Origin of the sequence: Sutcliffiella horikoshii (assembly GCF_008180725.1) — a bacterium.
Taxonomy (GTDB): domain Bacteria; phylum Bacillota; class Bacilli; order Bacillales; family Bacillaceae_I; genus Sutcliffiella_A; species Sutcliffiella_A horikoshii_B.
This window is the reverse complement of sequence record NZ_VTEV01000002.1, coordinates 230,686-288,356: the sequence shown is the minus strand read 5'-3', so window position 1 is coordinate 288,356 and position 57,671 is coordinate 230,686. Positions and strand designations below refer to the sequence as shown.

At 44.1% G+C, this 57,671-nt stretch carries 60 protein-coding genes (2 of these 60 only partly in view); 10 read left to right on the top strand and 50 right to left on the bottom strand.

Annotation, left to right across the window (positions count from 1 at the left end; all coding sequences use genetic code 11):
* The 35 genes from murA to spoIIR form a co-directional block, all read right to left on the bottom strand.
* Positions 1-34 carry the 5' end (the start) of a UDP-N-acetylglucosamine 1-carboxyvinyltransferase gene (gene murA, locus FZC76_RS05385; protein WP_148987232.1) on the bottom strand. Its footprint begins 1,271 nt before the window's first position, so 34 of the gene's 1,305 nt are visible here — the first part of the coding sequence; it begins with the start codon at positions 32-34; its stop codon lies off the left edge, out of view.
* 32 nt (positions 35-66) lie between these two features.
* The gene (locus FZC76_RS05380; RefSeq protein ID WP_148987231.1) at positions 67-903 is read right to left on the bottom strand and encodes a YwmB family TATA-box binding protein; all 837 of its coding nucleotides are present in this window, start codon (positions 901-903) and stop codon (positions 67-69) included.
* Between the two features lie 413 nt (positions 904-1,316).
* Complete coding sequence (locus tag FZC76_RS05375) at positions 1,317-1,547, bottom strand: DUF1146 family protein (RefSeq protein ID WP_148987230.1); 231 nt, start codon at positions 1,545-1,547, stop codon at positions 1,317-1,319.
* A gap of 289 nt (positions 1,548-1,836) precedes the next feature.
* Positions 1,837-3,366, bottom strand: a complete 1,530-nt coding sequence (nuoN, locus tag FZC76_RS05370; RefSeq protein WP_148987229.1) for an NADH-quinone oxidoreductase subunit NuoN — start codon at positions 3,364-3,366, stop codon at positions 1,837-1,839.
* A gap of 7 nt (positions 3,367-3,373) precedes the next feature.
* The gene (locus tag FZC76_RS05365; protein ID WP_148987228.1) at positions 3,374-4,912 is read right to left on the bottom strand and encodes an NADH-quinone oxidoreductase subunit M; all 1,539 of its coding nucleotides are present in this window, start codon (positions 4,910-4,912) and stop codon (positions 3,374-3,376) included.
* Positions 4,909-6,777, bottom strand: a complete 1,869-nt coding sequence (gene nuoL, locus FZC76_RS05360; protein ID WP_148987227.1) for an NADH-quinone oxidoreductase subunit L — start codon at positions 6,775-6,777, stop codon at positions 4,909-4,911. Before nuoL ends, FZC76_RS05365 begins: the two co-directional genes overlap by 4 nt.
* 166 nt (positions 6,778-6,943) lie before the next feature.
* Positions 6,944-7,258, bottom strand: a complete 315-nt coding sequence (nuoK, locus tag FZC76_RS05355; RefSeq protein ID WP_010200357.1) for an NADH-quinone oxidoreductase subunit NuoK — start codon at positions 7,256-7,258, stop codon at positions 6,944-6,946.
* Positions 7,255-7,794 (bottom strand): NADH-quinone oxidoreductase subunit J, encoded by a 540-nt coding sequence (locus FZC76_RS05350; protein ID WP_148987226.1) that lies wholly within the window; start codon positions 7,792-7,794, stop codon positions 7,255-7,257. Before FZC76_RS05350 ends, nuoK begins: the two co-directional genes overlap by 4 nt.
* Positions 7,791-8,210, bottom strand: coding sequence for an NADH-quinone oxidoreductase subunit NuoI (nuoI, locus tag FZC76_RS05345; protein WP_148987225.1), 420 nt, complete (start codon positions 8,208-8,210; stop codon positions 7,791-7,793). The genes FZC76_RS05350 and nuoI overlap by 4 nt, the downstream gene beginning before the upstream one ends.
* 178 nt (positions 8,211-8,388) lie before the next feature.
* The gene (gene nuoH, locus FZC76_RS05340; RefSeq protein ID WP_148987224.1) at positions 8,389-9,399 is read right to left on the bottom strand and encodes an NADH-quinone oxidoreductase subunit NuoH; all 1,011 of its coding nucleotides are present in this window, start codon (positions 9,397-9,399) and stop codon (positions 8,389-8,391) included.
* Positions 9,399-10,499, bottom strand: coding sequence for an NADH-quinone oxidoreductase subunit D (locus tag FZC76_RS05335; RefSeq protein WP_148987223.1), 1,101 nt, complete (start codon positions 10,497-10,499; stop codon positions 9,399-9,401). The genes nuoH and FZC76_RS05335 overlap by 1 nt, the downstream gene beginning before the upstream one ends.
* Positions 10,500-10,502: 3 nt before the next feature.
* Positions 10,503-11,804, bottom strand: coding sequence for an NADH-quinone oxidoreductase subunit C (locus FZC76_RS05330; protein WP_148987222.1), 1,302 nt, complete (start codon positions 11,802-11,804; stop codon positions 10,503-10,505).
* A 2-nt stretch (positions 11,805-11,806) separates the two neighbouring features.
* Positions 11,807-12,319: a NuoB/complex I 20 kDa subunit family protein gene (locus FZC76_RS05325; protein ID WP_010200368.1), complete on the bottom strand. Its 513-nt coding sequence runs from the start codon at positions 12,317-12,319 to the stop codon at positions 11,807-11,809.
* The gene (locus tag FZC76_RS05320; RefSeq protein ID WP_010200369.1) at positions 12,310-12,684 is read right to left on the bottom strand and encodes an NADH-quinone oxidoreductase subunit A; all 375 of its coding nucleotides are present in this window, start codon (positions 12,682-12,684) and stop codon (positions 12,310-12,312) included. The genes FZC76_RS05325 and FZC76_RS05320 overlap by 10 nt, the downstream gene beginning before the upstream one ends.
* Before the next feature lie 666 nt (positions 12,685-13,350).
* On the bottom strand, positions 13,351-13,752 hold the full coding sequence (locus FZC76_RS05315; protein WP_148987221.1) for a F0F1 ATP synthase subunit epsilon: 402 nt from the start codon (positions 13,750-13,752) through the stop codon (positions 13,351-13,353).
* A gap of 25 nt (positions 13,753-13,777) precedes the next feature.
* Positions 13,778-15,196 (bottom strand): F0F1 ATP synthase subunit beta, encoded by a 1,419-nt coding sequence (atpD, locus tag FZC76_RS05310; RefSeq protein WP_060664610.1) that lies wholly within the window; start codon positions 15,194-15,196, stop codon positions 13,778-13,780.
* Positions 15,197-15,370: 174 nt separating this feature from the next.
* Positions 15,371-16,231 carry a F0F1 ATP synthase subunit gamma gene (locus FZC76_RS05305; protein ID WP_060664611.1) on the bottom strand — a complete coding sequence of 287 codons (861 nt, stop codon included), beginning with the start codon at positions 16,229-16,231 and terminating at the stop codon, positions 15,371-15,373.
* Positions 16,232-16,344: 113 nt separating this feature from the next.
* Positions 16,345-17,856: a F0F1 ATP synthase subunit alpha gene (gene atpA, locus FZC76_RS05300; RefSeq protein ID WP_148987220.1), complete on the bottom strand. Its 1,512-nt coding sequence runs from the start codon at positions 17,854-17,856 to the stop codon at positions 16,345-16,347.
* 18 nt (positions 17,857-17,874) lie between these two features.
* Positions 17,875-18,417 carry a F0F1 ATP synthase subunit delta gene (locus FZC76_RS05295; RefSeq protein WP_148987219.1) on the bottom strand — a complete coding sequence of 181 codons (543 nt, stop codon included), beginning with the start codon at positions 18,415-18,417 and terminating at the stop codon, positions 17,875-17,877.
* The gene (atpF, locus tag FZC76_RS05290; RefSeq protein ID WP_187441956.1) at positions 18,414-18,959 is read right to left on the bottom strand and encodes a F0F1 ATP synthase subunit B; all 546 of its coding nucleotides are present in this window, start codon (positions 18,957-18,959) and stop codon (positions 18,414-18,416) included. Before atpF ends, FZC76_RS05295 begins: the two co-directional genes overlap by 4 nt.
* 134 nt (positions 18,960-19,093) lie before the next feature.
* Complete coding sequence (atpE, locus tag FZC76_RS05285; protein ID WP_060664615.1) at positions 19,094-19,306, bottom strand: F0F1 ATP synthase subunit C; 213 nt, start codon at positions 19,304-19,306, stop codon at positions 19,094-19,096.
* A gap of 57 nt (positions 19,307-19,363) precedes the next feature.
* A complete protein-coding gene (atpB, locus tag FZC76_RS05280; RefSeq protein WP_060664616.1) occupies positions 19,364-20,116 on the bottom strand; it encodes a F0F1 ATP synthase subunit A in 753 nt (250 codons plus the stop codon).
* Positions 20,117-20,118: 2 nt separating this feature from the next.
* Positions 20,119-20,505: an ATP synthase subunit I gene (locus FZC76_RS05275; RefSeq protein WP_148987217.1), complete on the bottom strand. Its 387-nt coding sequence runs from the start codon at positions 20,503-20,505 to the stop codon at positions 20,119-20,121.
* Positions 20,506-20,507: 2 nt separating this feature from the next.
* On the bottom strand, positions 20,508-20,729 hold the full coding sequence (locus tag FZC76_RS05270; RefSeq protein ID WP_060664618.1) for an AtpZ/AtpI family protein: 222 nt from the start codon (positions 20,727-20,729) through the stop codon (positions 20,508-20,510).
* Positions 20,730-21,161: 432 nt separating this feature from the next.
* A complete protein-coding gene (locus FZC76_RS05265) occupies positions 21,162-23,486 on the bottom strand; it encodes a S8 family serine peptidase (RefSeq protein WP_148987216.1) in 2,325 nt (774 codons plus the stop codon).
* Positions 23,487-23,765: 279 nt separating this feature from the next.
* Entirely contained in the window at positions 23,766-24,395 is a 630-nt protein-coding gene (gene upp / locus FZC76_RS05260; protein WP_148987215.1) for a uracil phosphoribosyltransferase, read from the bottom strand.
* 159 nt (positions 24,396-24,554) lie between these two features.
* Positions 24,555-25,796 (bottom strand): serine hydroxymethyltransferase, encoded by a 1,242-nt coding sequence (locus FZC76_RS05255; RefSeq protein WP_148987214.1) that lies wholly within the window; start codon positions 25,794-25,796, stop codon positions 24,555-24,557.
* 239 nt (positions 25,797-26,035) lie between these two features.
* On the bottom strand, positions 26,036-26,599 hold the full coding sequence (locus tag FZC76_RS05250; RefSeq protein WP_148987213.1) for a TIGR01440 family protein: 564 nt from the start codon (positions 26,597-26,599) through the stop codon (positions 26,036-26,038).
* Between the two features lies 1 nt (position 26,600).
* Positions 26,601-27,038 carry a ribose 5-phosphate isomerase B gene (gene rpiB / locus FZC76_RS05245; protein WP_148987212.1) on the bottom strand — a complete coding sequence of 146 codons (438 nt, stop codon included), beginning with the start codon at positions 27,036-27,038 and terminating at the stop codon, positions 26,601-26,603.
* Positions 27,039-27,174: 136 nt separating this feature from the next.
* The gene (locus FZC76_RS05240; RefSeq protein WP_148987211.1) at positions 27,175-28,464 is read right to left on the bottom strand and encodes a methyl-accepting chemotaxis protein; all 1,290 of its coding nucleotides are present in this window, start codon (positions 28,462-28,464) and stop codon (positions 27,175-27,177) included.
* A gap of 66 nt (positions 28,465-28,530) precedes the next feature.
* Positions 28,531-28,959, bottom strand: a complete 429-nt coding sequence (locus FZC76_RS05235) for a low molecular weight protein arginine phosphatase (protein ID WP_148987210.1) — start codon at positions 28,957-28,959, stop codon at positions 28,531-28,533.
* Positions 28,960-29,102: 143 nt separating this feature from the next.
* A complete protein-coding gene (locus FZC76_RS05230; protein ID WP_148987209.1) occupies positions 29,103-29,657 on the bottom strand; it encodes a manganese efflux pump MntP in 555 nt (184 codons plus the stop codon).
* 109 nt (positions 29,658-29,766) lie between these two features.
* Positions 29,767-30,819, bottom strand: a complete 1,053-nt coding sequence (locus FZC76_RS05225) for an L-threonylcarbamoyladenylate synthase (protein WP_148987208.1) — start codon at positions 30,817-30,819, stop codon at positions 29,767-29,769.
* Positions 30,820-31,077: 258 nt separating this feature from the next.
* Positions 31,078-31,533, bottom strand: a complete 456-nt coding sequence (locus FZC76_RS05220) for a GNAT family N-acetyltransferase (protein ID WP_148987207.1) — start codon at positions 31,531-31,533, stop codon at positions 31,078-31,080.
* A gap of 64 nt (positions 31,534-31,597) precedes the next feature.
* Positions 31,598-32,308 carry a stage II sporulation protein R gene (spoIIR, locus tag FZC76_RS05215; protein ID WP_148987206.1) on the bottom strand — a complete coding sequence of 237 codons (711 nt, stop codon included), beginning with the start codon at positions 32,306-32,308 and terminating at the stop codon, positions 31,598-31,600.
* A 352-nt stretch (positions 32,309-32,660) separates the two neighbouring features.
* On the opposite strand from spoIIR, the gene FZC76_RS05210 reads away from it, so the two are divergent.
* Positions 32,661-32,972 (top strand): hypothetical protein, encoded by a 312-nt coding sequence (locus tag FZC76_RS05210; RefSeq protein WP_148987205.1) that lies wholly within the window; start codon positions 32,661-32,663, stop codon positions 32,970-32,972.
* 113 nt (positions 32,973-33,085) lie between these two features.
* Here FZC76_RS05210 and prmC read toward each other — a convergent pair whose 3' ends face one another.
* From prmC to FZC76_RS05185, 5 genes are all read right to left on the bottom strand, one after another.
* Entirely contained in the window at positions 33,086-33,955 is an 870-nt protein-coding gene (prmC, locus tag FZC76_RS05205) for a peptide chain release factor N(5)-glutamine methyltransferase (RefSeq protein ID WP_148987502.1), read from the bottom strand.
* 8 nt (positions 33,956-33,963) lie between these two features.
* The gene (prfA, locus tag FZC76_RS05200; protein ID WP_060664631.1) at positions 33,964-35,034 is read right to left on the bottom strand and encodes a peptide chain release factor 1; all 1,071 of its coding nucleotides are present in this window, start codon (positions 35,032-35,034) and stop codon (positions 33,964-33,966) included.
* A gap of 157 nt (positions 35,035-35,191) precedes the next feature.
* Positions 35,192-35,629: a hypothetical protein gene (locus tag FZC76_RS05195; protein WP_148987204.1), complete on the bottom strand. Its 438-nt coding sequence runs from the start codon at positions 35,627-35,629 to the stop codon at positions 35,192-35,194.
* 69 nt (positions 35,630-35,698) lie between these two features.
* Positions 35,699-36,304, bottom strand: coding sequence for a thymidine kinase (locus FZC76_RS05190; RefSeq protein WP_060664633.1), 606 nt, complete (start codon positions 36,302-36,304; stop codon positions 35,699-35,701).
* 141 nt (positions 36,305-36,445) lie between these two features.
* Entirely contained in the window at positions 36,446-36,691 is a 246-nt protein-coding gene (locus FZC76_RS05185; protein WP_010200435.1) for a type B 50S ribosomal protein L31, read from the bottom strand.
* 157 nt (positions 36,692-36,848) lie between these two features.
* Between FZC76_RS05185 and FZC76_RS23395 the strand changes: the two genes are divergently transcribed.
* Positions 36,849-36,980: a hypothetical protein gene (locus FZC76_RS23395; protein ID WP_262372418.1), complete on the top strand. Its 132-nt coding sequence runs from the start codon at positions 36,849-36,851 to the stop codon at positions 36,978-36,980.
* A gap of 182 nt (positions 36,981-37,162) precedes the next feature.
* Here FZC76_RS23395 and rho read toward each other — a convergent pair whose 3' ends face one another.
* From rho to FZC76_RS05170, 3 genes are all read right to left on the bottom strand, one after another.
* Positions 37,163-38,434, bottom strand: coding sequence for a transcription termination factor Rho (rho, locus tag FZC76_RS05180; RefSeq protein WP_060664634.1), 1,272 nt, complete (start codon positions 38,432-38,434; stop codon positions 37,163-37,165).
* A gap of 878 nt (positions 38,435-39,312) precedes the next feature.
* The gene (gene glpX, locus FZC76_RS05175; RefSeq protein ID WP_148987203.1) at positions 39,313-40,281 is read right to left on the bottom strand and encodes a class II fructose-bisphosphatase; all 969 of its coding nucleotides are present in this window, start codon (positions 40,279-40,281) and stop codon (positions 39,313-39,315) included.
* A 190-nt stretch (positions 40,282-40,471) separates the two neighbouring features.
* Positions 40,472-41,764 carry a UDP-N-acetylglucosamine 1-carboxyvinyltransferase gene (locus FZC76_RS05170; protein ID WP_148987202.1) on the bottom strand — a complete coding sequence of 431 codons (1,293 nt, stop codon included), beginning with the start codon at positions 41,762-41,764 and terminating at the stop codon, positions 40,472-40,474.
* A gap of 487 nt (positions 41,765-42,251) precedes the next feature.
* Between FZC76_RS05170 and FZC76_RS05165 the strand changes: the two genes are divergently transcribed.
* The 5 genes from FZC76_RS05165 to FZC76_RS05140 all read left to right on the top strand — a co-directional run bounded on the left by FZC76_RS05165 (position 42,252) and on the right by FZC76_RS05140 (position 46,201).
* Complete coding sequence (locus FZC76_RS05165) at positions 42,252-42,506, top strand: hypothetical protein (RefSeq protein WP_148987201.1); 255 nt, start codon at positions 42,252-42,254, stop codon at positions 42,504-42,506.
* Positions 42,507-44,462, top strand: coding sequence for an insertion element protein (locus FZC76_RS05160; protein ID WP_148987200.1), 1,956 nt, complete (start codon positions 42,507-42,509; stop codon positions 44,460-44,462).
* Between the two features lie 122 nt (positions 44,463-44,584).
* Entirely contained in the window at positions 44,585-45,007 is a 423-nt protein-coding gene (locus tag FZC76_RS05155) for a DUF4275 family protein (protein WP_392396812.1), read from the top strand.
* Positions 45,008-45,191: 184 nt separating this feature from the next.
* Positions 45,192-45,395: a hypothetical protein gene (locus FZC76_RS05150; protein WP_148987199.1), complete on the top strand. Its 204-nt coding sequence runs from the start codon at positions 45,192-45,194 to the stop codon at positions 45,393-45,395.
* 497 nt (positions 45,396-45,892) lie between these two features.
* A complete protein-coding gene (locus tag FZC76_RS05140; protein WP_148987198.1) occupies positions 45,893-46,201 on the top strand; it encodes a hypothetical protein in 309 nt (102 codons plus the stop codon).
* 233 nt (positions 46,202-46,434) lie between these two features.
* Here FZC76_RS05140 and lepB read toward each other — a convergent pair whose 3' ends face one another.
* The 4 genes from lepB to FZC76_RS05120 all read right to left on the bottom strand — a co-directional run bounded on the left by lepB (position 46,435) and on the right by FZC76_RS05120 (position 49,744).
* Positions 46,435-47,046: a signal peptidase I gene (lepB, locus tag FZC76_RS05135; RefSeq protein WP_148987197.1), complete on the bottom strand. Its 612-nt coding sequence runs from the start codon at positions 47,044-47,046 to the stop codon at positions 46,435-46,437.
* Between the two features lie 376 nt (positions 47,047-47,422).
* Entirely contained in the window at positions 47,423-48,067 is a 645-nt protein-coding gene (fsa, locus tag FZC76_RS05130) for a fructose-6-phosphate aldolase (protein WP_148987196.1), read from the bottom strand.
* Between the two features lie 136 nt (positions 48,068-48,203).
* The gene (locus FZC76_RS05125; protein WP_148987195.1) at positions 48,204-49,061 is read right to left on the bottom strand and encodes a class II fructose-bisphosphate aldolase; all 858 of its coding nucleotides are present in this window, start codon (positions 49,059-49,061) and stop codon (positions 48,204-48,206) included.
* Positions 49,062-49,369: 308 nt separating this feature from the next.
* Entirely contained in the window at positions 49,370-49,744 is a 375-nt protein-coding gene (locus FZC76_RS05120; RefSeq protein ID WP_010197444.1) for a response regulator, read from the bottom strand.
* A gap of 347 nt (positions 49,745-50,091) precedes the next feature.
* On the opposite strand from FZC76_RS05120, the gene FZC76_RS05115 reads away from it, so the two are divergent.
* The 3 genes from FZC76_RS05115 (at position 50,092) to FZC76_RS05105 (ending at position 51,744) form a co-directional block, all read left to right on the top strand.
* The gene (locus FZC76_RS05115; protein WP_148987194.1) at positions 50,092-50,643 is read left to right on the top strand and encodes a DUF2529 domain-containing protein; all 552 of its coding nucleotides are present in this window, start codon (positions 50,092-50,094) and stop codon (positions 50,641-50,643) included.
* Positions 50,644-50,923: 280 nt separating this feature from the next.
* Positions 50,924-51,457 (top strand): GNAT family N-acetyltransferase, encoded by a 534-nt coding sequence (locus FZC76_RS05110; RefSeq protein WP_148987193.1) that lies wholly within the window; start codon positions 50,924-50,926, stop codon positions 51,455-51,457.
* Positions 51,458-51,471: 14 nt separating this feature from the next.
* Positions 51,472-51,744 (top strand): toxin-antitoxin system YwqK family antitoxin, encoded by a 273-nt coding sequence (locus FZC76_RS05105; protein ID WP_148987192.1) that lies wholly within the window; start codon positions 51,472-51,474, stop codon positions 51,742-51,744.
* Between the two features lie 54 nt (positions 51,745-51,798).
* Here the strand turns inward: FZC76_RS05105 and FZC76_RS05100 are convergent, their stop codons facing one another.
* The 3 genes from FZC76_RS05100 to icmF form a co-directional block, all read right to left on the bottom strand.
* The gene (locus FZC76_RS05100) at positions 51,799-53,412 is read right to left on the bottom strand and encodes a CTP synthase (protein ID WP_060664640.1); all 1,614 of its coding nucleotides are present in this window, start codon (positions 53,410-53,412) and stop codon (positions 51,799-51,801) included.
* A 641-nt stretch (positions 53,413-54,053) separates the two neighbouring features.
* Positions 54,054-54,629, bottom strand: coding sequence for a DNA-directed RNA polymerase subunit delta (gene rpoE / locus FZC76_RS05095; RefSeq protein ID WP_316246593.1), 576 nt, complete (start codon positions 54,627-54,629; stop codon positions 54,054-54,056).
* 273 nt (positions 54,630-54,902) lie between these two features.
* Positions 54,903-57,671, bottom strand: partial view of a fused isobutyryl-CoA mutase/GTPase IcmF gene (icmF, locus tag FZC76_RS05090; protein ID WP_148987190.1) — the 3' portion only. The gene runs 495 nt beyond the window's last position; the window shows 2,769 of its 3,264 coding nt (coding positions 496-3,264); its start codon lies beyond the right edge, outside the window; it ends in the stop codon at positions 54,903-54,905.

Here is a 57,671-nt window from a genome sequence, read left to right as displayed (position 1 = left end):
ACCTTTGTCCGCCGCGGACGATGATTTTTTCCAAAACGTTCCCCTCCGCGTCTTTTATTCTATATATTAATATTCAACAGTAATAATTGGCGTGCCTACAATCACGGTAGTCTTATCGCCCATTCCTTGTGTTCGTAACCCAATTTGTAAGTTCATCTTTCCCTGATGTGTCGGAAGAACATTATTCCATGCATCAGTATATGCTGAAACTGATACAAAGGTATCTTCCTGAATCTCTTCAACTATCTGTGCTGAAAATGCTTCTAGCAAAATATTTGTCGTATTTTGCAAACCATCTTCAATTTTAGCACTGAAATCGCCGGTCATACAACTAAATATTTCAAAGTCTTCATGAGAAATATTGGTAAGATTAGAATGGAAATTGTTTATTATTTCTGTTGCCACAGGCTTTTCCCAACCATATCCAGTTACCTCATATAATAAATACGATGATTTGGATGAGTTTGTGTGGGTGGTGATAAGCTGAAGAGTCTCTTCTTGCTTAAGTATGTCATTATAATAAGTCCCGACTGCCTTCCATTGATCCTCTTCTTCTATCACGTTCCAACTAAGATGGCCCATATTCTGTTTTAAACGATTTACCTCTTTTTGAAAAGCGACTAAATCCCTAATTTTATAGACGTTCTTCCGCCCATAAAGTTTCCATTCCTGAACATTTATTTTCTCCTTCTGAAAAACTTCTGCGATTTCAAGTATCTCAGTACTGATATCGTTTGGTAATTGAGCTCTGCTTCTTTCATTCCCAAGAATTACCCCCGTAAAACATATTACGAAAATAAAAAATAGTCCTAGCAATCTATTAATATAAAGTTTCCACTTTTTTTCTGTATATTTAGTATTAGTAACGAAGCCCTTATTTGTGTTCCCAATCTCATTAAACATATCCCCCACGCCCCTTTGTTTGTTACTAAACAGTGTCGCCAATGTGGGAGTAAGAGATACATAGAAATGTTCGTCAAAATTTTTGTTGTTTTAAATTTTTTTGTGTTTTGGGGTCAGACCCCGGCAGGAGTTTTAGCACTAACGTAGAAGCGGCAAGTGTGGGTGAGTGTCGGTTATAGGGGAATTTAGTCGGTTGGCATGTATTTGGGGTGTTTTGGACAGTATTTTATGTTGTTTGGACAGTATTCTAGATTTTTTCGCTTGTATTTGGGGTTGTTTGGACAGTATTCGGTGGAGTTTCGCTTGTATTTAAAATATCATGGGTTCTTCTCAAGGGTGTAATACTGATTTATCGCATATTTTCACGAAAGCCAGAGGGATTCCTCCTCTGGCTTGCTGAAATATGCTTATTTTCACCATATCATCGGCAGTCTTTGGGATAGGAACAGGTAGTCCAGGAAAAAGTTGCTGACTGAGGATCCGATGGCGATGGTGATGAGGATTAGTAGCAGTCTGATTTGGACGACTTTGTTTGGTTTCATCCATTTTTCGTATTGGATGGCTTGGAGAGCCCACCAGGTGATGCTGATGAATAGTAGGTGGGAGATGATGCTGACGAGTGCTTGTACTCCGAAATCGATCATTGTGAATGCAGCCTCCTATTTATTTTAAATTAAAGCTCTGGATATACGACGCTATTGATTTCCGCGCCAGGCTTCGCTTTCCGCGGGACGGTGCTTGAGCCTCCTAGGCAAGCCTGCGGGGTCCCAACCTACCGTTTCTCCCCCGCTGGAGTCTCATCCTTTCGCTCCAATCACCAGCTGCAAATACCTTGCTTCATTAGTTTCTTCCTATAGTAATCCACAAAAAAGAAGGAGCATAGGAACTCCTTCTTTCATATTAAATCATATACCCCTTAACGATGACAATCAGTTAGTTGCCTGTTTCAAAGATATCTAATAAAATATCAAAATTGCTTCCGAACATGTCTATGGCAAGGCCTGGGAAGATTCCGAGTGCCAATGTAGCAACCGCGCAAATCACGATGGTAATCCAGATTCCAATAGGAACATGGATTTTTTCCTGACTTGCGGCCGGGCGGAAGAACATTTGTGTCATGATTCCGAAATAGTAAAAGTATGAAACGACGGTGGTCAGAATTAAGACGGATGCCAGGACGTAGGCGTTAGTTGGTTCGGAAATGGCACCGACGAAAATCGATAATTTTCCGATGAATCCGGCTGTTCCCGGGATCCCTGCCAACGATAGCAGGAATACCGACATGAATACCGCAAGTAGCGGTGAGCGCTGATACAAACCGGCGAACCGGCTCAGATCCTCGGAGTCATCCCGTGCGGTGACGACTTGCAGTACCGCAAGTGCCCCGATGTTCATGAACAGGTAGGCGACCAGGTAGAACCACATTGCTTCAAAAATGAAGATAAAGTTAACGGTTGCCAGTGGGACCAACAAGTACCCGGCGTGTGCGACTCCAGAGTAAGCGAACATCCGCTTGACGTTGCGCTGACGCAAGGCAACAAAGTTACCTATAATCATGGATGCTACGGCAAGTACCGCGATGAATTCCCCCATGGAGAACAGCATGGACGACCCTTCTGCTGAGCGCGTTGGGAAGAACAGTGTCACAAACAGGCGCAGGACGATGATGAAGCCTGCTGTTTTGGAAACGACTGCAAGGAATGCCGTTACTGGTGTCGGCGCGCCTTGGTAGACGTCCGGTGCCCACATGTGGAATGGGGCGGTCGCGAGTTTGAAGGACAAGCCGACGAACATCATCATGAAGGCGATGACCAGTAAGTATTGCATGTCACGTGCGTTAATTTGCGATAGTGAAATCCACATTTCCTGCAGGTTGGTTGTGCCTGTCAGTCCGTACACGTAGCTCATTCCGAACAGGGTAATGGCGGTGGCGATTCCGCCATTGATGACGTATTTCATGGCCGCTTCGTTGGACTGCAGGTTCTTTTTGCGAAGGCCTGCCAAAACGTAGGAGGCCAAGGATAATAGTTCAAGTCCGACAAACAATGTAATGAGGTCGCCGCTTGAGGACATAATCATGGCCCCGAGGACGCCTAGGAGCAAGAGGTAGAAGAACTCCCCTCTGTACTCGCGCAAGCCCTCTTTTGGCTCGTAGCTGATGGCCATGAGCATGACGAATGCTGCCCCGGCTAGTATCAAAGTTTTGAAGGCCATTGCAAAGCTGTCAAGTCGGTATGTTTCATATAAAATGGTGGTGACTTCTGTCGGGCCCTTGTCGTACATGCCCACCAAGAATCCGAGGGCTGCCAGGATGCTGGCGAATCCTAGCCATCCGAGCAGTCTCCGGTCTATTTTTTTCGGTAAAAATAAGTCCAGTAGTGAGAGAAGGGTTGCTACACCAAGAATGATGAATTCCGGTGCCATGACACTCCAATCAAAGCTGAGTAAGGTTTCTAAATCCATCTCCTGTTCACCCCCCTATCCCTAAAATGATGGCGTTAATGGTGTCTTGCAGCGGTTGTGCGAGAATGCTAGGGTATACTCCGATCAGGATGATGAAGAATAGCATGGCAAAGACGGGAATGTATTCAAGTCCGCGCAGGTCCACTACATTCTCACCATAGCCTGCCGCTTTCGTGCCAAATGTCATGCCGAGCACTGCTCGCAACAGGTATGCTGCAGTTAAAATGATCCCAAGCGTTCCGACTGCTGCGACCACTGGCATGTCATTGAAAAGTCCCATGAAGGCAAGGAATTCGCTGACAAACCCGGACATGCCAGGCAGACCGAGTGAGGCCATGGCGCCAACAAGGAAGAATCCGGCTGTGAGTGGCATTGCTTTTGCGAGACCTCCAAGCTTGCTGATTTCGGTCGTTCCCGTGCGTTCGTACATCACTCCAATCAAAAAGAACAAGAGTGCCGCGATGAATCCGTGGGAGACCACCTGGAAGATTGCGCCTTGGATACCCGCTTCGTTCAGGGCAGCAAGTCCGATCAGGACAATTCCCATATGCGAGATACTGGAGTAGGCCAGCACCATTTTGAAATCTGTTTGGATTAGTGCGAGGAACGCTCCATATAGGAGATTCACGACTCCCAAGATTGCTAGAATGAAAGCTAGTTGGTCGAATTGTTCCGGGAAGATTCCAACGCCGAAACGGATGAGACCAAATGCCCCTATTTTCAAAAGAACGCCGGCATGCAGCATGACGATCGATGGCGGTGCCTGCACGTGGACCTTCAGCATCCAGCTGTGAAGCGGCACGATTGGCAGCTTAATTCCGAATGCCACAAGCAATGCAATCAGTAGCCCCATGCGCAGGTCGTCAGATACTTCACCTAAGAACATGGCGTCGCTGTTACCTGTGAACATAGCTGTGATTTCAGCAATATTCATTGTTCCTGTTTTGGTAAAAAGGACAACGAAAACAATTAATAGAATGGCAGAACCGAGACCGTTATAGATAAGGAAACGGTATGCCGCACTTTCTTTTTCAAAATAGCCCCATTTTCCGATGAGAAAGAACATTGGGATCAAGGTAAGCTCAAAGAAAAAGAAGAATAATAGCAGGTTTTCCGCTGCAAAAACGCCAAGCATTCCAATTTGTAAAAGAAGAAAGAGGATGAAATAGCCTTTCCATTCTTTTTTTATATGGATGCTTGCAATCGCTGCAAGGGTGGAAAGCACTGCGGTCAATAGAATCATGACGAGCGAGAAGCCGTTGATGCCAAGCTCAAAGGAGATCGGCTGGTAAACTTGAGCTCCGTAAATTTCTTTGGTGAGATCTTTGTTACCAAAAGTGATCCACTCCAGTTTCACCGCGAACTGTTCAAGTCCCGCTCCAGCTTTGTATTGCCAGAACGCGATGAGCGCGAGAATCAAGGACGGCAAGGTTGCTAGGAACCCGACCATTTTGATGGCTTCCACATTTGTTTTTGGTGTAAAAAGAAGAACCAAGATACCTAATAGAGGGGCAAAGATTAAGGCTGTCAGAAATAGGCTGTTCATCCGATGTACCCCCCTGTGAAGACGAAAATAATGATGAGAATGGCGAGTCCGACGAACGCGACTGCTCCGTATGTCTGGGTTTGGCCGTTCTGCACTTTCGCTCCCAGTCTACCGATTTGTTGGGACGCCGCGGCAATTCCCTTCATTGTTCCGTGGACAAGGAACTCGTCGATGTACTTCAGGAACAGGCTGATTACCTTCGTTCCGTAAACGAATGTCATATTATAGATTTCATCGACAAAGTATTTGTTGCGCAAAATGCTGTAAAGATGCGGTGCGCCTTGACTGAATGTTTCGCCCGCAATCGAGCGGCGGAAGTAAATCAGATAGGCAATACCGATTCCGGCAAAAGAAACTAATATGGCAGCTGCCATGATCCATTTTGGTCCCTCAATATGGGACGGGCCATACATAGTAGTCCCTTCTGTCAGCCAGTCTCCGAGAAAATGGCCGAACCAAGGGGTGTTCATGTAACCGGCCACGACGGCAAGGACGCCAAGCACAATCATCGGAATGGTCATGACGGACGAAGATTCATGAACATGGCGCTGGTCCCCGCGTGCTTCGCCGGTGAAAACCAGGAAGAACAGGCGGAACATATAGAATGCCGTGAAAAATGCGGCAATCAGTGCTAGTAAGAAAAGAAAAGGATTTCCATTCACCCAGGCAGCAAGGAGGATTTCCTCTTTACTGAAGAACCCGGAGAACAATGGAACACCTGTGATAGCAAGGGTTCCAATTAAAAATAAGATTCCAGTGGTGCGCATTTTTTTCCAAAGTCCACCCATCTCGTCAATGTTTTGTGTGTGGACGGCATGGATGACGCTTCCTGCTGCAAGGAACAGCAAGGCTTTGAAGAATGCGTGTGTGGTGAGGTGGAAAACCCCTGCCACATAGCCTCCAGAACCGAGTGCAAGCATCATGAAGCCGAGCTGACTGACGGTGGAATAGGCTAGCACTCTTTTAATATCTTTTTGTACAAGGCCAATGGATGCCGCGAAAATGGCGGTGAATGCACCGACGATTGCGACTGTCATAAGCGCGGTTTCGCTGGCATTGAAGAGTGGAAACAGGCTTGCCACTAAGTACACCCCTGCTGCAACCATCGTTGCGGCGTGGATGAGGGCGGAAACCGGTGTTGGACCTTCCATCGCGTCAGGCAACCAGGAATGTAACGGGAATTGACCTGATTTTCCCATTGCTCCGATGAAAATAAGGATGGCAATAAGGGTCAACATTCCAGCCGATATGGTTCCTGCATTGACTGCTTCAAAAATCACATCATATTCGAAGCTGCCGACCTGCCAGAATAATAGGATGATCCCGATGAATAACCCGACATCCCCGATACGCGTCATGATAAACGCTTTTTTGGCAGCAGCTTTTGCTTCATTTTTATAAAAATAGAACCCGATGAGCAAGAATGATCCTACTCCGACAAGCTCCCAGAAAATGTAGAGCTGAAGCAGGTTCGGTGACATGACAAGTGCCAGCATGGCAAAGGTAAACAGGCCTAAGTAGGCGTAAAACACGTGGAAACGGTCGTCTCCGTGCATGTATCCTTTGGAATAAATATGTACGAGTAAGCTGACAAGTGATACTACGACAAGCATCAAGGCGTTTAATTGATTGATTTCATATCCCGCCGTCAGTACGACGTCTCCTATTTGGAGCCAGTCGAATGTGGCTTTGAAGGTTGGTGCTGAAAACCGCTCCCATAGTACTGTGAGGGAAAAGATGAGTGATAGAGCGATGAGTGCGATTCCGAGGAATGCGCTCGATTCTTTCATTCTTTTGCCGACAAGCAGTAACAGGATAAAGGAGATCAGCGGAAAAAGCGGGATGATCCAGGCATTCTCCATCATCGTATCAAGTCCCCTTTTTTTACGCAGGTTTGTGTTGGTGGCTGCGTTTTTGTGCAAGCTGGTTGCGGAGGTACGTTTTGTTATCTGGTAAACTCCCAGGTGATTTCCGTTCCGGGTATTCGCTTTCCATGGGGATACTAGTTTGAAATCTTACTATCTCTCGAACTTAGTTCTTCAACGTATTCATTTCGTCGATGTTAACGGTGCGGCGGTTGCGGTAGAGGGCTATGAGGATAGCCAGGCCTACTGCGGCTTCTGCTGCTGCGACGGTGATGGTGAACAGGGAGAATACTTGCCCTGTGATGGACGGTGCGATGCCGAATTTGCTGAATGCGACAAGGTTGATGTTGACGGCGTTCAGCATGAGTTCGATACAGATCAGGACGATGACGGTGTTGCGTTTTGTCAGCGCCCCGTAAAGTCCGATACAGAATAAAATAAGTGCTAGTACCAGGTAGGCTGATAATGGAACTCCGCTCATTCCTTGGTCGCCTCCTCTTTTACAACGTCCGCGTCTTCGTCATCTCGTCTTGCCAAAATGATTGCTCCGACAAGTGCTACGAGCAGGATCACGGAGGTCAATTCGAATGGAATGACGTATTTGGAATAGATGGCTACACCAATCTGTTCGGTGTTGTTCACATGCAGGTCGGCTGATTCTTGGGAACCAAGGTCAAGGCTGTACAGTCCGAAGTACATGACTGCAGCAAAACCGAGAACTCCTGCGCCGACGAGTATTTTCCGGCCAAGCCCGGATGTTTCGGACTCGTCATTGTGGCGAGTCAGCATGATTCCGAACAGCATGATGATGGTGATGGCCCCAGAATAGATGAGTATTTGTACGGCCGCTACGAATTCAGCCGAGAGCATGACATAGATGCCGGCGATGCTGATGAAGGTGAACACTAGGGCAATGACCATGTGCACGACCTTTGTGAGGTTCAGCATAAGCACTCCACCGGCGATCGCAGCGATTGCTAGGAAAAGAAAAGCGATGAATTCACCGGTTATCGTCATGCTTTATTCTCCCTTCTGATGTTCGTATCGTTTTCATCGAGCCATTGCAGGTCTTTGAAAAGTCGATCACGGCTGTATTCGGCAAGCTCAAAGTTGTTGGTCATGATGATGGCCTCTGTCGGACAGACTTCTGTGCAGAGGTCGCAGAGGATGCAGATTTCAAAGTTGATATCGTATGTGTCGATGATTTTCCCTTTTTTCGTTGGATCCGGATGTTTTTTCCCGGTAAGTTGGATGCAGTCTGTCGGGCAGATGTTGGAGCACTGATTGCAGACGATGCACTTTTCCGGGTAAAATTTCTGGATGCCGCGGAACCGGTCCGGTAGTGGAAGCGGTTCGTTTGGGTAATCATAGGTTACTTTTTTCTTCGTTAAGTTTTGTAGGGTATATTTTAAACCTTTTGCAAGACCGCGCATTTTGCTTCACCCCTATTCTTCCGTTACTTTTATTAAGAGACTTATTGCTATTTGGGAATCGGGCGATAATTAGATTTTACGGGCGATTCCCGGGTGGTTTCGGGCGACTTTTCCGATTTACGGGCGGTTTTCCACTAGTTTCGGGCGATTCGAATTTTTGATGCCCAAAACTCTCTCCCTATTTAAAAAACAGTTCCTTCATAATCGCCGAGAAAAAGATATTCGCTAGTGCTACCGGCAACAATACCTTCCAGCCGAATTCCATGAGCTGGTCTGCGCGCAAACGGGGGAAGGTGACACGAATCCAGATGAGCACGAATACGACGACGCTGAATTTTAGTGCGAACCAGACGGCACCCGGGATGAATCCGAGGATCTCGAATGGTGGCAGCCATCCGCCTAGGAATAGGACGGTGGTCAGGGATGCCATCGCGAACAGGTACACATATTCTGCTAGCATGAAGAATGCCCAGCGGAAGCCGGAGTATTCGACATGGTAACCTGCGACAAGCTCGGATTCTGCTTCTGGCAAGTCAAATGGTGTACGGTTCAACTCTGCTACAGAAGCGATGACGAATATTAGAAATCCAACTGGCTGCAGGATAATGAACCAGAATGTTTCGCCTTGAGCGGCAACGATTTCGTTTAAATTCAAGCTGCCTGCCAAGAGGACAACCCCTATTACCGACATGACAAGCGGCACTTCATAGGAAATCATCTGGGCCGCTGCACGCATTCCTCCAAGTAACGAGTATTTGTTGTTTGATGCCCATCCTGCCGCTACGACTCCGACCGTTGTGATACCGGAAATGGCGATGTAGTAGAGCAAGCCGACCCCGATGTCCGCAAATTGAAAGCGGTCGGTGAACGGGATGGTGGCAAGCACCATGAACGCCGGTGTGAAGGCGATAACTGGTGCAATAATGTATAACGGCCGGTCCGCGAGTTTCGGGATGGTGTCTTCTTTTATAAGAAGCTTTAACACGTCGGCTACTGTTTGGAGCAAGCCCCAAGAGCCCCCGACCTGATTCGGTCCCAAACGCCCTTGCATGAAGCCCATTACTTTACGCTCGGCAAGGATTCCGTAGGTTACGAAGCCAAGGACGGCAAGCAACAGTGCCGTTGCCAATCCGAAAAAGATGAAAAAGTTCGTCCAGGATGGTGAGGAATGCAGTAAGCTTTCCATCATTAGCCATCCACCTCCCCGAGGACAATATCAATTGCCCCTAAAATGGCGATCAGGTTTGCCATGTTTTCGCCTTCTAAAAGTTTCGGTAAGATCTGCAGGTTGTAAAAAGACGGACGGCGGAATTTTAAGCGATACGGTTCTTTTTTTCCGTCACTGGCAATGTAGCAGCCGATCTCACCGCGCGGAGATTCGATGCGTACGTATGCCTCTCCCTTTGGCGCCTTGATGATCCTTGGCACTTTTGCCATGATCTCGCCTTCATTTGGGAATTGTTCGACTGCTTGTTCAATGATCTTCAGTGATTCTTCAATTTCCTCCATGCGACAGTGGTAACGCGCCCATGCATCCCCGCCTTCACGTGTTGGAACGTCAAAGTCAAAGCGATCATAGATGGAGTAAGGCTCATCTTTACGAAGATCCCACTTCACTCCGGTACACCTAAGGTTTGCACCACTCAGGGAGTACGCAAACGCATCCTCCTTCGTGTAACGGCCAACCCCCTTCACACGGCTCATGAAAATCTCATTGCCTGTCACAAGGTCATGGTAGCCCTTCAGCTGCTCCCTCATATATGGAACAAATTCTTCTACTTTTTTGATCCAGCCCTCCGGTGCATCCCACTTCACGCCTCCAACTCGCATGTAGTTGAAAGTCAGTCGGGCTCCTGACAGCTCATTTAATAGATTGATAATCATTTCGCGTTCACGGAACGCATATAGGAACGGACTCACCGCCCCGATATCAAGTAAATATGTACCATACCAAACTAAGTGACTGGCAACACGCCCAAGCTCCATCGCAAGCACGCGAAGGTATTCCGCCCGGTCTGGAATTTCAAGTCCCATCATCGTTTCCACCGCGTGACATAGCACGTAGTTGTTGGTCATGGCGGAAAGATAGTCCATCCGGTCGGTGTACGGAATGATTTGTGTGTACTGAAGATTCTCCGCGAGCTTTTCGGTACCGCGGTGAAGGTATCCTATAACCGGTGTTGCTTCCTTGATGATTTCTCCATCGATTTTTATGACAAGTCGGAACACTCCGTGGGTACTCGGATGCTGTGGTCCGACGTTCAGTAGCATCTCCTCTGTACGAATCATCTGCTACACCTCCACATCGTACGGCTCATAATCTTTGCGCAGCGGATAACCGACCCAATCATCCGGCATCATGATGCGCGTCAGATTCGGATGCCCTGTAAACTGAATGCCAAGCAGGTCATATGTCTCCCGCTCCGGCCAGTTTGCCCCTTCCCAAATTGGCTGAATGGACGGGATGACAGGATTCTCACGATCTATTTTTACTTTTAGGGCGACAGATTGCTTGTTTTTATAAGAATATAAGTGGTTATAAATCTCCATATGCGTTTGGAAGTCCGTACCGTGCATTTCGGATAGGAATTCAAACGTCAGCTGCTCGTTGTAACGCAGGAATGATGCCACTTTAAAATAGTTCTCCGGTTTCGCGACAAGCGTTGGGACATCTTTAGAAAGCGGGTTGATGTATGCATCTTCTAAGGTGTTTTCCCCGAGGTTGTCGTTGATTACTTTTACGTATTTATCGAGGTATTTCTGGTTTGGTGATGGTGGTGCTGGTGTTTCTGATGTTGTTGCGTCGGCGGTTGTGCCGGATGCTGCACCTTTGGCTTTTGCGGCGGCTGCGGCTTTCGCTTTGGCTGCTGCAGCGGCCTTTGCTTTGGCTTTCGCGGCGGCGATGGCTTTGGCTTTTTCGTCTTGAAGGTCGATGGAATCGGAATTTGTATCGCCCTCGGCCCCAGTGGCTCCTCCGTCGCGTTGCTGTTTGGCTAGGGCAGCGGCTTTTGCCTTGGCTGCTGCGGCTGCTTTTGCTTTTGCGGCTGCGATGGCTTTTGCTTTGGCATCGTCGCCATCTGCTGCTGGTGCAGGTGTTTCGCCTGCATCGAGTTTTTGTTTGGCTAGTGCGGCGGCCTTCGCTTTAGCTGCAGCTGCGGCTTTCTCTTTGGCTAGTTCTTTGGCGTCATCTGTGGTATCTGTTGAGGCGGATTCTGTTGTCGTTTGTTCTTTCGCTTTCTGTTTAGCCAGTGCAGCGGCCTTTGCTTTGGCTGCCGCTGCAGCTTTCTTTTTGGCTAAATCCTTGGCGTCATCTGTGGTATCTGTTGTGTCGGACTCGGATGCCGCCTGTTCTTTCGCTTTCTGTTTAGCTAGTGCAGCGGCCTTTGCTTTGGCTGCCGCTGCGGCTTTCTTTTTCGCCAGTTCCTTGGAGTCGTCACCAGCCGGTGTTTCTGCAGGTGGTGCTGGTGTCTCTTCTTTATTTTCAGAAGCCTTTGCTTCCATCTTTTTTTTCGCTTCTAATTTCGTAAGTGCAGCAGCTTTTGCTTTGGCTGCGGCTTCTTTCTTTTTTTCTTCCAGGCTTTTCTCATCGCTCACTGCTAGATCACCTGCTTCCCTGTCTTGGCTTCATAACGGATTTTTTCGCGGAGCTTGTTGATTCCATAAATAAGAGCCGCTGGATTTGGTGGGCATCCCGGTATGTACACGTCTACAGGTACAATTTGGTCCACACCTTTTACAACGGCATAGGATTTAATATATGGACCGCCCGCGGTCGCACAGGACCCCATTGCAATGACCCATTTCGGCTCAGGCATTTGATCATACAAGCGCTTCAACACAGGTGCCATCTTTTTCGTAACGGTACCTGAAACGATCATACAGTCAGATTGACGCGGTGATGTACGAAAAAAGGACCCAAAGCGGTCGAGGTCATAATGGGACGAACCAACACCCATCATTTCGATCGCACAGCAAGCAAGACCGAATGTCATCGGCCACATAGAATTGCTCCGTGCCCATGCTTTCAGCTCCTCCAATGTTGTCAGGAAGACCGTCTGTTTCAGCTCTTCCATTTCCTCTGGTGAGATACTCTCTAGATTTAGATCCATTTCAACACCTTCTTCTTCCATGCGTATATTAATCCGATCAGTAATAAAACGACGAAAATAAGCATTTCAATCAGTGCAAATATCCCTAATTTCTCATATGCCACTGCCCATGGATACAGGAAAACTGTCTCCACATCGAAAATGACAAATAATAGGGCAAATATGTAATAACGAACATTAAACTGAACACGTGAATCATGAAAGGGATCAATTCCACTTTCATAGGTCGTCTGCTTGGCTGCTGATGGCTTATTCGGACGCAAGACACGTCCAATAGCAAGCGCCACGACCGGAAGTAATACCCCTAGAGCTAAGAATACAACCACTATCAAATAGTTATTTTGATATAAATTTAGTAGATTCATGCCCGCCCCCTCCGAAGTCTCTCTTCATTTTCAGACTGCTCACAATATTTAAAATTGTAACCGATAACAATTATATCAAATACCCATATCGGTGTCGACAGGAGATATCCTTATTATGGCTATTGTTTTTAGGGAGGCGAAGGGAATTGTTTTTGTGGAGGGTGGAGTTTTGTGATTTGCGCTGCCAATGCGAGACGTTTTACTTAACGTTGAAGGGATAATTACCTTGTTTTGAAAAGAGCGTGCTTGGTGAGTGGTGTAACCAATGAAGTATGTGGTAACTTGGAGGGGTTTTAGTTGAAAGTAGGTAATTGTTGGTTAGTTTTTGGGGGCGTGGTCCATATAAACGTTTAAAATTGGATAAACAAACGGGCATTTCGGCTGAAATCAATACCTTAAGATCAGATATCCATTGTTAAAGTGGTTTTATCCATTGTAAAAAATTTATATCCATTCTAAATTTGGTTTATCCATTGTAAACAGACATTTATCCATTGTAAAACCAATATATCCATTATAGAGGTTTCACAGCATAGACACTTTAGCACATCACCGCACAGCGGGTCAGACCCCTCTTTAATCCTTTAAATCAAAAAACCCCCTCCCTCCAAAGCACGTCTGCTCTGGAAAGAGGGGGTTTCGACAAAATATGTTTACAGGGTATTGTTACCCTCTTTTGGCTACGTTGATGCGGTTGATTGCGCGTTGAAGGGCAAGTTCTGCGCGGCGGTAGTCGACGTCGTCTTTTTTGGACTGTAGTCGTTGCTCGGCGCGTTTTTTTGCTTCTTCTGCACGTGTAAGATCGATTTGCTCAGCTGCTTCTGCAGTTTGGGCAAGGATCGTTACTTTATCAGGACGCACTTCTAGGAAGCCTCCGTTTACTGCCACTTGTTCAGTTTTGTCGCCTTTTTTCATGCGAACGCCGCCGATTTGAAGTGGAGCAACCATCGGGATATGTCCTGGTAGAACTCCCAGCTCACCGCTTTGAGCACGGGCTACTACCATTTCTACGTCTGATTCATAAACCGGGCCATCGGGAGTAACTACGCTGACTTTTAATGTCTTCATTTCATTCCCTCCTAGGTCCCTTTAATTAAACTTCTACACCCATTTGCTTCGCTTTTTCCACTACTTCTTCGATGCGTCCAACTAGACGGAATGCATCTTCAGGAAGGTGGTCGTATTTGCCGTCAAGGATTTCTCTGAATCCTTTTACTGTTTCCTGAACAGGAACGTAAGAACCTTTTTGTCCAGTGAACTGCTCGGCTACGTGGAAGTTTTGAGATAAGAAGAACTGGATACGACGAGCACGGTGAACGGTTAATTTATCCTCATCCGTTAACTCATCCATACCTAAGATAGCAATGATATCTTGTAGTTCTTTGTAACGTTGTAAAGTGGATTGCACTTCACGCGCTACTGCATAGTGGTCGTCTCCAACTACTTCTGGTGCCAATGCACGGGAAGTGGAAGCTAGAGGGTCAACCGCTGGGTAGATACCCATCTCGGAAAGTTTACGCTCAAGGTTAGTTGTTGCATCCAAGTGAGCGAAAGTTGTTGCTGGAGCCGGATCCGTGTAGTCATCGGCAGGAACGTAGATCGCTTGGATAGACGTTACAGAACCTACAGATGTAGACGTGATACGCTCTTGTAATTGACCCATTTCAGTAGCAAGTGTTGGTTGGTAACCAACGGCAGATGGCATACGGCCTAATAGGGCGGATACCTCAGAACCTGCTTGTGTGAAACGGAAGATGTTGTCCATGAAGAATAGAACGTCTTGTCCTTGGTCATCACGGAAGAACTCAGCCATTGTAAGACCTGTTAGTGCAACACGCATACGTGCTCCAGGCGGCTCGTTCATTTGTCCGAATACCATGGCAGTTTTCTTGATAACGCCAGAATCCGTCATCTCGTGGTAAAGGTCATTTCCTTCACGAGTACGCTCACCAACACCTGCGAATACGGAGATACCACCGTGCTCTTGTGCGATGTTGTTGATTAATTCTTGGATAAGAACCGTTTTACCTACACCGGCACCACCGAATAGACCGATCTTACCACCCTTGATGTAAGGAGCAAGTAAGTCTACTACTTTGATACCAGTTTCAAGGATTTCAACGTCTGTTGAAAGCTGTTCGAATGTAGGAGCTTGTCTGTGAATTGGATCACGACGAGAACCTGCTGGGATTGGAGCATCTAAGTCAATGTTTTCTCCTAGTACGTTGAAAACACGACCAAGTGTTACGTCACCTACTGGTACAGAGATAGGGTGACCAGCATCTTCTACTTCCATGCCGCGAACGACACCGTCTGTAGAAGCCATAGCGATTGTACGCACTGTGTTGTCTCCAAGGTGAAGAGCAACCTCAAGCGTTAAAGTAATGTCTACTTCATTTCCGCTACGAGCTTTATGATTAATATGAAGAGCGTTGTATATTTCAGGAAGATGTCCGCTGTCAAATTTTACGTCGACAACTGGACCCATGATTTGAGTAACGCGACCTTTCATCGTATTCCCTCCTAACTTACTTTTACAAAATTTTAGTTCAAAAACGTTCTGTCTAGCTCCGGCGGCTAGCCCCTCGAGGTCATAAGCCGTCTTTACTGCGGAGGTAAAAACAACCTCCTCCGTAAAACCGTCTTATGCTTGTCGGGGCTGAACGAGCCGCCTCTGCTTTTCGGTCTATTCTAAAGCTGAAGCTCCCGCAGTGATCTCGGTGATCTCTTGAGTGATGGCAGCTTGACGGGCACGGTTGTAAGAAAGTGTAAGGCCTTGGATAAGCTCTTTCGCGTTATCTGTCGCACTTTGCATCGCTGTCATACGAGCAGCGTGCTCACTTGCTTTTGCATCTAGTAATGCACCGTAGATCAGGCTTTCCGCATATTGCGGTAGCAATACTTCAAGGATACCTTCTTGGGAAGGTTCGAACTCATAGGATGTAATCTTGTTGGATGTAGGTGCAATGTCAGTAAGAGGAAGAAGCTTCTTCTCTGTTACTTCTTGGGAGATTGCACTTACAAAGTGGTTGTAATACACGTATAACTCATCAAACGTTCCATCCGCGTACATGCTGACTGCACGATTCGCAATATCCTTGATGTCTGAGAAGGATACTTGGTCGCCTAGACCAGTAATTTCGGAGAATACAGGGACATTACGCTTTCTGAAAAAGTCGCGGCCGATTCGTCCGATGGCAATTACTGCGTATTCATCTTGAGACTTATGACGTTTTTGAACCGTCTGATGAACCGTACGTAAGATGTTACTGTTATAGGCACCTGCAAGACCACGGTCAGAGGAGATTACGATGTAGCCAGTACGTTTTACCGGACGGCTTTCTAGCATTGGATGCGATACATCGGTACTTCCCAGTGCGATACTTGCCACAACCTCTTGGATTTTATCCATATAAGGATTGAAAGCTTTTGCATTTGTTTCAGCACGATTTAGTTTCGATGCGGAAACCATCTGCATGGCTTTTGTGATTTGACTTGTCTTCTTCGTCGAGGTAATTCTCGTTTTTATGTCGCGTAATGATGCCAAAGGATTTCACCACCTTTTTAACCCTATTCAGAGTGGTTAGACACATGGAAAGGAGGAATCGAAGGTTGGTTCGGGTTCCTCCATCGCATGGTGTAACTCACTATGTCGATCTATTACTTTTCAGTAGCTACGAAAGTCTTTTTGAATGCATTAAGTGCTTCAGCCATCGCTTCGTCGCTTGGTAATCCTTTAGTTGTACGGATTTCTTCTAAAAGTTCTTTACGGTTGTGCTCTAACCAAGTAAGCATTTCGTCTTCGAAACGAGTTACATCTTGTACAGGAACATCATCGATGAAACCTTTTGTAAGAGCGTAAAGAATCGCAACTTGCTTTTCTACTTTAAGTGGCTTGTTCAAGCCTTGCTTAAGTACTTCAACCGTACGAGCTCCACGGTTAAGTTTTGCTTGAGTTGCTTTATCTAAGTCAGAACCGAATTGCGCGAACGCTTCTAGCTCACGGTAAGATGCAAGGTCAAGACGCAATGTACCTGATACCTTTTTCATCGCTTTGATTTGAGCGGATCCTCCAACACGAGATACGGAAAGACCAGCGTTGATCGCAGGACGAACACCGGAGAAGAATAGGTCTGATTGTAAGAAAATTTGTCCATCAGTGATGGAGATAACGTTTGTCGGGATGTAGGCAGATACGTCACCAGCTTGCGTTTCAATGAACGGTAAAGCTGTTAAAGATCCAGCGCCTTTTGCATCACTAAGCTTCGCTGCACGCTCTAACAAGCGGGAGTGAAGGTAGAATACGTCACCAGGATATGCTTCACGACCTGGAGGACGTTTTAAAAGTAGGGAAAGTTCACGGTATGCAGCAGCTTGCTTTGTTAAGTCATCATAGATAACTAGAACGTGCTTGCCGTTGTACATGAATTCTTCACCCATTGTTACCCCAGTGTAAGGTGCTAAGAATAGCATTGGAGCTGGTGCAGATGCAGATGCAGTTACAACGATTGTGTAATCAAGTGCACCGTGCTTACGTAGAGTTTCTACAACTCCACGAACTGTTGATTCTTTTTGACCGATGGCAACATAGATACACACCATGTCTTGGTCTTTTTGGTTAAGAATCGTATCGATCGCAACAGATGTTTTACCTGTTTGACGGTCTCCGATAATTAACTCACGTTGTCCACGTCCGATTGGTACAAGCGCGTCGATCGCTTTGATACCAGTTTGAAGTGGCTCATGAACGGATTTACGATCCATAACACCAGGAGCTTGTGCTTCAATTGGACGAGTTCTGTTTGTTTCGATTGGACCTAAACCATCAACTGGTTGTCCTAATGCGTTTACTACACGGCCGATAAGTTGTTCACCTACCGGTACCTCCATGATACGGCCTGTACGACGAACTGCATCGCCTTCGCGGATTTCAGTATAAGGTCCTAAGATTACTATACCGACGTTGTTTTCCTCTAAGTTTTGGGCAAGACCCATAACTCCGTTAGAAAATTCAACTAGCTCTCCAGCCATGACGTTGTCGAGACCATGAGCCCGAGCGATACCATCCCCAACTTGGATAACAGTACCTACATCGCTAACTTCGATTTCAGACTGATAGTTTTCGATTTGCTTTTTTATCAGCGCACTAATTTCTTCAGCTTTGATGCTCATGAATTTCACCCCTATCTACTATCTATTCGTTGTAAGTTGACGTCCAAGACGTTCTAATTTTCCACTGACACTTCCATCAAAAATACGGTTGCCGATGCGAATCTTCAAGCCGCCGATTAAAGATGGATCTACGATATTGCTGATGTTTAAAGAAGATTTCCCAACTTTTGCTGCAAAAACAGCGGAAAGCTGAGCCTGCTCTGCGTCAGATAATGCGCGAACAGAGTACACTTTTGCGTCTGCCACATTAAGGGCTTCGTTAGAAAGTGCTTTGTACTCGTCAATCATATCCACTACGATACCTTGACGGTGACGGTCTATTAAAAGCTGTAACGTGTTTATGATAAATGGTGATGCGGAAGCAAAGGCCTCACGGACGATTTGCTTTTTAGAGTCTTTGCGTACTTTCGGGTTGCTTAGAACAACGTCAAGTTCCTTGTTGTTCAAAAACACCTTTTTCACTTCTGCAAGCTCTGCATCAAACTGGCTGTAAAGATTGTTTTCTTTTGCCAGGTCGAAAAGAGCCAATGCATAACGCTTTGCTACTCCGTTTTTGCTCATCGCACTTCGCCTACCTGTTTCACGTAATCATCGATAAGCTTTTGCTGATCTTTTTCGTTTAGTTCTTTTTCAATCACTTTAGAAGCGATTAATACGGACAAGGAAGCAACCTGTTCACGTAAAGCAACAACTGCTTGTTCTTTTTCCTGAATGATTTCTTTTCTTGCCGCTTCTTTAAGACGTGCAGATTCCTCTTGAGCAGCTCTTACGATATCTGCTTTTTGATCTTCTGCGATCTTTTTCGCACTTTCCACTAAAGCCTGAGCTTCTGTGCGAGCTTCTTTTAAAAGAGCTTTTTGCTCTTCTACAAGACCTTTTGCTTCTACATTGCTTTGTTCTGCTGCTGTAATTTCGTTTGCAATGTGATCTTCACGTTGCTTCATCATTCCAACAAGCTTATCCCAAGCAAATTTTCTAAGGAAATATAGTAAGATTAAAAATGTGATTAACTGGAATAGTGCATCTCCTAAAGTTAGGGATCCTGCACCAAGCACTAAGTGATCTAAGCTATACAATGCTTTCACTCCCTTCGAGGAATACATAAGAAAAGCACAAGCACCTAAAGGGCACCTTGGCTAGATTTTCAAAAAAATAGTTCATACTAAAGGAAAGGCGAAGGTTCTCGTGTGAGACGGACTTCGCCATTATTGATGCTAAGAATTATTCGGGCAGTTAATTAACCACCGATAACCATGAACGCGATAACTACTGCGATGATTGGAACAGCCTCAACTAGTGCTACCCCGATGAACATTGTAGTTTGAAGAGTAGATTTAAGCTCAGGTTGACGAGCGATACCTTCTACTGTACGACTTACGATTAATCCGTTACCAATACCTGCTCCAAGTGCTGCTAAACCAATTGCAATCGCTGCTGCTAAAAGACCCATTGATAATTTCCTCCTTATGATTAAGAAAAGTTTTTTTGGTTAATAAAAATTTATAAATTAATGGTCATGACTCACTTTGTGTGCCATATAAACCATTGTTAACATGGTGAAGATAAATGCTTGGATGGTACCAACGAAAATACTGAAGGCTTGCCAAGCTAACATAGGAATGATTGCAACTACTGTTCCAATGATTCCGGACATGAAGCCCATTTGATAACCGTTAACTGCCAGTCCCGCAAGTAATCCCAGCAAGATTTCCCCTGCAAAGATGTTCCCGTATAAACGCAGACCAAGCGTTAATGTGTTAGCAAATTCTTCAATGATCTTAAGTGGGAATAAGAACGCCATCGGTTTGAAGAAGTCCTTCCCGTATTCCTTAAAGCCTTTCATCTTAATCCCATAATAATGCGTCAATGCTACTACCATTGCCGCGAGACTAAGCGTAATAACAGGATCTGCTGTCGGCGATTTCCACCATAAAGTGTGTTCATCCCCAAGAATAATCGCAAATGGCAACCCTAGCATATTTGCTACGAACACATACATAAGTATGGTCAGAGCTAATGAAAGGAATCTGCCCCCTGTCTGCCAATCCATGGTACTGTTAATGATACCTTTTGCAAAGTCAACCAACCATTCCATAAAGTTCTGGGCTCCGGTAGGTCTCAAAGCAAGTGTTCTTGTGCAAAGTATTGCGATAAGAAACACGATTAAGGCTGTTATAATAGTCATCATAATATTCGACAAGTTGAAATGAAGGTCATAACCAAACAAATCAAGTGTCGCTATAGGAGCACTGTGACCCAACACTACTCACCTCTCTTCCCCACTGCTTTAAAGAGTGTTACAAATGAATCTATGATAATGACAATATAGGATGTCATAATCCCTATGATGACGCCGTAGAGATTCAGATTTTCTGGATATCTCATAGCGATGACCACACCAAGTATGGCGGCGGCCATTCTTGAAAAAGAACCTAATGTGACAGCTTTGCGACCTTCGGCAACCGCTTCCGTGAACTTCTTCACTTTCTTATGCAGCAACCAGTGGCTGTAAATGCTTATCACTGTCCCAAGGATCAACCCTAGGAACCATTCTTGGTATGGGGTAACTCCCCAACCTAATACAAAAAAGGCAAGAAAAAATAAGAAATACTTCATATGCCTCATAAACTGTTCGGTTGATTCGGGCATATTTATGACTCTCCTGAGAAGAATTTTTGGACCAAGTATAATACTCCTATTACACCAGCTGCTAGTCCTAAAAGAAGTCCAATAATAAGGAACAATGGTTCAGTACCAATTTCTCCATCCAGCCATCTTCCTGCAAATAATCCGACTAAGGTGGGACCAACTAAGTAGGAAAGGATTCCGGACATTAAAGCCATTGCTTGGAATGGGCGGCGTTTATCTTCCATAGAAAACACCCCGTTTTACATGCGGTAAAAGTTTAGAGGTCTTACTGATAAATCGATGCTAAATATGTATAAAATTGGTTTTAAAAAGCTTATGAAAACCCTATCATTTTATACCCTTTGTAAGCATACAATAGCACTTTGTCAATGTCAATGTGTTCTAAGGAAAAATCGACATTCTTTTCAATGGTAAGATTTCTCTTTCAACCCGCTTTTCCGCTATGTATTTACCCAGTAAAAAAACAGCCAAATGATGAACAGTTTTCCTCATTCGGCTGTTGTATAACATTATTTTATCACATATGACATATAGGTTAAGTTTGTCGATTGTGAACATTATGTGACTATTCGATTGTTTCAGGTTGTGTTGCTTGACATGGTTCGACAAAAATGTCCTTAGGGAAGGGTCTCAGGGGACAGGCACGACGACCCTTCTCACTCAAAGTAAAGATCCGCTTCCACGGTATCTTCCTTGTCCAGCTTCTTCGCAAAGACGACTGCTTTGACAAGCCCCTTTACTTTCACACGGTCTGCCGGGATCTGATTTTTATATAATCCACGAGGTAAGTCCCGCTCCCAATCCAGATAGTCGATGAAGTGAAGCGTATCTGATTCATAAAGGGCTATTCCTAATTCCTCTGCCCCCTCTGGCAAATACACCTCGTATTGATATTCTCCTTCTTTATCTCCATAGCCGAACTGAAAGCCCATGATACGCGGATAATTTGGTTCTTCTATTATATAGAGGAAAGGCAGGCGAATCTTTTGGCTGTTTGCGTTCACGACGACCTCCCCCTCATGCATCCCTGCTTTCTGCTGGTTTGGAGTGATGTCTAGTGTGATCTTTGTTTCGCGTTTTTCTTTTGGTTGGAGAGTGAAGGTGATTGGCGTCTTCCACTGCACCCCCTTTTGCTGTTTAGGGGGATCTATTGAATAGGTGACTTCTTTGTCCGAGACGTTTTCAATTGTAATCGGCACTTCTTTTTGCGTTCGCGTTTCTTTCTTCTCTAGCATCCCAAAGTTAAGGGAACCCGGATACACGAGGCTGTTCGTTTGGATGGCTTCTTCCAGCTGGATACGTCCGGTTCCCTGCTCCAAAACGGAATAACTTGATCCGTCTTCTTTTACGAGAGGCTTTGTGGTATTCATTAAGGCAGCCTTCACCTGGGCTGGCGTCCATTCAGGATGGGCTTGGATAATGAGTGCACTCGCCCCTGCCACATGAGGTGCGGCCATGCTTGTGCCTTGTAGAGCAAGATATCCATTTGGAATCGTGCTGTCAATTGCGACACCTGGTGCGACTACATCAGGCTTGATCTCCCACGTGTGTGTCACCGGCCCACGCGAACTGAAGCTGGCAATGTCATCTTTGTGCCATTTGAAAGTCGTCTTCACCATAGAGAAACTTCTTTTCAAATGCTTTTTTAAAAATAACCCGTCTTCTTTGGAGATTGAAACAACTGGCATATCCATTTCGACTTCTAATGTACCAGTAAAATTACCCTCAAGATTATTGTAGATAACTACACCAGCTGCTCCACGCATCTTAGCATGGTGTGCCTTTTCGGAAAAAGGAATTTTGCCGCGTTCGAGCAAAACTATTTTCCCCTCGATCTTTTTGCCTTCCCAATCTTCTTCTTCCCCAAGTCCTGCATACACCATGCCCATCGGCTTGGTCGGAAAATCCCATGGCAGCGAGCCTTGGAGCGGAAGCATCTCTATCTCTCTTTTAGAAAAAATAGGTGACAGATGCGGAATATGAAGCGGCGGTGTGGAGGCTCCGACCGAGATGGCCTCAGACGAAGTTCCGGGGGATCCAACTGTCCAAAGGTTTGGTCCGGAATTACCACTTGAAGTGACTGCCACCACCCCATGCTCTACCGCTTTGTTCAACGCCAGGCTAGTCGGCCAATCCGGACCGTTAATGGTGTTTCCAAGCGATAAATTTAACACGTCCACCTTGTCATGAATGGCCATCTCGATGGCGGCGATAACGTGCTCACTTGAACCATGCCCTCCTGGACCGAGGACTCGGTAGGCAATAAGTTCCGCTTCCGGCGCCACGCCATGAAGATGGCCGTTTGCCCCGACAATCCCTGCCACATGTGTACCATGAAGAGTTGGCATTCCTTGAGACCGCTTCGTCTCCATCGGATCCTCGTCCTCGTCGACAAAATCATATCCGCCTGCATAATTGTCCCTAAGGTCAGGGTGCGTGTAATCAATGCCAGTGTCTATGATTCCCACCTTCACACCTTTTCCCGTGAGATGATTTCCTTCCTTGTCAAAGAGGCGGTGGACCTTCTCTCCGCCGCCGATGAATGGCACACTTTCATCAAGATTAGGGGTGTAGTTGGTGACAGGAGAAACCTCCAGGATTCCTTTTTCCTTTTGAAGCTTTTCCAGATCTTTAAGCGGGCCGTGGACGGCAAAACCTTTGAAGACTGCCGTATAAGTCCGTTTTATCTTCAAGTTGGGATATTGTTGTTGTATTAGATTTTTCACGGAGTCTTGGCTATTTTCCTCCACGATTAAAATAACCGTCTGTTCCTCCAGTTCGTTACTTTTGCTTACTGGAAGTGGCGGCCGTTTTGGGTATTTTGGTATGTTGGTTGTATTGATGGTATGTAATGAGTCGCTTGTGTGTTCGTTCATGGATGTGATGGTGGCTGCACTTGTTTCGTTTAAAGGCTGCACAAGTGTTGAAGCCCCCAGCACTGCGATAAGTCCGATACATAATAAATTTTTCCCTAATTTCACGTCCTTCACCTCTGATATGTAGCATTTGTTATTGGGGAGGGATTATGCATGGGGTGGAATTGGGTGGGAAATTTGATGAGGGTTAGTTTTAGAGGTGGGCGAATTAATCAAATTAACTGCTGAATTAGTCAAAAAGGCAAGGGAATTAGTCAAATAAACAGGAGAAGTATATAAATGAACAAGTCAAATAAACAAGAATCCATATATTCCCACGCGCAACAATAAAAAAGGCTGCTCAAAGATCTCCTTCGATCTCCAAAACAGCCTTACGTTAGTCATTTATTTTGTTCCGTACAGTCTGTCGCCAGCGTCACCTAGACCTGGGACGATGTAGCCTTTTTCGTTCAGCTTTTCATCAAGCGCTGCAATGTAGATATCTACGTCAGGGTGCGCTTCTTTAAGTAATTCCACACCTTCAGGGGCAGCGATTAAGCACATGAATTTGATGTTTTTCGCGCCGCGTTTTTTCAGGGAGTGAATTGCTTCAATGGCAGATCCGCCCGTTGCAAGCATTGGATCGACCACGATGAAGTCGCGCTCTTCCACATCAGATGGTAATTTTACATAATATTCAACAGGTTGTAGCGTTTCTGGATCGCGGTATAAGCCGACATGTCCAACTTTTGCCGCCGGAATCAATTTCAGCATTCCTTCTACCATGCCAAGACCAGCACGTAGAATTGGAACGATTCCTAGCTTTTTCCCTGCTAATACGTTTGATTTTGATATAGAAACAGGTGTTTCCACGTCCACTTCCTCAAGCGGAAGGTCACGGGTAATCTCGAATGCCATTAAACTTGCCACTTCATCAACTAGTTCACGAAACTCTTTCGTACCTGTATTTTTGTCGCGGATGTATGTAAGTTTGTGCTGAATTAACGGGTGATCAAATACGTACACTTTTGCCATTCGAAATCTCTCCTTTTATCATGTCTAGCCGGCATTTATTTAAGCTTTTCCGGCTCTCAAATCACACTTCCATTGATTCTACAGAAAAAGCAGGATTGATTCAAGTTATTTTTCTACAAAAAAGAGAGGTCTAACCTCAGACCTCTCTCCCAAACACCTTTATCCTAAAGAAGGATACAATTCATATTTTCCAGAAACTGCTTCTACACGAACTTTTGCTTCTTCCAGTTTCGTTTCATCTTCGTGATTCTTCAAAGTGAAGGCAATGATGGACGCAATTTCATCCATATCTTCAAGTGTGAAGCCACGGCTTGTGACAGCTGCCGTACCGATACGGATTCCACTTGTCACAAACGGGCTTTCCGGATCGAAAGGAATTGTGTTTTTGTTCACAGTGATTCCTACTTCATCTAACACTTTCTCTGCAATTTTTCCTGTGATGGAAAGAGAGCGTACGTCCACAAGCAAAAGATGGTTGTCCGTTCCGTTCGATACAAGAGAAAGACCTTCATTTTTCAATGCTTCCGCCAGGCGGTGAGCGTTGTCGATGATTTTTTGCGCATAGTCTTTGAATGCCGGTTGCAGTGCTTCGCCAAATGCAACAGCTTTAGCCGCGATCACATGCATAAGTGGACCACCCTGAAGACCAGGGAAAATGGACTTATCAATTTTCTTCGCCCATTCTTCTTTACAAAGGATCATCCCGCCACGAGGCCCACGCAACGTTTTATGAGTGGTGGTTGTAACGAAATCCGCGTAAGGAACCGGATTTTGGTGAAGTCCAGCTGCAACTAGACCGGCAATATGAGCCATGTCGACCATTAAGTAAGCTCCCACTTCGTCTGCGATTTCACGGAATTTCGCGAAATCAATGGCGCGCGGGTAAGCACTTGCACCGGCAACGATTAGCTTTGGCTTGTGCAGTCTTGCTTTTTCTGCCACATCTTCATAGTTGATCGTATGAGAGTCTTTGTCCACTCCATACTCCACAAAATTATATTGAATACCACTAAAGTTGACTGGGCTACCGTGTGTTAAATGGCCACCGTGGGAAAGGTTCATCCCAAGGACCGTGTCGCCCTGTTCTAGAATGGTAAAATAAACCGCCATATTCGCTTGGGCACCAGAGTGTGGTTGAACATTTGCATGCTCGGCTCCGAAAATTTCCTTCGCACGGTCACGGGCAATGTTCTCCGCTACGTCTACGTGTTCACAACCACCGTAATAGCGACGACCTGGGTACCCTTCTGCATATTTATTCGTCAGTACAGATCCTTGAGCCTCCATAACCGCTTCACTCACAAAGTTCTCAGAAGCAATCAACTCGATTTTCGTGCGTTGTCTTGCCAATTCATCCTGGATGGATTGAAACAATTGCTGATCCTGTTGTGCTAATTTCACTTTCGGAATCCCCCTTTAAGTATGAACATCAAATTTAAAATGTTTGAAAAAACAACTACATTCGGCTTTTCAACCTTTACCTCCTCCATTTTATCACGATGGACAATAGATAGAAACAGAAAAGGAAGATTGACAGCGCTTACTTAAAAAAACTTTCGTGAAAATAAAAAAATAACGAAAAAGGGGTCAGACCCTCAAAGGATTTTCGTCATCCATGTCGAAGGCCGACCCACATTTTTTTATTTTGTTTCTGTTGAAGGGTTTTCGTAGGTTGCCCTGGCGCCGCCGATGAGTTTGGGGCGGGTTTTTGCCATGGTGATGTGGGCGTTGCCGATGGATTTAATGGAGCTGCGCACTGGGACGGCGACGTGTTTCAGGTGCATGCCGATTAGCGTGTCCCCGATATCGATGCCTGCGTCAGCTTTGATGTTTTCGACCATCACTGCATCTTCCATTTTGTGATAGGCGTAGGATGCCATGGCACCGCCTGCATGTCTCACTGGAATTACAGTTACTTCATCTAGACCGCGTTTCAACGCTATTTCACGTTCTACTACAAGCGCGCGATTCAAATGTTCACAACATTGAAAAGCAAGCTCGACACCTGTCTCTTCATGAAACTCATTCAAAACAGCAAAAAGTGTTTCAGCGACACCTTCCGTTCCGGCTGTTCCTATTTTTTCTCCAATCACTTCACTTGTGCTGCAACCTACCACTAGAATCTGGCCCTTTTTTAACCCTGCCTGTTCCTGCAAGTCATTTAACAGCTGCTGCAACTGTTCTTTCCACTCTAAATGCAACATGTTACTTCTCCAACTGATGAATCTTATTCACACGGTTTTCATGACGGCCGCCTTCAAATTCGGTTGTCAGCCAGATCTTTGCGATTTCACGAGCAAGCCCCGGTCCGATGACACGTTCCCCCATCGCCAATACATTGCTGTCATTGTGTTCGCGCGTCGCTTTCGCACTGAACATGTCGTGCACAAGCGCACAGCGAATGCCTTTTACTTTGTTCGCTGCAATGGACATCCCAATCCCGGTTCCGCAAATCAAGATACCTCTGTCAAATTCACCTTCTGCCACTTTCATCGCAACCGGCTGGGCATAATCTGGATAATCTACGGAAGTCTCACACTCACACCCGAAGTCTTCAAACTCTATGTTCAATTCTTTTAACAATCCTTTAATCTCCTCACGGATGTTGATGCCACCGTGATCTGAAGCAATTGCCACTCTCATATTTTCATCCCCTATTCGAATGATTCTTTTATAAGTACATCTTACCCGTCTATAGCGAAAAAATCCATTGGGATGTTCGCGGCCTTTTTCCCCCCAACAAAAAAGCCTGAGCAACTAAATGCCCAAGCTAATTACCTTACACTTTAAACCTTGATATCATCCGCTTCAAGTTGCTCGCCTGTCCTGCAAGCTCTTGGGATATTTTCTCGACATCCGCAATCATGCTTGCTTGTTCTTGGGTGGTGGCCGTTACTTCTTCCGCTCCGGCAGAGGTTTCTTCGGCAATCGCCGCCACTTCTTGAGACTGACGTGCCGTCGTTTGGATGCTGTCCATCTGGCGGTCCACAAGGCTTGCGATCTGTTTAACGGATGCCGCAACCTCTAATACAGAATTGGTCATTTCCGCAATCACTGTGTTCGTGGCCGTACCTTTTTCTGCTTCCGCATTTGCCGCCTTCACTTGCCCTGTAATCTGTGTTACAACGTTTTTCACTTCTTCTTGAATGTTTTTGATCAGTTCAGAAATCCCTTGCACCGCTTTGGCACTTTCATCCGCCAAGGAACGGACCTCTTCCGCAACTACCGCAAAACCGCGTCCATGCTCTCCGGCCCGCGCCGCTTCAATGGATGCATTTAACGCTAACAGATTTGTCTGACCAGCAATATCCCCAACAAGGGAGATAATATTTTCTACTTCTTTTGCATTCTTTTCAAGGCGCTCCACTGTCTTTAAGGACGTCTGGTTTTCGCCTGCAAGCTTCTGAATACCTGAAACAAGAGAGTGGATAACCTCTTTACTTTCATCCAGGTCCTTCACCATTTCTTCAGAAAGCTGCTGGGATGATGTTGCTTTTTCATGCACTTCATCGGCAATTTTAATGACTTCCTCCACCGATTCTGCCGTATCTTGAATGGAAGCAGCGGAACTCTCTGCACCTCTTGCTATTTCTTCAATCGTATAAGAAATATTTTCTGCCTGCTCAGAAGCCTGCATGGATACGTTGCTGATTTCTTCTACTTTTTCATTCGTTTTTTCAAACGTTTCGTTAATGGTTTTCACCATGTCCCGCAAGTTATGTAACATGAGGTTGAACGCATCCCCGACCGCACTGATCTCATCACGTGAGTTGGATACCGGCACATCTTCAGATAAATCCCCATTTGCCGCTTTTTGCGCAACCTCTTCTAGTTGTTGCAATGGTTTAGTAATATATCGTGCCGCAAAAAAAGCGAGAATCCCGGACCATGCAATTCCAAGTACCAATGTAAGGACGGTGAAGAGGCTTTCCCCCATAAATCCATCCACATAATCTACTAAAAAATAAATGAAAAAACCACTGACCGTATACGTGATGACCGCTAAAATCGTGGTAAACAACACGAGCTTATAGCGTAAGCCAAACTTATATTTCCCGTTTTCCCCCATCGAACTTCCTCCTCCATGCATGGTCCGCACAGAAATCTCTCTCTTAAATGGCAGCCTGCATGAGTGCTATTTTATTTTTTCTACTATGGACTCTATGACGTTTTGAAGTTCTTCGAATGTCGCGCGATACGTCTCCACAGAGCCACCGTATGGATCCATTACTTCTCCACTTTGCTCAGCAAATCCCTTTAAGGTATATGTTTTACCCAAACTGTTTGGATAACTGTTTTCCAGCAACATTTTATGCTGGGCTGTCATAGTGAAAATGTAATCCGCCCACTCAATCAACTCATCCGACACCTGGGAAGACTGATGCTCAACCGGCAATCCCTTTTCTTTTAACACTTCCTGAGCCTGACTGGAAGCTTTACTACCCGGCATTGCGAATACACCAGCCGATTTAACCTCGACATTCTTTATGTCACGACCTGCCAAGATCGCAGCAGCCATCGGACTTCGACACGTATTTCCCGTACACACAAATAATACATTCATTTTCTGATTCCTCCTTTTCCTTTTATTATAAACGAAAAGAAAGAAGAAATAGTCATAAAGGCCCTCTCTCTAGTTATGTCGGCATAACCGTTGACTTTTAAAGAGGATAAAATAAAAAAAGACCCGCTACAGGCCTTTTATTTTCACACAAAAAACAATAACTTAATGCCAAACCCTAGTAATATACTGCCACCAAGCGCTTCGCTGTAAGACCCGAGCCACCCCTGCAACTTTCTGCCGAAAATAAGCCCCATCCACGTCAACAGCATGCTCACCGCTCCAAACAACAGGATGGTTAACAAGGTTCTAGCCCCGTAAATTCCCAGGCTAAGCCCCACTGAAAAACTATCCAAACTCACACTAAGCGCAAAAACGAACAAACCCGCTCCAACCGGAGAAATCATAGGCCCGTCCTCTTCTTTAAAAGAAGAAAACATCATCTGCAGGCCAAGCAACACGAGGAGTAATCCTCCAATAAGCGTCGCAATCGAGCCGAATTCCTCTGACAGCACCTTGCCCACCGCCATTCCTCCAAGCGGCATGAAAATATGAAAAATTCCAATGGTAACCCCTATGTAAAAGATCTGTCGCAATCTCAGCTTTATCATGCCCATCCCAAGCCCAACGGAAAAAGCATCCATCCCAAGCGCAATCGCCATCAATAATAGTGTCATGAATTCCCCAAACGTAATCCCCATGCTCTGCCTCCCCTTAGGACTTGTCTACTTCAAGATATGCACAAGCCTTCGGGAATAGAAGGAAAATTGGAACAAAAAAGGGACCCCGTGGTTACAGAGGTCCTTTGCATTATTCTTTTATTAACTTATGTCCTGCGGCTTTCTCGAGTCTGTTCATAATTGCCGCACCTACTCCGGTTCTTGGGAAAGTCTCGCTAAAAATTACGTCCACCTTTGTCGCATTAAAAGCGCGTAGACCATCGTATAACTGGCTCGCCACGGTGGTAAGATCTTTTTTTGTACCGCAGGCTATGGCGGTAATTTCTGTGGTTGTTATTTGCGCGATGGTCTCTTCTGTTGCGAGGACACCTACCTTTTGTCCTTTTCGTTGAGCATCTGTGATTGTTTGCTGCAAGAAACTTTCGCTGCCCTCGATCAGATACACCGGCGCAACTGGCGCATAATGCGTGTATTTCATCCCAGGCGACTTAGGTTTATGCTGCTCCTCTTGCGAAAATAAAGCAGGGTCTACGTCCACTTTACCTACCACTTTCTCCAGTTCTTCCTTTGTCACACCGCCCGGCCTTAGGATTACCGGGACCTCCGTCGTGCAATCCACAACGGTAGACTCAAGCCCCACACCCGTTGCCCCTCCATCCACAATTCCGGCGATTCTGTGGATTAAATCTTCCTCCACGTGCTTGGATGTAGTAGGACTGGGTTTTCCAGATAAGTTCGCGCTCGGTGCTGCAAGGGGAAGTCCCGAAACTTCCATCAACGCCCTGGCCACCGCATGATCCGGCATACGGACAGCAAGTGTTCCAAGTCCAGCCGTCACATATTGCGAAACTCCCTCTTTCTTTGGAAGAACCAATGTAAGCGGCCCTGGCCAAAAAGCATCCATTAACTTGTGGGCAAGCTCTGGTACGTTATCCACAAGTTTAGTCAGTTGTTCTATTCTCGATATATGCACAATAAGCGGGTTGTCACTAGGACGTCCCTTCGCTTCAAAAATCTTCAATACAGCCTGATCTGACAAGGCATTTGCCCCAAGACCATATACCGTCTCCGTCGGGAAAGCCACCACTTCATTTTGTTTCAACAAGCTGGCAGCTTCCATAATCTGTGGATAACTGTTTAGTACCGGTTCTTCTTTATCCACAGCCCATAATTTCGTTTCCATTTACTATCCCTCATTCTACCATCTATTAACATGTTAATATGTAAGCATTTCACCTGAAAGTATAAAGAACTTCCACAAATAACACAAGCCTTATCCACAAACTGTGGATAAAGCCTCACCAAACCGTGGATAACTCTGTGGGTAATGTGGATTGAGATGCAAAAAAGGGCGAAGAAGGGGTCTGACCCGCTGTGCGTTAATGCGTTACCTTGTTGATAAGGGGTCTGACCCGCTCCGCGTTAATGCGTTACCTCACTGCTAAGGGGTCTGCCCCCTTAACTCACACACCATCAGTGTGCATCCTTCTTGTTGGGTGATTTCTTGGAAGAAGTCGGATGCGAGCATGGTTTGGGGTGCGGTGTGAATAGGTTGTGGATAAAAGTTGAGCAGTTCGAAAAATTGGATGAAGTTATTTTTGTTGGTAATTAAATAGAGCTGCTCTAATCCTTTTTTTCTGGCATGCTGCTGGGTATGCTCAAACATTTGCAATAACTGAAACTGTTTGACGGACGGACCAATCACAAGTGAGCGCAAAAGCCCAGCACTTCCATACTCTTCTACTCCAATGGTCCCGCAAATTCCCTCATTTTCCTCTTCAAGAATGATAAAATCTTCTATCTTATCTTCCAAATCCACGATACTTATATTTGCTCTTCTTAGAAAAACTTGCAAAGCCCAAAGGTCATCTTGCGTGGCAGATCGTAATACTTTCATTCATTTCACCTCATCTAGTAGTTTTCTAATACTACTCTATTGAGAGAGATGAAAAAGTAGAACCTTAAGCCGTAATTTTATTCCATAGAGATGATAGAATCTCTACTAGGAAGAATTCGACTTCCACTTCTTCCGGTTCTTCATCTACTAGAAAGTCCTGTGTGTTCACTTCGGTACCTGTTTTCGCAGTTGATGCTGTGACTGCTGCTGTCTCTTCATCTGTTTTCTCTTCCGCTTCTTCTTCCTCAAAAGGACTTGCCGTTGCTTCTCCGTTTGAAAAGTCCAGGAAACACAGTGGCGGGAACAATACGCACCACCAATTCGCTCCGGTACCTTCTCCAAGTGTGATCAGAATCGCTTCATAATCTCCTGCAGGATAGATGAACTTTCCGTACATTTTCGTTGGAAAATCCACTCTGCCAAAGTCTACATTATAAGTTTGAACCATGCCTTCTTCTGCCATTACCTCTTCTACAATCTTTTCAATTTGATCCATGTTGCCGGTAATGACTTCGCGAGCATTCTCCATAGAAGTCAATCCTTCCACCCAAACCGTAATTTCCTCATTCACACGATCGCGAATCTTTCTTTTTAGTTCCTGATCCTGTTCACTATCGCTATTTGCTAGAATGCGAAGTCTAATCGCTTCATCCGGAATCACCATCGCACCATTCTTTACATTCGCACCAGCCGTCGCCTGCTCTCCCAAAAGCGAAAGATAAGCCCCCACAAAAAGTAACACTATATATAAAGTAATTTTATTTTTTTTCAACATATCCCCCAACTCCCCTCTAGCAAACAGTCTAGGCAAAAAACAAAAATCCTAAACTACTAAAATGCAAAAAGTAGAGAGAAAAATTTAAAAAAGGGGTCAAAAAAGGGGTCAGACCCCTGCAGGAGATTCCTCCCTCTTGTCGAACGCGCCAGGCAGTGGGGGGTCTTCTGTGATTGTCGAAAAATATGGGGTCAGACCCCTAAAGGTTTTTCTTTCTTCACGTCGAACCCCACGCTAACCAAAGTTTTTGCTAGTTTGCTAGTTTTGAGGTTTGAGGTATGGAGGGTAAGGGTATTTAAACAGGACGGGTTACTTTAAGTAATGTATTTTTTATGAAAGGGAGATAGGCTTTATGAGATCGTTTACTTGCAATATTGAGGCATTCCGCATTGGAGAGATGAAGAGTGCATTCAATCACATCAGCATTCCTATCGTATTTGAAATTTTGGTAGGTGGCAGATGGATGACAGGTAAAGCATTTTACCATCATTATCATCGCACCATTTCGTATGATTCGAACCTGTCCCAATTAATCAATCTGTGTACAGCGGAAAAGAAGGAAGAAATTCGCCAAGCATTTGTGAAATTTGTGGAAGAAAAAACAAATAGAGGCCTGACACTAGCCAGACCTCAGCAGGAAGACGGAGCCATAATGGAAGCGTAATTTAGGTTTAATAGAACCTGTACACCCCTTCCATCATCCGAAAACTAGTACCACCTTGCCCAGATCCACTGAAGCAAGCAAGGTGCAGCTCCCTCCTCCTTTCTCAATAAACATCATCCAATTAGCGCAAAAACCATCCGGTCTTTACCGTTGATGTCCAAAACTACCTCCACCGTGCCTTGAGGAAATGTCTTTTCCAATAACGCTTTTACGGCTTCTCCTTGTCCCATTCCTACTTCAAACGCCACAATGGCCCGTTCATTCAGCACTTTCGGAAGCTCGTCCATGAACCGCTCGTAAAATTCCAAACCTGAAATACCGCCAACCAATGCACGATACGGCTCAAAATCTTTTACTACCGTGGACAGTCCTTCATATTCCTTCTGCGGAATATACGGAGGATTGGAGACGACTACATCCACTTTTATATCTTGCTCGATGAATGGAAGCAATAAGTCACCCTGGAGGAACTCCACATCTGCGCCCAACGCTTCTGCATTATCCATCGCCACTTCCAGAGATTCGCCTGCGATATCTGTAGCATGTACGTTTAACCGTTTATTTTCCAAAGCAAGCGTGATCGCAATGGCACCGCTGCCTGTCCCAACGTCCACAACGCTCAATGTTTCATCAGCCGAACCCGAACTGTTTCCAAAATGCTTTTTCACGCGGTCTATTACGCCAACCACCAACTCTTCGGTCTCAGGTCTTGGAATTAACACCTCTTCACTGACAAAAAAGCTACGGCCGTAGAATTCTTCTTTTCCCATCAGGTACTGCACTGGAATTCCAGCAACATGTTTATGCACGTTGAAAATGAAAGAGCTTTGCATCTCCATCGGCATCATTTCTTGCATTCTACTAAAAAGCTGGGCACGATCCAATTTCATATGGTGTCGCAACAACAATTCTCCCGCATTTTCGTCGCGATCATTCTTTTTTAAAAAAGAAGAAGCCCAGTTTAGGGCTTCGTACACCTTCATGGCCTTCATCATTTTTCCATCTGTTCCATTCTTAGCGCTTGGTCTTCCATGATCAAAGCATCAATGACTTCTTGAAGCTTTCCTTGAAGAATCTGGTCAAGTTTTTGAATGGTGAGGCCGATGCGGTGGTCGGTAACACGATTTTGCGGGAAGTTGTACGTACGAATACGCTCAGAGCGGTCACCTGTACCTACCGCTTGCTTACGATTCGCGTCATATTCAGCTTGTACTTCACGTTGGAACTTATCGTAGACGCGGGCACGAAGAACTTTCATCGCTTTTTCTTTATTTTTAATCTGAGACTTCTCGTCCTGACAGGAAACAACTGTGTTTGTCGGGATATGCGTTAAACGAACAGCGGACATCGTCGTATTTACAGATTGTCCACCAGGACCGCTTGATGCAAATGTATCTACACGGATATCCTTGTCATGAATCTCAATTTCAACCTCTTCCGCCTCAGGCAATACCGCTACCGTTGCTGTTGAAGTATGAATGCGTCCACCTGATTCCGTCTCAGGAACACGTTGCACGCGGTGTGCACCATTTTCAAATTTCAGCTTAGAGTATGCACCCTTCCCTGTAATCATAAAAATGATCTCCTTGTAACCGCCAACGCCCGTAGACGCCGCTTCCATTACTTCTGTTTTCCAGCCTTGAGCCTCAGCATATCGGCTGTACATGCGGTATAGATCGCCTGCAAACAGTGCCGCCTCATCTCCACCCGCAGCACCGCGGATTTCCATGATAACGTTCTTATCGTCGTTCGGGTCCTTCGGTAAAAGAAGGATATGTAAGCGCTCTGCCAAGCTCTCCTGTTGCTCTTCCAGCTCAGAAATCTCTTCTTTTACCATCTCGCGCATATCGGCATCCAATTTATCCTCAAGCATCGCTTTTGCATCATCCAGCTGCTCTTTAACAGCCTTGTATTCACGGTACGCTTCTACAGTCTCTTGAATATCAGACTGCTCCTTGGAGTACTCGCGCAACTTTTTCGTATCACTGATGACTTCCGGATCACTCAAAAGCTCCGTCAATTTCTCGTAACGCATTTCTACTGCCTGCAAACGATCAAACACGTGCATTCACCTCTATAAATGTATACAGAAAAATCTGCAATTATTTTATATCTACAACATTCTAATTATAGTATAGGTTAGGTGGTGCGTCAAAATCAACATCACCTGGCTGCCACCAAAATGAAAACCCGTCCCGAAAAATCAGAACGAGCTCACCTTATCTTTCTTTAATTGTCAGCTTAACGTGGTAGCGGGGAGTGACTTCTAAGAATTTCTCTTTGAGTTCTCTTTGCACACGTTTCTTTTCTTCTTTTGAAATGCCGCTTGGCGCATAGGCAGTGACTCTTGCCGTGTCACCGGTAATGTAGACTGGTCCAGGTTTGAGGTCACTGTTCAGTTGAATGACTTCAGCAAATTTATTTTCGTCGTCGCCGTAGTCAGGACGATTTTCCGAGAGATCGAGGAAGTTTGGATTTTGGTTGGTGTTGTAGTCTTCCGTGTCGAGGTCTCGCTTATAGAAGCCGTCTTGCTCATCATTTTTTACACCAATCAATCGTTCTCCGTCAAAATCCTCGTCCGCACCGAAGCGTTGTTCGCCACTGCATCCACTAATAAAAAAAGAGCATATCACCAATAACAGGACTGCATGTTTCATGCAAACACCTCCTGTTTCTTAGCGTATCCTCTTTCATCTTTTATCTTACAGACTAAATTTAGGAAATATTTATTTTTTCATTTCTTGCAGCACAGACACTTTGTGAGGAACTTCATGATGATGACGACAGCGAGGTTCGTATGATTCCGAAGCGCCCACTAAAATTATTGGGTCATCGTAGCAAGCCGGTTCTCCATTGATTAAACGTTGCGTACGGCTCGCAGGGGATCCACAGACAGCACATACCGCTTGCAGCTTTGTTACGGATTCAGCAATCGCCAAAAGCTCCGGCATTTTTCCGAACGGCTCTCCGCGAAAGTCCTGATCTAGTCCAGCTACAATCACACAATAGCCTCTGTTCGCCAACTCCTGCACCACTTCAACGATTTGATCATCGAAAAATTGCACTTCATCGATACCGACAACTTCTGTCTCAGGCAGCACCTTATCTAGAATAGATTGAGAAGTCGGAACAGGCAACGCTATGATTGAGGTTCCGTTGTGGGAAACAACCGCTTCATCACTATAACGATTATCGATGGCTGGCTTAAATACTTGAATTTCCTGTTTGGCAAATTGGGAACGTCTCATGCGGCGAATCAGCTCTTCGGATTTACCCGAAAACATGCTGCCACAAATCGCTTCCACCCAACCGGAATGCTTCATTACATACATATACGGCCTCTCCTTTTTAATAATTTTACGTATAAAAAGTGCTTAGCAGCACCGTCCAAAAAACGACTTCTAAGCACTAGTTTATGTAAATAGAAGTAAAAAAACAGGCAAGATATAGGATAACCTGCCTGTTTTACTTTATTACTTAAGGCCGTATTTTTTGTTGAAACGCTCAACACGTCCATCAGCAGCAGCATGCTTCTGACGTCCAGTGTAGAATGGGTGAGAATCAGAAGAGATCTCAACTTTGATTAGAGGGTAAGTAGTACCGTCTTCCCATTCAATAGTTTCGTTTGTTTTCATCGTAGAACCTGTGATGAATTTGAAACTAGTGTTGATGTCCATGAATACAACTTTACGGTAATCCGGATGAATTCCAGCTTTCATTCTTGTCATCTCCTTTTCGCCCTGAGTCTTTCGAAACAGAGTTATCATTCAAATGATACCAGCCTCATGGCCGCCATCACTTATCTTAAAAACACACTGATGAAATTATATCAACTAATGACACGTTTTGCAAGATTACTTTTGGAGATATATACATGTGATTGATAGGGAATGTTTTCCGTTAGGGAAGGTTGCTTCGTGGTTGTTGCTTAGATGGGCAATGGAAATGGCGGATGAAGACAATGCGATGCTGTTTTTGGGGCTGAAAGTGTCTTCATACACATTATGAAGACTTTTATTAGCTATTATCGCAACGGAAAGTATCTTCATACATGGCATGAAGACATTCTCAAGCTATTTTCACAGCTGAGATGGTCATCATAACCTGTTGTTACTCATTTTATCCTCATTCCTAAAAACCAATACAAAAACGCACCCCAATGAACAAGGGTGCGCGTGAGTTTTATTTTATTAGCGTTTTGCCGTTCCCGCTTTTTGGTCTTCTTCAAGCATTTCGAAGAATTCTTGGTTTGTTTTGGATTGGCGAAGTCTACGCAATAGTTTTTCTGCAAAGTCTGGAGAGTCGGACATCGTTTTGCGGATAGCCCATAGCTTGTCCAGATGGTCTTTCGGGATAAGCAGCTCTTCTTTACGCGTACCGGAGCGACGGATGTCGATAGCCGGGAAGATACGGCGTTCTGCAAGTTGACGGTCAAGGTGAAGCTCCATGTTACCTGTACCTTTGAACTCCTCATAGATGACGTCATCCATACGGGAACCTGTGTCGACAAGAGCCGTCGCAAGGATCGTCAAGCTTCCACCCTCTTCAATGTTACGTGCAGCACCGAAGAAACGCTTCGGACGGTGGAATGCGGCAGGGTCGATACCACCGGAAAGTGTACGTCCACTTGGCGGAATTACCAGGTTGTATGCACGAGCTAAACGAGTAATACTATCCATCAGGATGATAACGTCACGCTTGTGCTCTACAAGGCGCAAAGCACGCTCTAGAACTAGCTCTGCTACTTTGATGTGGTTTTCAGGTACTTCATCAAATGTGGAGCTTACAACGTCTCCAGCAACGGAACGCTCGATGTCTGTTACTTCCTCTGGTCGCTCGTCAATTAAAAGGACGATAAGCTCAGCTTCTGGATGGTTTGTTGTGATACTGTTCGCAATTTCCTTGATTAGCATCGTTTTACCAGCCTTAGGTGGCGCAACGATTAGTCCACGTTGACCAAATCCCACAGGTGCAATCAAGTCCATGATGCGCGTAGAAAGACCTTTAGGCTTTGTTTCAAGAACAATTTGACGATCTGGATATAAAGGAGTCAAAGCTGGGAAATGGACGCGTTCTTTTGCGGATTCTGGATCGTCACCATTCACTGCTTCAACATGCAGTAGGCCGTAATAGCGCTCATTCTCTTTTGGAGGGCGCACTTTACCAGAAACCTTGTCGCCGTTTCTTAAGTCAAAACGACGGATTTGGGAAGCGGAAATATAGATATCCTCTGAGCTTGGAGAATAGTTGATCGGACGCAGGAAACCAAAACCTTCCGATTGGATGACTTCCAGTACCCCTTCCATGAACAATAAACCGTCTTTTTCGGCCTGAGCTTTTAAAATAGCAAAAATAAGTTCTTTTTTGGTCAGTTTGCTGTAGTAAGACACTTTATGCTGACGGGCAAATTCATATAGTTCTTTTAATTTTAAAGTTTCTAAGTGAGAAATAGTTAAATCCATAAAAAGAAAACACCACTCTATTCGTTTAATTGTTTAGTACGTTTATGATCCAAGGATAAATGTTTGTTTGTCTTCCAACACTGATTCAAGTCGAATTAAGTTCGAAGGATGGGAAATATATTACTAGTCGCTGCACTTTTTAAGGATGATGAATAGGAAGTGAGGACGTTTCCCTCGTGTTTGTGGGATAAACTCTCCTTATGAAGAAATTGTAGAAGAATCGCTAGGAAGATATAAGGTAGATTTTGCATAAATACTCGTAGTATTGTTTATTTTACCCACAAAATGGTCTTTTAAGCAACTATTTTCTGTAGACAAGCTTTGAGTATTGGCTTTATTTTCTGGGGAATATTCTTGTATTTCCCCTATTTGTGTCGAATGGGACTGGTTGTCTATTACAATATTCGGAAGGTGTGCGGGTTTTTTGACGTTGATATATAGGAAAACCGTAAATGGAAAGGTTCCATTTACGGTTATGGTTTAGTTTTGGCTCCCTGTTGATTTGCGTTCCAGGTGTTCGCTTTCCGCGGGAAGGTGCTTGAGCCTCCTCGCTTTGCTGAGGCCACTGAAAAAGTCTTTGAATTTACGTATTGCTTAATACACCGCTGTTAATTTCCGCAAATGGCTTCGCTTTCCTAGGGGCGCTGCTGGAGCCTCCTCGGCAAGCCTGCGGGGTCTCCACCTAGCGCTATCTCCCTCAGGAGTCTTCGCCTTTTGCTACAATCAACAGCTAGGAATTATTAGAAACTTTACGTTATTAGTTTTTCAATGGCCTCGCTTCGTTGTGGGATCTCAATCTACCGTTTCTCCCCCGCTGGAGTCTCACACCTTGCACTTCAATCAACTGGGTAATCCTGCTATAACAGCCTAATTTTAAGTTACGGCTTAAATACCAGGTTAGGTTTCTTCTTAATGTTGTGTTGGCCGTCGATGAAGCGGACGGTGCCGGATTTTGCACGCATGACAACGGAGTGGGTGGTGGCATTGGTGCCTTTGAATTGCACGCCTCGCAGTAATTCTCCGTCGGTTACTCCCGTTGCAGCGAAGATGGCGTCATCACCGCGTACAAGGTCTTCCATTCTTAGTACGGCGTTGATGTCCTCTATGCCCATTTTGCGGCAACGGATCAGCTCTTCTTCATTTTGCGGTAGGAGTTTCCCTTGAATTTCGCCTCCGAGGCATTTCAGTGCGACTGCTGCAATTACGCCTTCTGGTGCGCCACCGGAACCGAACAGGATATCTACACCGGTGTGGTCAAACGCCGTGTTGATGGCTGCTGCAACATCTCCGTCGTCAATTAATTTGATACGTGCACCAGCTTCGCGTAGTTCTGCGATAATTTTTTCATGACGCGGTCTGTTCAGAATAACCGCCACTACGTCTTCAATATCTTTATTTTTGGCTTCTGCCACGGCTTTCAGGTTGTCTGTAACAGATGCATTAATATCAATTTTTCCGACGGCTGCTGGACCGACGGCTATTTTGTCCATGTACATGTCTGGCGCATGAAGCAGGTTTCCGTGATCAGCTATGGCAAGTACGGCAAGTGCGTTCCAGCCTCCTGATGCTACGATGCTTGTCCCTTCCAGTGGATCAACCGCTACGTCCACACGCGGTCCGTAGCCTGTGCCAAGCTTTTCACCAATATAAAGCATCGGTGCTTCATCCATTTCTCCTTCTCCGATGACAACTGTCCCTTTCATCGGAACTGTATCAAACACATCACGCATGGCAGAAGTTGCCGCACCGTCCGCGCTGTCTTTATCTCCGCGCCCCATCCAGCGTGCAGAGGATAAAGCCGCCGCTTCTGTTACTCGAATTAATTCCATGGATAAACTTCTTTCCATACCTTCCACTCCCTTTGCATTCTATGAATCTAGTTATTTTTTATGGAGAGCCAAGAGGTTGTCCGTGCAACCTGAGGCATTATGCTATACTTTTCGTTAATAGTATATCACATTTGTTGGTATTTGAAAGCCGTATCTACAAAAAAGAAAGAACCCGCTATATTCTCAGCGAGTTCCTTCTTTTTTTTATTTATGAATTTTGCATCTGTTCGATTTCTTCTTCTGTTAATTTTTCGCGCCAGATCGTGGCACCTAGTCCTTCTAGCTTTTGTTCTAGGTGACTGTAGCCGCGGTCGATGTGTTCAAGACCTGTAACCTCTGTGAGGCCGTCAGCCAGAAGGCCAGCGATGACAAGGGCTGCTCCTGCACGCAGATCGCTTGCTTTTACTTTGGCACCTTGGAGCTGAACCGGTCCGTTGATGATGGCAGAGCGGCCTTCTACTTTAATCTGTCCGTTCATGCGACGCAGTTCATCTACGTGCTTGAAGCGGGCAGAATAGATGGTGTCTGTTACGATGCTCGTACCCTCAGCTTTTGTTAAAAGGGTTGTCATCGGCTGCTGAAGGTCAGTCGGGAACCCAGGATGGACAAGGGTTTTGACGTCGACAGCTTTCAGTTTTTCGCCAGGAACGACAAGTACTTGATCTTGGTCATTGTTGATATCGATGCGTACGCCCATTTCACGAAGCTTTGCGATAAGCGGCTCCAAGTGAGTCGGGATGACATTGTCGATGATCATTTCTCCGCCTGTTGCAGCAGCCATAATCATGTATGTACCTGCTTCGATTCGGTCAGGGATGATGGTGTGTTTGCACCCATGCAGGCTCTCCACGCCATCGATACGGATGACATCTGTTCCTGCACCTTTAATTTTCGCACCCATGCTGCTTAAAAGGGTCGCTACATCAATAATTTCCGGCTCTTTTGCCGCATTTTCGATGATTGTTCTGCCTTTCGCTTTCACTGCAGCAAGCATGATATTAATAGTTGCGCCGACACTTACCACGTCAAGATAAATACGTGCCCCTCTTAACTCTTCGGCGCGCAGATAGATGGCCCCTTGCTCATTTGTTACTTCAGCTCCAAGCGCTTCAAAGCCTTTGATGTGCTGATCAATTGGTCTTGGTCCCAAATGACAGCCACCAGGCAATCCAACTACTGCTTTTTTGAAACGCCCAAGCATTGCTCCCATTAAATAATAGGATGCACGAAGCTTTTTCACTTTTCCGCTTGGAAGAGGCATGGCAATCATTTTGGAAGGATCCACTGTTAGGTCTTCTCCCTCAAGCGATACGCTGCCGCCAATTTCCTCAAGCAAGCTACTTAAGATCTCTACATCTGATATTTGCGGTAACCCTTCAATTGTGACGGGTGAGTCCGCTAGAATGGTTGCAGGAATCAATGCCACTGCACTATTTTTCGCTCCACTTACGCGTACGGTTCCATTTAACTTGTTACCACCAAGAATTTTTAACTTTTCCATATAGTTCTCCCTTCAAGGCGAGGTTGGTTTCCAAAAGTGCTATTGTCTATTATACACAATTATTACCAATCATAAAAATTTTCGTTAGCTATTAGTTTACACGAAAACTTTCTTTTCATATATGAAAATGCATGAAACTTTATCAAATCGTAATATTTGATACCATCCGCCTATATTCGACACGGACCTTTTGTCGAAAAATAGCTTAAATTAACAAAAACCCCCTGCTTATTTTTTAAGGGGTTCCGTTGAGGGAGAGAAAACAGAAAATAGCATTGCAATTAGCAGACCAAATCGCATAGCGATTTGGTCTATATGTTTTGTTGGTATATCAAGGTATATTAGGTTTTGGTTATGGAAATAACAGTAGAAATAGCATAGTAAAAAACAGGTGGACAACAATTATTGTCCGCATTAGAATTAGTATGTTAATTCGGTTGCTAATTCTAGTGCTAATTTTGATATAAGAAAGGATGTACAATACACCGTGACAGTAAAGAAATGGACATACATTAAACCTAAAAATCTTAATACAACTCAACCAGAATGGTTAATTTCTGAACATACAAGGAATATTGTAGCTGCATTTGCTGAGTACAGTGAGTACACGGAGAGTGAAGCCGTTGATGCATTCTTAAAAAATTTGCTTACTGATGAAAATTTCATTGAATGGGCTAAAAACAAAAGGAACAACAAGCGATTGTTAAAGCAACTTGGAATTGAGTGTGAGGAGGAAAGTTAATTGGTTTCCTTAAAGCGATTAGCGGAGAAGAACGAAAATGCTATTTCTATTGCCCCTCCCCTTACTTCAGAAGAAATTTCAGAGAGAAAAAAGATGTATCAAGAACTAGAACCGAAAAAATTTTCAAGGCGATATAATGAATTTCTATATCGTCCTGTAACTTTTACAATGAATGGGGAAAGCCACGAAATCCAATACAATTTTTGTACTAACCCTTATTGTAAGTGGCACGGTCTCTTTCAAGAAAAGTTTGAGAACATAAAATCAAAGCCAAGTCGGTACAGATTAAGCAGCCGAGGTGAAGGCAGGACTAATAGAATTGTGTGTAATGATGATCCGATAGGAGTTATTAAGGGGATGACTTGGGGATGCTCATCTACGCCGGTTTCAAATTGGTCAATAGCTGAAGAAATTAATCGTCTAGTAAGAATCAATTCTGTTAAAGATATAGAACCTTACTACGAGTTTCACAAAGAGGATTGTTCACAGATAAATCTCACTCCGTTTTGTGATTTAAAATCCTTTTATAAACAAGGAAAAAGTAAAACCGGGGCCCAAGTATGGCAATGTAAAACGTGTAAAAAGAAAACGAATATGCTGCCGACCAGAAAGCAATCTACAACTTACCAACAGAAAAGAAACGACATCCTTCCTTCTTTTACTCGTGATATCTTGAATCGGACACCAGTGACTAGGACGTGTGAAAAGTTACAGATCGGTGTAAGCACTTATTATCACAAGTTGGAATGGGTTTACCGTAGATGCTTAGAATTTCTTGAGCGGCACGAAACACAAAAATTTGCCCAAATGACATTTAAAGAAATGTGGCTTAATACTGATAAAATGATTTATAGCCTAAACAATGTACGGAAAAAGGGTCAGGGCGGAAAGGAATATGACGAAATTGAAGAGTCGCAGTTTCCTACACATATCGTGGTGACTGCCGATGTTCACTCCCTATATGTATTAAGAAGTGATGTAGCATATGATTGGGATGTGGACCTAGAGGATATTCGAACCGATACAACCACTTTTAAAGAAGATCATTTAAGTGATTTTTGCAGGAAAAATGCTCGATTTAGAGACAAGTCATATTATCCTCAGCCTCCTAGTGAAAAAGATACTCAGACTGATTATGAGTATAGAAAGTCCTTGGTTCAGTTTGAACGTAGAGGTAGATATGTTGAAGGTCTTCACGTCAACTCCACTTATACAACTATTGCACATCTCTTTTTGATTAAGGAGCTCGTTAAAGCCTCACAATGGAGATTCGTAACAGATAAAGATCATTCCCTTTTGACAGCATATTCCCGTGTGTTTTCAAGAGAAATCCGTTTATCTGATGCCCACCACTTCATTTGTTTGGTTGATCGAAGTAAGACTCTTAAACAATGTTTTAAAGAATACAAAGAAGGGCGAGCAGACCTATACAGATGGGCCGCCTCTCTTTTGCTCGACACAAGATCTATTTGGCAATTAGGATTATTAAAGCTCCAATCAGTATTAGAATATAAAAAATTCAGCGAAGAAGTTGTCATTAATAATGAAACTTATCTTAAATGGGCAGAAGAACCAATTGAACATCCTATCCCAACTAAAGATAAGGGATTCTTTGATGTGGATTGTAAAACTAATCTGTCTTCAATGGAGCCTGAGCAAATCGCACACTTGATTCTCAACGTAAGTGACTTTTCATCAAACGCATTCATTCAGCAAATTCGAAGAAGATTATCCATCTTAGAAAGGCCTTTAGTAACAGCAAGAGGCGATGGAAAAAGTTATATCTATGCAAACTTCAATCCAAAATATGCCCAATATAGCCTGACTATACTGAGGACCTTTTATAATTTCTGCGAGGTATCAAAGGGATTAGATGGACAAAAACTTACACCGGCACAGCGATTAGGTTTAGTTGATAAGGTATATTCAATTGAAGATATTCTTTATCTTAGATAAAGGATAGAATTTCTCTGAGCACACCATAAGGTGTGTTTTTTATATCCAGAATGCCAGCTACTTATGTTAAAATGGAAATATCAGTTATTCCATTAAAGGGCAGGATTATGGAGGAAGTAGTTGTGCAAAACAATCTGAGAAATAAGGAATTTAGGACCGTGGAAATACCGAAGTGGGGAAACTATTTACGTTGCCAATGGCGTGATTGTTTTGCAAGTCATCTATCAAGTGAGGAACAAAAGATGATAGGAATGGATGATTTTCTATGGCACCTATGTAGTTGGGAGAAGGTTAAATGTTTTGAGAAAGAAGAAGCGATAATAGCCTTTAATAAACAATCTAAGTATAAATGTACAATATTTTATCAATTTATCGATGAAGCTTACCTAATTAATAAGGCTAATACACTTAAAGTAACTGATCTACCATATGAACAATGTCATTTGTATTATAGCGACATATATATAATGGATTGGAATTCTAAGTGGACGTTCATCATGACACATGAAAGCAAATGTGGACCATATTTCATTCAGATAACCTAAAAGCTTATCATGAACAGTTCCCATTCTGTAAAAATATTGTTATTCCACTAAATAGGGCGATTACTGCAAAACTGCTCACTTCCATATTGATATTGGGCAGGGAAAGTTGAATTAGTTTATAAACTTTAGTGGTGGGTATCAAAAGCTTCACATCAAAAATTATATTCTAGAAGGAGGTAGGAATTTGAAAATAACTGCACTTTTTCTATCAATTTTTTCAATAGTAACAGCATTCATCAATTTAAATGTTGCACTATTAATGTTTGGGGCAGCATTGCTACTTTTTGGATTTAGTAATTTGAAATTAAAAAACAAGATATTCGGATACACCTATTTGATTTCTGGGGTAGTTTTTATAATTGGGGCTAGTATTAGCTTTTCTTTATAACATCTTTTTCAACTATCTAGGGCAATTGCAGTACAATGGTTCGCTTCTTCCCGTTTCATAAGGAGTGGGCCGGTTAATGGAAGAAAGGGTTAATGAAAGTTTCGTTTTTTTATGAGGAGGAATTATTATTGAAAGCTCACCAATATGTAATTATTTTACTCATAGTTTCTTTTGTGTTTTTTAGTTTAAATGCTAATTGGATGCCCTCAAATAACCCCTATACAGACTTCTTACTTACAATTGCGGTCGGACATTTTGTTATGTCAAAATTAATTACTATAAAAAAATGAATTATTTATTTTTCCTTTTATTCAGCTAACTAGGGTGATTGCTGAATGGCAATCGCCCTTTGTTCAAGTTATGGGCGGTTTACTTAAAGAAGGTACGTTGGAAGATGGGAGGAAAATATAATAAATAAATCGTTAATTGCAGTATTGTTTGCAACCACTTTAACAATATATATGTTTACTAGTTGCGGTGTAGCTGATGGAGGAAGAGTGACTGCCAGAGATGTATTGAAACAAAACAAAGATGCGGACATTATTGAGTATGATGGCAAAATTTTTAGCAATGTGACAAATTTGGATTGGTTCGAAAATGATAGGGAGAATATTTCATTTTCTAAAGATAATTATATTGGTAAAATCCAAAAACAGACTACCAGTAGCTTGTTGTTTGATGACCTTAGTGCAACTAAATTACCAAAAGGGACAAAAGTTTATTCAATAGATGAAGAAGGTAGTGGATTGTTACTTGTTGAGTTTCAAGGAGAAAAACTTTATTATATGGAACTTCTTGAAGGGTAGTGATGTTATTCAACAATCTAGGGCGATTGTTGAATATCGAAATAAAAAATTGGCTTAGAGGAAAAAATCCTCTAAGCCTTCTAGTGTGAATATCGTTGCTATAACATCGCAACTTTCCTATGACTTTATTGTTTGTAATACATAATTTTATCCAAATATATGAATAGTCTCGTTATTAAGTCTGATATGAAATTATTCATTTCCATTGACTAAGATTATAGTTCAACCAATAGTTAATTCTTGTAACCGTATTGGTAGCCAAGCACTTTACCGATAATGTTGTCTTGTTTAAGGTGCTGCATAGTTCCTCGCATCCAATCGTCACTAATCACAAAATACTCATCTTTGGCTAATTCCAGTTCCTTCATAGTGGTATTGAAAGTATCCATCATCCCTTCCTTATTGTACTCTACTCCTGCCTTATCCATCGCTGGAAAATAACTGTTTTTATCAAAACCGAGCCGATGTGCTTTCCCATAAAACGCATCTAGTTTCTTGTCATTGATAAAAATCTGCCCATCTGTAATCTTGACTGTTTCACCTGGAAGTGCAATTACTCTTGAAATCATCTTGTCATTCGTACTATTGCTAAAGAATACAATATCTCCTCGAGTATATGAGGATGGTTCTAAACTTGGATCTATCACAAGAACTTGATCATAGTAATCGTGATTTCCTCGATCCATATTATCAGATAGGTAATGATGTTTTATCCAGTCGGGTTCAACTTCTTTAATAATACTTACATTAGCGTCCGTATCATTGTCCGACACGGTTCCAGATGGTGAATTAGAAGAGCAACCCATAAGTGTCAATAATATAATTAAAAAAACGCCATATTTCATAATTATTCCCCCTTTATATATATTATACGGAAAAAAAAGGAAAACACTATTGTTAGTTGTGTATATTATTTGAATTTTAAGAAATTACACACCCCTTTTTCTAGAAGGGAAAGATAAAACTAAAGTGAGCTTTAAAGGATTTAGATTAAATATAAATACAAAAAGCCCAGATCAAATGATTTGGGCTTTTTGCTGTTTAAATTTAGTTACTAAATGCAATGTTAATCTCACTGCTATTTCAATAACTAATTAAGGTATGATTAAAGGTTTTCTCTCCCTAAACGGAACCCCTTACTTATTTTTGCAGAGGGTTTTGTTGGAATATTTCATTACACCGTTGTTCTCCGTTCCAGGCGCTTCGCTGCGAACAACTAAGTTATTGGTTGCGATTATTCCAATCAGCTAGGAATTTCTCAATTCCTTGGTCTGTTAGAGGGTGGTGGAAAAGTTGCATTAATACTTTGTAAGGAACCGTAGCAATGTGCGCTCCTTTTAGTGCCGCTTCTGTAATGTGCATCGGGTGGCGGATAGATGCTGCGATAATTTCTGTCGGGATATCATGGATGGCGAAAATGTCTGAGATATCGGAGACTAAGTCCAATCCATTTTGACCGATGTCATCCAAGCGTCCAAGGAAAGGTGAAACATATGTAGCTCCTGCTCTTGCTGCCATCAAGGCTTGGTTGGCGTTAAAAATAAGGGTGACATTCGTTTTGATGTTGAGGTCGCTGAATGCTTTTACCGCTTTCAAGCCGTCTGGAGTCATCGGTACTTTTACGGTAATGTTCGGCGCAATTGCAGCAAGTGCTTTCCCCTCTTCGATCATACCCTCTGCATCAAGTGCAATAACTTCTGCACTGACAGATCCTTCTACGAACGCTGTGATTTCCCGAAGGCGGTCTTCGAATGTGATGTTCTCTTTTGCTACTAGACTTGGATTTGTCGTAACTCCTGCAAGTAGTCCTAGTGCATGGGCTTCTTTGATTTCTTCAAGGTTTGCTGTGTCGATGAAAAACTTCATACCATTCTCTCCTTTATTTTTCAAAAGTTATGTTGACGCTTTCATTTGCAAATGAAACAAAACCGCCGGGTATGGCGGTTATGCATATCGTTGCCTTGTTGTTGGTTGAATGGTGTTGTCTTGTTAAAAAAAATTATTACGCTTTGTTGGAAGATCCAAATTCGCGCATTTTACCTTTTACTGTATCTTTGATTGCGTCGCGAGCAGGTCCAAGGTATTTACGAGGATCGTACTCTTCTGTTTTTGCAGCAAGTGTTTCACGTACTGCTTTTGCAGATGCAATTTGGTTTTCTGTGTTAACGTTGATTTTCGCTGTTCCAAAAGAGATTGCTTTTTGGATGTCATGTGTAGGGATTCCAGTTCCGCCGTGTAGTACTAGAGGAACGCCAGCACGGTTGTTGATGTCTTCCATCTCTTTGAAGCCAAGGTTCGGTTCGCCTTTGTAAGGACCGTGTACGGAACCTAAAGCTGGAGCTAGGCAATCAATTCCTGTGCGTTTTACAAGCTCTTCACACTCGTTAGGGTCAGCATAGATTACGCCATCAGCGATAACGTCGTCTTCTTGTCCGCCTACTACACCAAGCTCTGCCTCAACAGATACTCCGTGGAAGTGTGCTAATTCTACAACTTTAGAAGTTGTTTCAATGTTCTCCTCAAAAGGATGGTGAGAAGCATCGATCATTACAGAAGTAAATCCAGCGTGGATCGCTTTTGCACATGATTCAAAGCTTGAACCGTGGTCCAAATGGATTGCTACAGGTACAGTTACCCCGTACTCTTCCATTAGAGCTTTAACCATTGCTACTACTGTTTTGAAGCCACCCATATAACGAGCTGCACCTTCAGAAACACCAAGGATAACTGGTGAATTCTCTTCTTGTGCTGCTTGTAGAATTGCTTGTGTGAACTCTAGGTTGTTCAAGTTGAACTGCCCTACTGCATAGCCTTCTGCATTTGCTTTTTTCAGCATTTCTGTCATGGAAACTAAAGGCATGATAACATCCTCCTTTGTATTATATTCACACCGAAAAGTTTTTCCCGTCTTTACAAAGTGGTAAACACAAGGGCTTGTCCTTCGTGCATACCTTTGTAAAAATTTTCACCCATATCAAAACTAGCATGACCAATCGGAAAACCAGTTATGTATATTAGGTCAAAAAGTACAAAAACTTGACGGATGATTTTTATCCAGTACTTAGCATATCAACTATGTAGAAAAACGGCAACTACTGAAGTATGCCGTTTTTCAATGTAAGCGATAACACGTAAAATGTTTTAATATTCAGTTATGAAATTGGTGTTTTACACCGATTGGCGCGGCATATTTTTACGGACCGCATCTCTAATTTCATCAATATCGAATGGTTTAGCAAAGTGCGTGATCGCTCCAAGGTCTTTCGACTCCTGGATCATATCCAATTCACCGTAAGCTGTCATAATGATTACCTGGATATCAGAATTAATTGCTTTTAGCCGCTTTAAGATCTCAATTCCGTCCATACCGGGGATCTTCATGTCTAACAATACTAAGTCCGGTGAATGCTTTTCTACGATATCTAATGCTTGGTACCCGTTTGCTGCCTGAAACGTCTGATAGCCTTCTTTCTGGAATACTTCATTCAACAAGATTCGTATCCCATACTGGTCATCCACAATCAGTAATTTTTGACCCACCATTACACCCCATCTCTAAAAATAATCAATCCGTTTCCATCCACCCACCTAATTCTACTATAATAGTCTTATTTCCTCCTTTTTCGACCGGGAAATTTTTCGAGGAAGGGAAATTATAAAGAAATTTTTGTTAAGGGGTCAGACCCCAGCAGGACTTTCCCCCTTGATGTAGAAGGCTCCCGCCAACTCAGCGGATGTCGGATTATGTAGGAAAAACGCGAACGAAAAGGGGTCAGACCCCCCTAGGATTTTTGCTACTTTTGTCATACTGCTTTTATTATACTTGAGTTTTGGTGGAATGAGGGTTGGGGTTTTGTTGAATAATTTATGTTATAGGAGTGTGATTTGGGATGTTGAAGATTTTTACGACTCAGTTACAGGGTGTGTTTAATAGAATTGGTTCTAGTGAAGAGTTTGCATTTGAGGATGCGGCAAGACTGTTGGCGCAGGCTGCTGTCGGGGATGGACGCATTTATGTGCACGGTGTGAAGGAGATGAAAGCAGTTGAGGCGGAGGCCACTACTGGAGCGGAACCGCTTATGAGCGCCACGCTTTTATCGGACTTGGACAGTTATCATGATCTGACAGATACGGATCGGGCATTGATTGTTTCCCGCTTTTCTACAGATGAAGAAGCGATAAATACGGCGAAGGCATTGAAGGAATTTGGTATTGAAATTGTGGGGATTTCGACAGTGATGGAGCCTGAGCAGGTTGACTCCGCTGAAGGGATGGAAACCCTTAAATCCTTGTCCGATGTACATATTGACTTAAAGTTGAAAAAACCATTGATTCCTGGTGATGACGGGGAACGTTTCGGCTTCCCTTCTAGCATGGTCGCTTTATATGTTTATCACGGGTTAGCTTTTACTTTGAAAGAAATATTGGAAGAGCAGGAGTAAGAGGACATTTGGAGGGGTAACTGGTTTCTACGATGACAGTTTTCTTGTATGGCCAGCTATTTTGGCACCGTTTGGCTTCTACGATGACAATTTACCTGTTTCTCGAGCTGTTTTGGCATCGTTCCGCCTGAGCGATGACAAATTCCTTGTCCGCTTCCCTACTTTGGCATAATTAAGCTTATAATATCCTTCCCCAGCTTAACCTTTAATAAATTTGAAGGATTTTACCCACATTTAGCGAAACAACCTTTAAGTAAATTTTCAAGGGAGGTTTCGACTAGTGGATTATCAGCAAGTTTTATTAATAGAAAAAGCAACTCCAGCGGATGGACCGGCAATTTTAGAATTATTGAAAAGCCGCGCGACAGACCTGAAAAGCAAGGGTTCTTCCCAATGGAGCTTTCTCCTTACTGGAGATGAGGATGCCGAAATTTTACAGCTTGTAACAAAGGGGTTATTTTATAAGGTAGCGCATAAATCAGACATTCAGGATCAAACATTCCCTCCTCTCTTGGCTACCTTCATGCTTTCAGACAAACAGGAAGAGTGGGATGTTCACCTGTGGGGGCAAGAGGAGACTCAGGAGACTGTTTATTTACATAAGCTTGCTGTTGCCATGCAACACAGAGGCGAGGGCCTTGGTGACCGCCTGATGGACTGGATTAAAGAGCATGGTGAAGAACTAGGCTATTCAAAAATCAGGTTGGATTGTGTGGCTGGCAGTGAGAAGCTAAGAGACTTCTATGCAAAGCATGGTTTTACTTTATTAAAAATAGTCGATGGCCACTGTTTGTATGAATGGGAAACTAAGTGATAAGGAGGTTCAACATGGAAAACGAAAAGTGTGATATTAAAAATGGTGTAAAAGAAAAGCCACTTGAAGTGATTGACGGGTACACGATAAAGTACCATGCAAACGGCAAAACCATGTGGTCGAAGGGAAAAATGGCAGGTGACCAACCCGAAGGTTACTGGGAATGGTATCGTGCTGATGGAACTATCAAGCGGTCCGGGTATTTTGAGAAAGGCGAGCCTGTCGGGGAATGGATCACCTATGATAGTAAAGGGGAAAAATACAAAACCACGAATCGTGATAAATAACATTAAAAAAGCTCAGAGCATCTTAAACTCTGAGCTTTTAGTATGCCTATAAAATTAAGCCATTACCTCAGCATTTTTCAAAGATGCTGCCACAAAGTCGCGGAATAGCGGTTGTGGGCGGTTTGGTCTGGAAGTGAATTCTGGGTGGAATTGGGATGCAAGGAACCATGGGTGGTCTTTGATCTCAATTACTTCTACCAGGCGGCCGTCAGGGCTTGTGCCGGAGAAGATGAATCCGTGGTCTTCCATTTGTTGACGATATTGGTTGTTGAACTCATAGCGGTGACGGTGGCGTTCGTAGACCACTTCGTCTGCGTAAGCTTTTTGTGCCAGGGAATCGTCGTTCAACTTACAAGGGTATAATCCAAGGCGCAATGTTCCGCCAAGGTCCTCGATGTCTTTTTGCTCTGGTAAAAGGTCGATGATTGGGTATGGCGTTTCCGGGTTCAGCTCAGCAGAGTGCGCACCTTCAAATCCAAGGACATTACGAGCAAACTCAACAGAAGCAAGCTGCATGCCAAGGCAGATTCCGAAGAATGGTACCTTCTTCTCACGCGCATAGCGAATTGCTTCAATTTTCCCTTCCACACCGCGGTCGCCGAAACCACCTGGTACAAGGATTCCGTCCGCGCTGTTCAAGAGCTCGTCCACGTTTTCAGCTGTTACTTCTTCGGAGTTGATCCAGTTGATTTTTACATCTGCATCGTACTCATAACCAGCATGACGCAATGCTTCCGCAACAGAAAGGTATGCATCTTGAAGCTCCACATATTTTCCAACAAGGGCGATCGTCGTTTTCTTGGAAAGGTTTTTCACCTTGTTCACAAGTGCCGTCCATTCTGTCATGTCCGCCTCGCCTTTTGTCTCAAGCTTCAGGTGATCCACGACAATGTTGTCCATGTTTTGCGCTTGATAAGCTAGTGGTACTTCGTAAAGTGTGTCAGCATCGATAGATTCGATTACTGCCTTCTCGTCGATATCACAGAACAAGGCAATCTTGTCTTTCATATCTTGGGAGATCGGCATTTCAGAACGCAGCACGATGATGTTAGGTTGAATTCCAAGACCGCGAAGTTCTTTTACACTGTGCTGTGTCGGCTTTGTTTTTAACTCGCCAGCCACTCGGATGTAAGGAACAAGTGTACAGTGGATGTACATCACATTGTCGCGACCGATGTCACTCTTGATTTGACGGATTGCCTCAAGATATGGAAGTGACTCGATGTCCCCTACCGTTCCACCGATTTCAGTGATGACCACGTCTGCATTTGTCTCACGGCCAGCACGGAAAACGCGCTCTTTAATTTCGTTTGTAATGTGTGGGATAACCTGCACTGTTCCACCCAAGTAGTCTCCGCGGCGCTCTTTTTTCAGAACCGTAGAGTAAATTTTCCCTGTTGTCACGTTGGAATATTTGTTCAGGTTGATATCGATGAAACGCTCATAGTGACCTAAGTCAAGATCCGTTTCCGCACCATCACCTGTCACGAATACTTCCCCGTGCTGGTAAGGACTCATTGTACCCGGATCCACATTAATATATGGATCAAACTTTTGGATCGTCACATTCAACCCGCGATTTTTTAACAATCTCCCTAAAGATGCAGCTGTAATCCCTTTACCTAAAGATGAAACTACGCCACCTGTTACGAAAATATACTTTGTCATGCTGTCTCCCCCTCGAAATAATTTTATTTGAAAATAATAATAAGTAACGGATATGCTTTTAAGAGGCATTTAACATTTTTATCATTAGTCAAAAACACTAAATTCATTTACGAAAAAATGAAGCTGCCCCCAATTTCTCAGGTTCAGCATATGAATGTTTATTCACCAATAAAATAAAAAACGCCCCACTTGCCAGCATTAGCAGCAAGGGGAGCGTGTATATGTTCAACAAATTATACGTGTCCTTTTTTAAGGAGCCCAAAAAAGATTCTACCTAGTGGGGGGTAAAAAGTCAAGGTTTGAATTAACTTACGAATTTTCACTCTTCTTCCTCTTTGTCATGAAATTTGACGATAAAAGAAGCGAAAGCCCGATGAAAATATATGCCGTTGCAAGTGAGTTGCTTGGTACAAGAACAAAGCTTTCCAGCACATCAAACCTGACAAAAAAACCAAATAGGAAAAAAAGAAAGCCAATCCAATACGTCATTTTTCCTACTGTAGTATGTTTTTCACCATACTCCCCCTTTTAGGTTACTTTTTTGTAATACGTACGAAATTAGGATAATGTTCCCTTTTTATCTAAATTCCATGAAAAAACACTCCCCGTTTGTCGTCCCGGGGAGTGTTTACTAGTTGCGATTAGAGGTCTTCTTCCTCATCCTCGTCCAATTCTTCTTCTTCTTCTTCCTCATCGTCATCGAGCCCATACTCCTCGTCTTCGATTAGGTCTTCTTCAAACTCTTCGTCATCTTCTTCTGCATCATCATCGGCGTCGTCAAAGTCTTCTTCTTCCACTTCATCCTCTTCATAATCATCCAGATCGTCGAATTCTAATTCTTCTTCATCCAACTCATCGAATTCGTCAGCATCGATATCGTCCTCATCAACAGCCTTCTTCTTCTTCTTCTTAGTCTTTGCCTTTACCTGAGGAGTTGTTTCTTCTTCTATTTGATCATAAGGATACCATGCACGAAGTCCCCATTGGTTTTCTCCAATACAAATGAAACGGCCATCAATGTTCAGGTCCGTATAGAACTGAGACAACTTGCCCTTAAGGTCTTCATCTGTAAAACCGGTGATTTTCTTGATCTCCGTAATTAATTCGCCAAAAGTCACAGACTGCTTCTGTTCGTTAAATAAAGCAGTAGCGATTTCGATCAATGACATCTCTTGCACTTCTTCTGCCGTTAAATGGTTTAATGCCAATGTCTGCACATCCTTTCTATATATGTAAAAAGACAATATTCATAGCAATTCCTAGAAAAATCCATACCACTCATTATAAACAAAATACCAATGTTTAATCCAGCATAAAATAAATCTTTCCCTCAAAAAAATGAAAAACCTCTAAAAAAGCGAAAATAGCAAAAAAAAGAGAAAAAAGAAAAAAAGGGGGTCAGACCCCCAAAGGTATTTCTCTCTCCGCGTCGAACTCTATAAAGTTAGCGAAGAAACCCCGACTGTCTCGAGGTTCCCCAGCTTTTTTCTTTACATGTTTCGTCTGAATTGGCCGCCGACTTCGTAGAGGGCTGTGGTGATTTGACCGAGGCTTGCCACTCGGACGGTTTCCATGAGTTCTTCAAAGATGTTGCCGCCGCTGATTGCCACTTGCTTCAGCCTACCTAATGCCTCTTCCACTTCCGCTGCATTACGCTCCTGGAACGCTGCTAGATTTTGAATCTGCGTTTGCTTCTCTTCTTCTGTCGAACGAGCAAGCTCGATATCATTCAAATCGTCCTCAGAAGGCGGATTTGGATTTTTATATGTGTTCACTCCAATGATCGGTAGCTCTCCTGTATGCTTTTTCATTTCATAGTACATGGACTCATCCTGGATTTTTCCGCGCTGATACTGAGTTTCCATCGCACCAAGGACGCCACCGCGGTCATTTAAGCGTTCAAACTCCTGTAGCACCATTTCCTCCACAAGGTCTGTTAGCTCCTCCACCACAAAGGCACCTTGCAACGGATTCTCGTTTTTCGCCAAGCCATGCTCTTTGGTAATGATCATCTGAATTGCCATCGCTCGACGAACAGATTCTTCCGTCGGCGTTGTAATCGCCTCATCATACGCATTTGTATGCAATGAGTTACAGTTATCTTGCAAAGCCATCAAGGCTTGCAGTGTTGTGCGAATATCGTTGAAGTCAATTTCCTGCGCGTGCAAGGAACGTCCGGACGTCTGAATATGATACTTCAGCTTCTGGCTGCGCTCATTGGCTCCATATTTATTTTTCATGACCGTTGCCCAAATGCGGCGTGCCACGCGACCGATCACCGTGTACTCTGCATCAAGACCGTTACTGAAGAAGAACGACAAGTTCGGCGCAAAGTCATCAATTTTCATACCGCGGCTCAAGTAATACTCCACATACGTGAATCCATTAGCCAGTGTGAAGGCTAATTGTGTAATCGGATTCGCGCCCGCCTCGGCAATATGGTAACCGGAAATGGAGACGGAATAGTAATTGCGCACCTTTTTATCAATAAAGTATTGCTGGATATCCCCCATCACTCTTAAAGCAAACTCCGTTGAGAAAATGCACGTATTCTGCCCTTGATCCTCTTTTAAAATATCCGCCTGCACCGTTCCACGCACTGTTTGCATCGTAACGGCACGAACTTCAGCAAACTCATCTACCGTTAACACACGACCAAGTTCTTCTTCACGCTTCTGCACCTGCTGATCGATCGCCGTGTTCATAAACATCGCCAGAATAACTGGTGCCGGACCGTTGATTGTCATCGAAACGGACGTGCTTGGAGCACACAGGTCAAAGCCTGCATATAACTTTTTCATATCATCCAGTGTACAAATGCTCACGCCGCTGTTCCCGACTTTTCCATAAATATCTGGACGCTCAGCCGGATCTTCCCCGTACAATGTAACCGAATCAAATGCTGTACTTAAGCGCTTCGCGTCGTCATCCTTACTTAAATAGTGGAAGCGGCGGTTTGTACGCTCAGGCGTCCCTTCCCCGGCGAACTGACGCTTCGGATCTTCACCCTCACGTTTGAACGGGAATACACCGGCCGTGTATGGAAACTCACCTGGCACGTTTTCACGGTACACCCACTTCAAAATCTCCCCATAGTCCACATATTTCGGCAGGACCACTTTTGGAATTTTCAAGCCGGACAATGTTTTTGTCGTAAGTTTCGTGATGATTTCCTTGTCGCGAATTTTCGTAACAAACTGATCACCTGAATATTTCTCTTTCTTCTCTTCCCAGCCAGCTAAAATTTTGCGGGAGTCGCTTGTCAATTTTTCCTCGTATTCACGGCGAAGCTCGGCAAGTGCCGCCACAAGCTCCTCGCTTGAAGAACCTCCCCCAGAAGTACCAGCAGCCTCCATCGCCCCATCCAACTGGAACAACTTCCGCGCCAATTCAACCTGCTCAGCAGCCATCTTATGATAATTGCGAACCGTTTCACTGATCTCGCGCAAATAATAGCGGCGGTCATTGGGAATGATCACATTCTGTTTTTCCACATCCTTGGACGTCGGCAAACTAGAAGAATAAGATGAACCAGTCTTCTCATTCATCAACTCCAGCAATGCCGCAAAAAGCGTGTTCGTCCCCAAATCATTGAACTGGCTCGCAATCGTCCCGTACACCGGCATTTCATCCAATTCTTGATCCCATAAAAGACGGCTGCGTTGATACTGCTTTTGCACCTGGCGTTTCGCGTCCTCGGAGCCTTTTCGCTCATATTTATTAATAACAATCAGATCAGCGTAATCAATCATATCGATTTTTTCTAATTGGGAAGGTGCCCCGAACTCACTTGTCATTACGTACATTGAAATGTCGCAAATCTCTGTGATCCCTGCATCTCCCTGCCCGATTCCGCTCGTCTCCACAATAATCAAGTCAAAACCAGCCGCCTTCGTAACAGCAATCGCATCTTGGATTGCCAAAGAAAGCTCAGAACGGGATCCACGGGTCGCAAGCGAACGCATATACACACGCGGATTAAAAATTGCGTTCATGCGGATTCTGTCTCCAAGCAATGCCCCGCCTGTCTTCTGCTTCGTCGGATCGATAGACAAAATTGCCACTTTTTTATCTGGTACTTCGTTGATAAATCGGCGAATCAACTCATCTGTCAGCGAGCTTTTCCCCGCTCCACCTGTACCTGTAATCCCAAGGACCGGCACGGTTTTCTGCTTTTCTTTTACCTTAGCCAAGGCCGTTTGAGCCGTTGCCGCCACCTCTTCATCAGAAGTCACCTGCAGTTCAGACAACGTAATCAG

What these genes read in the sequence shown, in the direction of transcription:
- FZC76_RS05380 (WP_148987231.1), bottom strand. Translation starts at nt 903, where the DNA reads ATGTTTAATGAGATTGGGAACACAAATAAGGGCTTCGTTACTAATACT.
- FZC76_RS05375 (WP_148987230.1), bottom strand. Translation starts at nt 1,547, where the DNA reads ATGATCGATTTCGGAGTACAAGCACTCGTCAGCATCATCTCCCACCTA.
- nuoN (WP_148987229.1), bottom strand. Translation starts at nt 3,366, where the DNA reads ATGGATTTAGAAACCTTACTCAGCTTTGATTGGAGTGTCATGGCACCG.
- FZC76_RS05365 (WP_148987228.1), bottom strand. Translation starts at nt 4,912, where the DNA reads ATGAACAGCCTATTTCTGACAGCCTTAATCTTTGCCCCTCTATTAGGT.
- nuoL (WP_148987227.1), bottom strand. Translation starts at nt 6,777, where the DNA reads ATGATGGAGAATGCCTGGATCATCCCGCTTTTTCCGCTGATCTCCTTT.
- nuoK (WP_010200357.1), bottom strand. Translation starts at nt 7,258, where the DNA reads ATGAGCGGAGTTCCATTATCAGCCTACCTGGTACTAGCACTTATTTTA.
- FZC76_RS05350 (WP_148987226.1), bottom strand. Translation starts at nt 7,794, where the DNA reads ATGACGATAACCGGTGAATTCATCGCTTTTCTTTTCCTAGCAATCGCT.
- nuoI (WP_148987225.1), bottom strand. Translation starts at nt 8,210, where the DNA reads ATGCGCGGTCTTGCAAAAGGTTTAAAATATACCCTACAAAACTTAACG.
- nuoH (WP_148987224.1), bottom strand. Translation starts at nt 9,399, where the DNA reads ATGATGGAAAGCTTACTGCATTCCTCACCATCCTGGACGAACTTTTTC.
- FZC76_RS05335 (WP_148987223.1), bottom strand. Translation starts at nt 10,499, where the DNA reads ATGATTCGTACAGAGGAGATGCTACTGAACGTCGGACCACAGCATCCG.
- FZC76_RS05325 (WP_010200368.1), bottom strand. Translation starts at nt 12,319, where the DNA reads ATGGATCTAAATCTAGAGAGTATCTCACCAGAGGAAATGGAAGAGCTG.
- FZC76_RS05320 (WP_010200369.1), bottom strand. Translation starts at nt 12,684, where the DNA reads ATGAATCTACTAAATTTATATCAAAATAACTATTTGATAGTGGTTGTA.
- FZC76_RS05315 (WP_148987221.1), bottom strand. Translation starts at nt 13,752, where the DNA reads ATGAAGACATTAAAAGTCAGCGTAGTTACTCCCGATGGCCCGGTTTAT.
- atpD (WP_060664610.1), bottom strand. Translation starts at nt 15,196, where the DNA reads ATGAAAGGTCGCGTTACTCAAATCATGGGTCCAGTTGTCGACGTAAAA.
- atpA (WP_148987220.1), bottom strand. Translation starts at nt 17,856, where the DNA reads ATGAGCATCAAAGCTGAAGAAATTAGTGCGCTGATAAAAAAGCAAATC.
- FZC76_RS05295 (WP_148987219.1), bottom strand. Translation starts at nt 18,417, where the DNA reads ATGAGCAAAAACGGAGTAGCAAAGCGTTATGCATTGGCTCTTTTCGAC.
- atpF (WP_187441956.1), bottom strand. Translation starts at nt 18,959, where the DNA reads ATGTATTCCTCGAAGGGAGTGAAAGCATTGTATAGCTTAGATCACTTA.
- atpE (WP_060664615.1), bottom strand. Translation starts at nt 19,306, where the DNA reads ATGGGTCTTTTAGCAGCAGCGATTGCAATTGGTTTAGCAGCACTTGGA.
- FZC76_RS05275 (WP_148987217.1), bottom strand. Translation starts at nt 20,505, where the DNA reads ATGCCCGAATCAACCGAACAGTTTATGAGGCATATGAAGTATTTCTTA.
- FZC76_RS05270 (WP_060664618.1), bottom strand. Translation starts at nt 20,729, where the DNA reads ATGGAAGATAAACGCCGCCCATTCCAAGCAATGGCTTTAATGTCCGGA.
- upp (WP_148987215.1), bottom strand. Translation starts at nt 24,395, where the DNA reads ATGGCAAAAGTGTACGTATTTGATCACCCGTTAATTCAGCACAAACTT.
- FZC76_RS05250 (WP_148987213.1), bottom strand. Translation starts at nt 26,599, where the DNA reads ATGTTGCATTTAGAGTGGAAAGAACAGTTGCAGCAGCTGTTAAATGAC.
- rpiB (WP_148987212.1), bottom strand. Translation starts at nt 27,038, where the DNA reads ATGAGAGTGGCAATTGCTTCAGATCACGGTGGCATCAACATCCGTGAG.
- FZC76_RS05240 (WP_148987211.1), bottom strand. Translation starts at nt 28,464, where the DNA reads ATGGGGGAAAACGGGAAATATAAGTTTGGCTTACGCTATAAGCTCGTG.
- FZC76_RS05235 (WP_148987210.1), bottom strand. Translation starts at nt 28,959, where the DNA reads ATGAATGTATTATTTGTGTGTACGGGAAATACGTGTCGAAGTCCGATG.
- FZC76_RS05230 (WP_148987209.1), bottom strand. Translation starts at nt 29,657, where the DNA reads ATGGGGATTACGTTTGGGGAATTCATGACACTATTATTGATGGCGATT.
- FZC76_RS05225 (WP_148987208.1), bottom strand. Translation starts at nt 30,819, where the DNA reads ATGGAAACGAAATTATGGGCTGTGGATAAAGAAGAACCGGTACTAAAC.
- FZC76_RS05220 (WP_148987207.1), bottom strand. Translation starts at nt 31,533, where the DNA reads ATGAAAGTATTACGATCTGCCACGCAAGATGACCTTTGGGCTTTGCAA.
- spoIIR (WP_148987206.1), bottom strand. Translation starts at nt 32,308, where the DNA reads ATGTTGAAAAAAAATAAAATTACTTTATATATAGTGTTACTTTTTGTG.
- FZC76_RS05210 (WP_148987205.1), top strand. Translation starts at nt 32,661, where the DNA reads ATGAGATCGTTTACTTGCAATATTGAGGCATTCCGCATTGGAGAGATG.
- prmC (WP_148987502.1), bottom strand. Translation starts at nt 33,955, where the DNA reads ATGAAGGTGTACGAAGCCCTAAACTGGGCTTCTTCTTTTTTAAAAAAG.
- FZC76_RS05195 (WP_148987204.1), bottom strand. Translation starts at nt 35,629, where the DNA reads ATGAAACATGCAGTCCTGTTATTGGTGATATGCTCTTTTTTTATTAGT.
- FZC76_RS05190 (WP_060664633.1), bottom strand. Translation starts at nt 36,304, where the DNA reads ATGTATGTAATGAAGCATTCCGGTTGGGTGGAAGCGATTTGTGGCAGC.
- FZC76_RS05185 (WP_010200435.1), bottom strand. Translation starts at nt 36,691, where the DNA reads ATGAAAGCTGGAATTCATCCGGATTACCGTAAAGTTGTATTCATGGAC.
- rho (WP_060664634.1), bottom strand. Translation starts at nt 38,434, where the DNA reads ATGGATTTAACTATTTCTCACTTAGAAACTTTAAAATTAAAAGAACTA.
- glpX (WP_148987203.1), bottom strand. Translation starts at nt 40,281, where the DNA reads ATGGAAAGAAGTTTATCCATGGAATTAATTCGAGTAACAGAAGCGGCG.
- FZC76_RS05170 (WP_148987202.1), bottom strand. Translation starts at nt 41,764, where the DNA reads ATGGAAAAGTTAAAAATTCTTGGTGGTAACAAGTTAAATGGAACCGTA.
- lepB (WP_148987197.1), bottom strand. Translation starts at nt 47,046, where the DNA reads ATGAAATATGGCGTTTTTTTAATTATATTATTGACACTTATGGGTTGC.
- fsa (WP_148987196.1), bottom strand. Translation starts at nt 48,067, where the DNA reads ATGAAGTTTTTCATCGACACAGCAAACCTTGAAGAAATCAAAGAAGCC.
- FZC76_RS05125 (WP_148987195.1), bottom strand. Translation starts at nt 49,061, where the DNA reads ATGCCTTTAGTTTCCATGACAGAAATGCTGAAAAAAGCAAATGCAGAA.
- FZC76_RS05120 (WP_010197444.1), bottom strand. Translation starts at nt 49,744, where the DNA reads ATGGTGGGTCAAAAATTACTGATTGTGGATGACCAGTATGGGATACGA.
- FZC76_RS05115 (WP_148987194.1), top strand. Translation starts at nt 50,092, where the DNA reads ATGTTGAAGATTTTTACGACTCAGTTACAGGGTGTGTTTAATAGAATT.
- FZC76_RS05105 (WP_148987192.1), top strand. Translation starts at nt 51,472, where the DNA reads ATGGAAAACGAAAAGTGTGATATTAAAAATGGTGTAAAAGAAAAGCCA.
- FZC76_RS05100 (WP_060664640.1), bottom strand. Translation starts at nt 53,412, where the DNA reads ATGACAAAGTATATTTTCGTAACAGGTGGCGTAGTTTCATCTTTAGGT.